Consider the following 56,051-nt stretch of genomic DNA (forward strand, 5'->3'; position numbering starts at 1 on the left):
GCGGGTTTACCCGCGAAGAGGCTGACTCGGTCTTTCGACCAGGCATAAAAAAACCCGCCGGAAGGCGGGTTTTTTGAAAGCTAGGAAGCTTCGATCGACTTAGGCGATCTGAACTTCTTCAGCCTGCATGCCTTTCTGGCCGCGGGTAGCGACGAAAGTAACAGCCTGGCCTTCTTTCAGGGTTTTGAAGCCGTCAGCTTGGATGGCTTTGAAGTGCACGAACAGGTCGTCGCCCGACTGAGGGGTGATGAAGCCGTAGCCTTTCTCATCGTTGAACCACTTAACAACACCGGATTGACGGTTGGACATTTTTCTGTCTCCTTGGACAATTTGATAACGGTCAGGAAAAACCCTGGCCGGGACTGAGCGCAAAGAGAGCAGAAAATTCAGCGATGGGCCGATCAGGATCGTGCATCAAACTAGAGATTCTCGGTGTCACGTGCAGCACAGTGGCGCCACCTTACCCCACTTTCCGCAACCTGCCAATGGTCAGAAGGCGCTTTACGCAAATTCGGATCGACGGCGGCTGAAGCCCCCGCCCGGCGCGGGATGAGGCATGGAACTTTAACCTGGGCGCCGGGACCGGTAAGATGCGCGTCTCGAATTTTCACCTCGCAACTCTTCAGGACACCCCGCCATGAGCATCAAATCGGACAAGTGGATTCGCCGCATGGCGCAGGAACACGGCATGATCGAACCGTTCGTCGAGCGCCAGGTGCGCGGCGAACAGGACAGCCGGGTGATCTCCTTCGGCGTCTCCAGCTACGGCTACGACGTGCGCTGCGCCGACGAATTCAAGGTGTTTACCAACATCAACTCGGCCACCGTCGACCCGAAGAACTTCGATGCAGGCAGTTTCGTCGACATCAAGAGCGACGTGTGCATCATCCCGCCGAACTCCTTCGCCCTGGCGCGTACCGTCGAGTATTTCCGCATTCCGCGTGATGTGTTGACCATCTGCCTGGGCAAGAGCACCTACGCCCGTTGCGGCATCATCGTCAATGTCACCCCGCTCGAGCCCGAGTGGGAAGGCCATGTGACACTGGAGTTCTCCAATACCACCACGCTGCCGGCGAAGATCTACGCCAACGAAGGTGTGGCCCAGATGCTGTTCCTGCAGTCCGACGAAGAATGCGAAGTGTCGTACAAGGACCGTGGCGGCAAGTACCAAGGCCAGCGCGGCGTCACCCTGCCGCGTACCTGAGCCGACAAGCGCGGGGAATTCCCCGCGCCTTTGGCACTCCAACTGGATAACGCCGGTACGCATGACGCGTAGCGGCCTTGCCAGGAGCAGCCAATGAAACTCCACCCCGCAATCAGTGCCAAGCTGGCAGGCCTGCAGCCCAACCACGTCGGGTTGCTACCATGGTCACTGCTGGCACACCCGCTGCCGATGCAGGCGGGGGGCGTGCCCCACCAGCCTGACCCGGATACCCCGCAACCCCCGGAGCCCGGTGAAACACCACCCATGGAGCCGGGCGAACCGACCCTGCCGGACGAGCCTCCACCGGCACCTGTAGCCTGAGTGATCCGGCTAGAGCGGCCAGACGCGGTCTGCACCGGTCAGGAACACCCGGCTGGCGCCCGTGGGGGCAATTTCCCAACCCCCGGTAAATTCACCGAACGCCGGCAGCAGGCTGACCTGTCCATCGATCAGGAAGCAGGGCAATCGCAGGCGTTGCCGAGCCTTGCCGCGCAGGACGAATACCGGGTGTACGTGCCCTGCCAACACCGGTTGGGTCGGGTGGGGGCGGGGTTCGTGCTGTAGCGCAAAGGGTTCCAACAGCCAGGGTTCGCTCACGACTTCGATACCGAGTGACGCGGGCGGGTCACCGGCGTTTAGATCGTGATTGCCGCGGATCAGCACGATTTTCAGGGTTCTGTGGCGCTCTCGCCAGGCCTGCAGCGTTGCCAAAGTTGCCGGTGCCTGCGCTGCGCGCGCATGCAGAAAATCGCCAAGAATGATCAGTTGCTCGCAATCATGCCTTGCCAGCAATGCATCCAGGCGGGCGAGTGTCGCCTCGGTAGTGCCGCGCGGTACCGGTTGGTGCAAGGCGCGATAGCTTGCTGCCTTGCCGATGTGCAGGTCGGCCACCAGCAGGGCATGACGGGCTGGCCAGTAAATGGCCTTGTCCGAAAGCAGCCAGAGCACTTGGCCATGGTGTTCGATGGGTAGAAGGTTGGTCATTCCGTAGCGTCCGCCGCACTGTTCAGCTCCGCGACCATCCTCGCAATCCGGTCCGCCAGTCTCTCGGTGCTCAACGTTTCGCGCATGCCTTCCACCAGCAAGGCAAATGCCAACGGTCCGGGCCGCTTGAGTGGTCGCAGTTCCAGCTGTAACTGCCCCATCTTCAGCAATTGCCGGTGCAACCGCTCGATCTCCAGCTCCTCATTCAGCACCTCGTCCCTTGCCTGGGCCAGCAGCAGGTTGCCGGTGTCATGCTTGCGAAATACCTCATAGAACAAGCCGCTGGAGGCCTGGATCTGCCTTAGGCTTTTCTGCGCCGCCGGATACCCGCCAAACACCAACCCGGCAATCTGTGCGATCTCGCGAAAACGACGCAACGCCATTTCTCCTGCGTTGAGGCTGGCCAGTACATCATCCAGCAGGTGTTCGGTACCAAGTGCCTGCGGAAGGTGTGTGGTCCAGTCCACGTTGCCCGGGCTGAGCAGTTCGAACCCGTAGTCATTGACCGCAATCGAAACCGAAAGCGGCTGCACGCGGCTCACCCGCCAGGCGATCAGGTTGGCCAGGCCAAGGTTGGCCATGCGCCCGGCGAACGGATACAGGAACAGGTGCCAACCCTGGCGCGACTTGAAGGTTTCTGCCAGTAGCGTTTCGGGGGTGGGCAGCGCCGACCATTGCGCCTGCAAGGCCAGCAGGGGGCGTACTGCTCGCATCTCCGGGCTTTGAAAGCGCCCTTGGGATGCTGCGCCGAGCTGCTCGACCAGTGCGTCGGCCAGTTCGCTGGAGAGCGGCATGCGGCCACCATTCCAGCGTGCAACCGCTGCCTTGCGCGCGGTACTGCGGCGTACGTAGGCCGTCATGTTTTCCACGCGCACCAGTTCCAGCACTCGCCCGGCGAACACCAAGGTGTCGCCAGGGCGCAAACGGGCAATGAACGCCTCTTCGACGCTGCCCAGCGCCTTGCCCCCACCACCCTTGCTCCAGTACTTGAGCTGCAGGCTGGCGTCGCTGACGATGGTACCGATACTCATGCGGTGGCGACGTGCCAAACGTTCGCTGGCAACCTTGTACGTGCCGTCGGGCTGGCGCTCGACGCGCTGGTAGTCTGGGTAGGCGCTGAGTGAGCTGCCGCCATGGCAGACGAAGTCCAGCGCCCATTGCCACTGGCTGTCACGCAATTCGCTGAAGGCCCAGGTACTGCGCACTTCGGCCAGCAACTGCTGCGGGTGAAAGCCGCTGCCCAAAGCCATGCTTACCAAGTGTTGCACCAGCACGTCCATGCACAAGCGCGGCGAATGCCGGGCTTCGATGTGCCCGGCTGCCAGCGCGTGCCTGGCGGCGGCTGCTTCCACCAGTTCCAGGCTGTGGGTGGGCACCAGAGTAACCCGGGAGCGCCGCCCGGGCGCATGGCCGGAGCGCCCGGCCCGTTGCACGAGGCGGGCAATGCCCTTGGCGGAACCGATCTGCAGTACTCGCTCCACGGGCAGGAAGTCCACCCCCAGGTCCAGGCTGGAGGTGCAGATCACTGCCTTCAGGTTGCCTTGCTTGAGGCTGCGCTCGACCCAGTCACGGGTATCGCGGGCTAGTGAGGCATGGTGCAAGGCAATCAGCCCGGCCCACTCGGGGCGTACCTCGAGCAGGGCCTGGTACCAGAGTTCGGCCTGCGCCCGAGTGTTGGTGAAGACAAGGCAACTAGTGCTGGCATCTATCTCCCGGTTGACCTGATCGAGCATCTTCAAACCCATGTGCCCGGCCCAGGGGAAGCGCTCGATGGCCGTTGGCAGCAGGGTATCGACCTGCAACTGCTTGTCCTGTCGGCCTTGTACCAGCAGGCCGCCTTGTGGCAGCAATACGTCCAGCGCATGTTGGAGATTGCCGAGGGTCGCGGACAGGCCCCACGTCGGCAGGCTCGGGTGCCAGTGGCGCAGGCGGGCCAAAGCCAGTTGCAGTTGTACCCCACGCTTGTTGCCCAGTAGTTCGTGCCATTCGTCCACCACTACCAGGCGCAGTGTGGCGAAGTCTTCGCGAGCTTGTGCCCGGGTCAACAGCAGCGTAAGGCTTTCAGGGGTAGTGACCAGTACGCTGGGCAGGCGCCGTGCTTGCCGGGCACGTTCGGCACTGCCGGTGTCGCCGCTGCGAATGCCCACGCTCCAGGGCAGGCCCAGGTCGTCCAGCGGCATTTGCAGTGCGCGGGCGGTGTCGGCGGCCAAGGCTCGCATGGGGGTAACCCACACCACCTGCAAGGGTGCAGCATGACGCCCTTGGGCTTCGGCCTTGAAGGCCCTCAGTGCGGCGAGCCATACCGCGTAGGTCTTGCCGGCACCGGTACTGGCATGCAGCAAGCCGGATTCGCCCCGTTCCACGGCGGCCCAGACACGGCGCTGGAAAGCGAAAGGCTTCCAGCCACGCTTGGCGAACCAGGCCTTGGCGAGGTCGGTGGCGGCGGGCATGGGGCATAGGGTCCTTCGGTGGCTGTGTTTCTACAGACAACCAGCCAGGCGCAATGGTTTTACCGGATCAGTTTGCCAGCAGATAGCCGCTGCGGCACACCTGCTCGCCTGCGACGTGGGCGATGACCATGCCTGCGGTAGCCATGCGCCGTACGTTACGTGCATACAGCAGGCCGGGCTGGCTGTTGCGGATGGCCGTCACCCGGTCGCTGAGCGGGTCGATGACTTCAGCGATCAACTGGCCCGCCTCCAGGTGCTGGCCTGGCCGGGCGTGGTACACCAGCAACCCGCCCAGTGGCGTTATCACCGGTTCTACTGCGGCCAGCGGCGTGGCCGGGCAGCGCAAGGCGGGCAGGGCCGGGCTTGCGCCTTCGATGACCCCCGCATGGGTAAGGAAGTCGAGGATCGCCTGGCAGTCCTTGCTGGCCAGGTCGTGGCTGACATCGGCCTGGCCGCGCAGCTCGACGGTGACCGAGCAGCAGCCCAGCGGAATCGGGAACCGTTTGCCGAAGCGTTGCTGCAACTGCCACCAGACCAGGCTGAAGCATTCATCGAACGACTGCCCGCCAGAGTCGGTGGCAAGCAGGCTGGCTTGGGCACCCAGGTAGCGGGCCAGAGGTTCGATCTGCGGCCAGGCGTCTGGCGTGGTGTACAGGTGCTCGACCGCCTCGAAGTCGCAGTGCAGGTCCAGCACCATGTCGGCATCGCAGGCAAGGCGCTGCAATATCAGGCGTTGGGCCTGCAGCGGTGTGCGCGCCGGGTGTGCGTCCAGCCCCCGCCGCAGGTATTCGCGGATCAGCGCGAGGTTGTGTGCCGGGTCTTCGGTCAGGTGTTCTTCGATCTGGTCGCCGATGCTGTCGGAAAGATCGACGAAGTTACGGTTGAAGTTCTCGCCGCTTTGCAGTTCGAAACGCCCCAGCGGCGCGTCCAGCAGCACCTGTTCCAGGCCGACCGGGTTGGCCACCGGCACCAGGATGATCTCGCGCTGCAGGCGGCCTTGCTGTTCCAGTTCACCCAGGCGGCGCTTGAGGTGCCAGGCCACCAGCATGCCGGGCAGCTCGTCGGCATGCAGCGAGGCCTGGATATAGACTTTGCCGCCACCGCGAGGTCCGAAGTGGAAGCTGTGCAACTGGCGGGTGATGCCCGGAACGGGCGAGAGCAGGTCGTGAGTTGAATGGTGCATGGTGGTCCTGGGTGCGTGGCGAAAACGGTCTGCGACACGGGGCGGCACACAGATAGAAGCACAGTTTTTGGCCTTGCGCCTGCATCGGTGCCCTCCTGGCCACCGCGCTGGCTTCTTCGCGGGTAAACCCGCTCCCACAGGGATCGCACAAAACTCAGCTTTTGTGCATGACCTGTGGGAGCGGGTTTACCCGCGAAGAAGCCAGCACGGTCCAGAAATTGTTTCAGGCCAGCAGCGCCTGCAATGTAGCCAGGTCATCCGCTTCTTCCACTGGCTTGTCCAGCCGCCAGCGCAGCATCCGCGGAAAGCGCACGGCGATGCCGCTCTTGTGCCTCCTGGACAGGGCGATGCCCTCGAAGCCCAACTCGAACACCAGCGTCGGCGTCACGCTGCGCACCGGCCCGAAGGTTTCAACGGTGGTCTTGCGGATGATGGCGTCGACCTTGCGCATTTCTTCGTCACTGAGCCCTGAATAGGCCTTGGCAAAGGGGACCAGTGCCCGACCCGGCGTACCGGCTGGCGCGTCCCACACGGCGAAGGTGTAGTCGCTGTACAAGCTGGCCCGCCGGCCGTGGCCGCGCTGAGCATAGATCAGCACGGCATCGACGCTGAACGGGTCGATCTTCCACTTCCACCAGGTGCCCATGTCCTTGGTGCGCCCCACGCCATACAACGCCTCTCGCTGTTTCAGCATCAGCCCTTCCACCCCCAGGCTGCGGGACTGTTCGCGCTGGCGGGCAAGGTCGGTCCAGTCCTGGCCTTCGAGCAGAGGCGAGAGCAATACCGGGGCCAATGGGTGCTGCTCAAGTACCTGCTCCAGCTGCTGGCGGCGTGCATGCTGCGGCCGGCTGCGCCAGTCCTCGCCTTGCCATTCCAGAAGGTCGTAGGCCTGCAGCACGACCGGTGCGTTGCTCAGCAGCTTCTTGCCCAAGGTATTGCGTCCCAGGCGCTGCTGCAACAGGGCAAATGGCTGCACAGCCAGCTCAGCCGCTGAGCCACCAGGTTTCCAAACCAGGATCTCGCCATCGAGCACGACACCGTCGGGTAGCGTCTGCGCCAGGCTGTGCAATTCGGGGAAGCGTTCGGTGACCAGTTCCTCACCGCGCGACCAGACCCACAGCTGGCCTTCGCGCTTGACCACCTGGGCACGAATGCCGTCCCATTTCCACTCGATTTGCCATTCGCTCGGCGGCCCGAGCAGTGTATCTAGCTGTTCGGTTGATACCTGCAGGGGGTGGGCCAGGAAAAACGGGTAGGGCTGGCCGCCACGCAAGCTATGTTCATCGTCTGATTCCGGGGCTATCAGCCGTTGATAGCTGGCTGCCGTCGGGCGGTGGCTGATGTCGGTGTAGCCAACCAGGCGCTGGGCCACGCGTTTGGCATCCAGCCCGGCCAGTTGCGCGAGGGCGCGAGTGACCAACAGCTTCGATACGCCCACGCGAAAGCTGCCAGTGATGAGTTTCAGGCAAAGCATCAGGCTGGGGCGGTCCAGCTGGGCCCAAAGAGGCGGCAGGCGTTGCTGGATCTCCTCGACTGGCAGGCCGCGCAATGGCAGCAGATGGGCTTCGACCCAGCGGGCGAGGCCGTCGCCGCCGGGGTGGTGGCTTTCCGGAACCAGCAGGGAAATGGTTTCGGCCAGGTCGCCAACGGCCTGGTAGCACTCCTCGAAAAGCCAGTCAGGCAGCCCCGCCAACCTGCCGGCCAGCTCCCGCAGCACGCGTGTAGGCACCAGTTGGCGAGGGCGGCCACCTGCCAGGAAGTACACCGCCCAGGCGGCATCCCCAGCCGGGGCGGTGCTGAAATATTCGCGTAGCGCCGTGAGCTTTGCAGTGCTGGAGGTAGTCGCATCCAGCCTCAGGTACAGCTCGGCGAATGCTTTCATGCGTCTGGCTCCGCGGCTACCACGTCATCTTCCTCGCCGTACTCGGTCACGAAGGCGCGGGCATCGAGGCCCTGTTCGATGAGGTAGCGCACCAGCACATTGACCGAGCCATGGGTGACCATCACGCGTTCTGCGCCAGTCTGGCCGATGGCCCAGAGCAACCCCGGCCAATCGGCATGGTCCGAGAGCACGAAGCCTCGGTCTACCCCGCGCCGGCGGCGGGTGCCGCGCAACAGCATCCAGCCACTGGCAAAGGCATCGCTGTAGTCACCGAAACGGCGCATCCAGCTGCTGCCACCCGCCGAAGGCGGTGCCAGGACCAGAGCCTGGCGCAGCAGCGGGTCGTTGCGAGGGATATCGCCGACATAGCGCGTTTGCGGAAGGTAGACGCCAGCGTCCCGGTAAACCCGGTTGAGCGGTTCGACAGCGCCATGCACGAGGACTGGGCCAATGTTGGCGTCCAGCCCATGGAGGATTCGCTGGGCCTTGCCGAAGGCATAGCAGAACAGCACGCTGGCTTTGCCCTGTTCGCAATTGGCGCGCCACCAGGTATTGATGCCGGTGAAGATCTCGCCCTGGCTGGGCCAACGGTAGATGGGCAGGCCGAAGGTCGATTCGGTGATGAACGTGTGGCAGCGCACCGGTTCGAACGGCGTGCAGGTGCCGTCGGGCTCCACTTTGTAGTCGCCGGAGGCGACCCAGACCTCGCCCTGGTACTCCAGGCGCACTTGCGCCGAGCCCAGTACATGCCCGGCTGGGTGCAGGCTCAGGGTTACGCCATGGTGCAGCAGGCGTTCGCCGTACGGCAGGGTTTGCAGGTCGATGTCCTGGCCCAGGCGGCTGCGCAGGATGCCGGCGCCTGGGGCGGCGGTGAGGTAATGGCGGTTGCCGACGCGGGCATGGTCGCCGTGGCCGTGGGTGATGACGGCACGCTCCACTGGTCGCCAGGGGTCGATGTAGAAATCACCGGGCGGACAGTACAGGCCTTCGGGGCGGGCGATGACGAGGTCCATGGCATGGGCGCTGGCTTGGAGTTACCAGTTAGGAACCATGGTAGATGCGGGAAGTTCGACTGGAGATGGTTGGGGCTCAAAGTGGCCCCAACAAAGGCGCCATTGTTTATTTCCCAGGCACCAACGTCAAACGCTGGTTGCCATAAGCTCGCCCGAAGTTCTGCTGCTGCAGTGGCAGGCTCATGAAGCGCCCTTGGAACCAGGCATCCAGCCCATCGCTGTAATGCGTGCTGGCCGGGTTGCCGGACTGCCCGCTGCTGGTCAGCACCTGCAACGGCTCGGCCTGGCCGAAGTCGACGATCATCCGTGCCGAGGCCGGCAGGCGGGTGTCGAATTCGCTGCCCCAGGCATATGGCGTCAGGGCCAGGGTAGTGAAGTCGCCACCGGCAGCCAGCGGCGGGCGACCGAGGGCATCGCCCAGGCCATGGTAGGCCGGTGCAGGCCAGCGGTACTGGTGCAGCTTGCCCCACTGCCAGGCGCGGCGGTCGGCGCCCAGTTGCGCGATGCCGGCATCCACCGCGCCCGCCAGGCTGCGGGCGAGAATGGCCGGCTTGTCTTCTTTCTGCGGGGTGCTGCGGTCATCCCAGAACGGGCTGTCGTCGCGGCCCAGCAGGTGGTCAGCCTGCGCCGAGAACGACAACCGCGCATTGCTGACGAAAGCCTGCCAGGCCGGGCCGGATTCCGGGCCCAGGTCGTCGAGGAAGGTTTGCCGGGCCACTTCCTGGAGGAACAGTTCGTACAGTGCGGCATCGGCCGACACCGGGCTCAGGCGGCCATCGAAGGCCTTGAGCCGGGCCAGCGCGTCGCGGGCATTGTCGCGCTGTGCGGCGGGCAGGGCGTCGATCGCCTGCTTGAGCGGCTGGGCCATGCCCGGGGCGTCGAACATCTGCTTGAGCTTGTCGGCCAGCAGGGTGGTCTGGTCGTTCTGCAGGGCCATCAGGCTGCGGCTGTCGTGGCGGCCATTGCCGGCCAGCTGGGCCAGGCGCTCGGCGCGCTCGGGGTAGTACCAGGTGCTGGACAGCTGCATGCCATAGCCACGCGGCAGGCTGCGCTGGTTGGCGTGGCCGATCCAGCCCGCGGGTGGGTCCTGGTCGTAAGGGTGCAGCATCGGGTCGGCATAGCCGTCCCAGTCGTAGCGCCCGTCCCAGCCCGGCGACGGCAGCAGGCCCTGGCCTTCGCGACGGTTGGGGTAGCGGCCACTGACTTGCCAGCCGATGTGCTCAGGTTCGGCGAAGACGAAGTTGAGGGCGGCGGCGGTCACTTCACGGGTGCTGTCGAAGGCACGCTCCACGCTCTTGGCACGGGTCAGGTCGAACAGCGCATCCAGGCTGCGGTCGCCCTTGAACTGTGGCAGGTTCAGCGCCAGGCCCAGGCTGGCATTGCCTGGCTGGGCCAGCAGGGTGCCGTGGCGGGTGTCGTACAACACCTCGCGCAGCGGGCGCTGGCCGCGGACGAAGAAGGTTTCGCTACGGGCGCGGGCCGGCAGCCATTTGCCGTCGGCCAGGTAGCTCAGCTGGCTGCCCTGGTGGCGCAGTTGCTCCAGGTACAGGTCCTGGTTGTCGGCCATGACCGCGCTGCTGCTCCAGGCCAGCTTGCCGTTGTAGCCGGCCAGCACGATCGGCAGGCCGGGCAACGACAGGCCGGCGACCTGGTACTTGCCGGTGTGGATCTGTACCGGGCTCAGGGCCCAGGCGGCTCGGCTGTCGCTGGCCAGCAGGCTCTTGCCGCTGCGGCTGCGCTGCGGCGCCAGGGCCAGGTTGGCCGAGCCCGGGCTCCCCAGTAGGTCAAGGTCGGCCAGCTTCTGGCTGGCGGCTGCCAGGGCTGGCAGCCCCGGCAACTGGCTGGCCAGGTTCAGGCCCTTGAGCTTGTCCACTTCGGCTTCGGCCAACGGCTCGTCCGGGGCTCCGGGCAGCAGCCAGGCCAGCTTGTCGCTACCGGCTTTCTGCGCCAGGGTCAGGGCGCTCAGTTCTTCCTGCAGGTTCACTGACTGGCTGAACGCATACAGGCTGAAGATCAGTGCCGAGTCTTCGGGCTTCCAGTATTCGGGGCGGTAGCCACTGCTGGCCAGGCCGGCGGGCAGCTTGTCGCGGTAGCGGAACAGGTAGGCGTTGACCCCGCGTGCATACACTTCGAAGAAGCGCTTGAGCCGTGGCGAGGCGTCGGCGTACTGCTGGGTGGCGCTCTGCTTGAGGTTGGCCGCGCGCATCAAACGGTCGATGTCCAGCGCGTCGCTGCCGGCCAGTTCTGCCAGGCGGCCCTGGGCCAGCAGGCGCATGGCGACCATCTGCTCGATGCGGTCGCCGGCATGCACATAGCCCAGGCTGAACAGGGCGTCATGGAAGCTGCTGCTTTCGATCAGTGGTGCGCCCATTGCGTTGCGACGTACCGAGACGTTCTGCGCCAGGCCCTTGAGTGGCTGCACACCGCTGGTCGGCGGCACGCTGTCCTGGTAGCCGCCCGTCTGGCAGCCGGCCAGCACGAGCATGCCGAGCAGCGTGGCAGCGGTTGCGAACCGCGGGCGGAATGGAGGAAAGGCGGGGGCGGCCATGACAAGGGCTCCTGCAAGGCGTGGCGGGTTTCGAAAGGCGTTAAGGTAGTGAGCGCGCAGGCGCCGTGCAAGGTCCCTGGGCGCTTTATTTGCCAGTGCCGACTCAAACCTTGAAATGTTCGGCCACGGCGTCGGAAAAGTGCGTGCAATTGATGCGAGCAAGGCGTTGATAGTCACGGCTGACGGCGAAGGCAGAGCCTGGCATCAATAGCACCTTGTGCTGTTCCAGGCGATGCATGAAGGGCTTCAGGTCGGCCAGTTCGGGGTGGTAGACCCACAGGAACATGCCACCTTGGGGCGTTATGTCGAATTGCCAGCCACGCGCCCGCAACAACTGCTGGGTCTGCGCCTGCTGCCGGATCAGGCGCTGCTGCAGGTCTTGCATGTGCCGGGCATAGGTGCCATCGGACAAAATGGTGTTGACGAAGCGCTCGCAAAACGCCGGTACCGCCACGCAGGTCAGCAGCTTCAGGCGTGTCAGCGGCTCCATCAGCTCTGCCGAGCAGGCGATGTAGCCCACGCGCAATGAGGCGGACAGGCATTTCGAGAAGCTGCCGATGTAGATGACCCGCTCAAGGTCGTCCAGTTCGGCAAAGGTCTGGCGCACACCCGGGCTGAAGTCGCCGTAGACATCGTCCTCGACCACGAAGAAGTCGTGTTCCACCGCCAGGCGCAGGACGCTGAAGGCATTGCGCGGGCTGATGTTGCCGCCGGTCGGGTTGTGGAAGGTGCTGTTGCAGAAGAATGCCTTGACCTTGTGCCTGGCCAGGTGCTCCTTCATGTCTTCCACGCTCGGTCCGTCCTGGGTTCGGCGCACCCCGACCACATGGCCGCCGGCCAACTGGATCAGTTTGATCAGGTTGCCATTGCCGGGCTCGTCGACGAACACGTGATCGCCTGGCTTGATCAACAACCGCGCCACCAGGTCCAGCGCTTGTGTGGCGCCCAGCGTAGTCAGCAACTGACTTGGCCGGGCATCGACACGGGTCAGGCGTTTCAGGTGCACGCACAACTGCTTGCGCATGGGCAGGTAGCCCTGGATGTCGCCATATTCTGCCAGCGAACTCTGCTCCAGGCGTGCCGTACGCCGAATTGCCCTGGCCAGCAGCTCGGTGTCTCGCCAGGCGGGTGGCAGCCAGCCGCTGCCCAGTTTAGTGTAGTGCTGGCCCCCCTGCAGCAACTTGAACAGCGGGTCGTCGGCCATGCCTGCGGGCGTATCCACTGTGCCGGTTTGCCGTGTGTGGCTGGCGACGAAGTAGCCGCGGCCAGGAATGGCGGTCAACACACCTTCGCTTACCAATCGGGCATAGCTGGAGACGACATCGTGGTAGCTGCAGCCAACCGCCGCCGTCAGCTTGCGGATGGACGGCATGCGCTGGCCAGGCAGCCATTCGCCGGCTTCGAGGCGCTGTTTCAACTGGTCATGAAGGCTGTGCGGGCGCATGGCGGGTCCAGCAGCTGTTAGAAAAAACAGCCTAACAGTTAACCGGAAAGCGCGTCGACTGTTCGAGCTTCAGGGCGCGGCAGGTGCCACCATGCACCTGTCGGCATCTTTCCAATGCCGAATTCCACCCGTCCACCAACCGTGAGCACACGCCATGTCGAGCCCCCTTCCACGGCGCACGTACCTGTATTTCACCGCGCAATCGATCAACCTGACGACTGCGGTCATGTCCGTGACCATGGCGGCCATTGTCGGGGCGGCGCTGGCGCCTGCCGCCACATGGTCCACTGTGCCCTATGGGTTCCAGTTCCTCTGCCTGATGCTGGCTACCTATCCGGTCTCCAGGCTGATGAGCCGCATTGGCCGCAAGCGCGCCTTCATGTTGGGCTCGGTCCCTTTGGCGGTGTCTGGCATCAGTGGTTACCTGGCGGTGCAGTACCAGCACTTCCCGACGCTGGTGATCAGCCATTCGGCATTGGGCATCTACATTGCGTTTGCCAACTTCAATCGCTTCGCGGCCACCGACAATCTGGCCCAGAACCTGAAGCCCAAGGCGCTTTCCCTGGTGGTGGCTGGTGGGGTGATCGCTGCCATGGTCGGGCCGGCGCTCACCGAGTGGCTGAGGGACGTTGGTGGGTATCCGCTGTTTTCGCTGTGCTACGCCGCTTTTGTCGGCCTGGCGGTGATGTCGTTGCTGACAGCGGCCTGCCTGCCCGGCGATACCGGCACCGCCAGTAACGACCGTGCAGCGAAACCGGCTGGCACGACCGCCGAGCCGCTGAGCCCGGTGGTTGCCGTGGCCATGGCCGTGGCCGCGCTGGGTTACGGGATCATGAATTTGCTGATGATCCAGGCGTCCATGCACATGAAACACATGCATGAGGACTTTTCCGACGTTCGCCTGGCGATTCAATGGCATGTGATTGCCATGTTTGCGCCGTCGTTCTTCACCGGCGCCATCATCCAAAAGCTCGGCATCAGGGCCACCATCTGTCTTGGCCTGTGCCTGCTGATCGGTTGCACGGCCATGAACATGTGGTCGCACAGCTACGCGATGATGACCTTGTCACTAATAGCCTTGGGCCTGGGTTGGAACCTGACCTACGTGGGCGGTGGGGCGCTGTTGGCGCAGACGCTGCAAAACAGCCCGGCAGCGATGCAGATGCAAGGGAAGAACGATCTGGCCATTGCGGTGTTCGCGACCGTTGGTGCATTCAGCCCATCGCTGTTGCTGGGTACGGTCGGCTGGGATGGCACCAATGCCATTTGCATGGCCCTATGCATCGTGCTGCTCATGGCCACCGCAGGGTTGCTGCAGCGCAAGGTTTCAGGGCCTGCCAGGGCCAGTTAGACCCCGGCTACCCTCTGCGCGGCCCGCAGCAGGGACGCGCGAGTGCTGTTCAGGTCAGGCGCCGTGGCACTTCTTGAACTTCTTCTGGCTGCCGCACGGGCACGGGTCGTTACGGCCAACGTCCTTCAGGGCGTTGCGTACCGGCTCCTGGTGGCCGTGGTTGCAGTGCGGGCCGTGTACATGGCCATGATCGTGGTGGTGATCATGATCGTGGTTGCAGTCAGGGCCATGAACGTGGGGTTGCTGGGACATTGCAGGGTCACTCCGGTTTGTAATCGCCGGGGATTATCTCACCACTGCGCGACAAGTGCAGGTCCCGATGGATGAGCAACCCGGTCGCCAGCTCGCCCTGCAGGCTGTAATGCAGTGGTTGTTCGCTTTTCAGCAGCTTGGCCAGCGGTTTCAGGTGCTGCCACAGGTTGGTCCGTGCGGTGATCTTGAAAGTACGCCGGGCATGCCCGCCGACACTGCGCCACACGCTGGTTTCATCCTGCACCAGCAACAGGTCGTTGAGGCGTATGGCATACGACAGGTTGCGGATGAACAGGCGGCTGTCATTGGGGTTGTCGATTCGCAGATGCAGCACGAACTCCTGCTCCAGCAACCTTGCCTTGACCGTCTCCACCTCGACCAGGTGCACCTCGGGTTCGCGCCAGTCGTCACCGCCCCAGCTGGCGCAGCCCGCGAGCAGTGCAAACCATGCCATCAGGGTGGCGAGTAGCAGCGGGCGGGTGCGGGCGATCATGGTCAGCTACCCACGTAACTGGCGCAGCATTTCTTGAACTTCTGGCCGCTGGCGCAGGGGCAAGGGTCGTTGCGCCCGGCCTTGAGCCCGACCGTGGGGTCGATGAAGTACCAGCGCCCGGCGTGCTGGACGAATGCCGAGCGCTCGCGGTGCTGATGGTCACCCTCCTGGTCGTGCCAGCGTGCAGTGAAGGTGACAAAACCGTGCTCCGGCTGGCCGCCCAGCACCTCAGCGCTTTCCACCTCCAGGCCCAGCCAGGTGCTCTGGGCGCTCCAGGCGGCCATGGCGGCACGGTCCAGGCCGGCTTGCTGGGCCGGCAGGGTGGTGGCCACGAGGTAGTCGACCAGGCCCAGCACGTAGGCACTGTAGCGTGAGCGCATCAGCGCCTGGGCATCGGGCGCCGGGGTGCCGGCGTGGTAATGCCCGCAGCAGGCGTCGAGCAGGTTGCCACTGCCACAAGGGCAGACCGAGACACTCATCATCACCACCAGTACTTGCCGAAGTTTTCAGGGTTGGCCCAGAACTTGGCATTCAGCCAGTCCGGTACCTGCTTGTAGTCATGTAAATCATAGGTGAACAGGCTCAATACCTGCTGGTCACGGTGGAATTTCTCGCTGGCCGACAGGGCAAGGGCAAAGAAATCGGTGTCCTGCCAGCCACAGGCGGCCAGGTCGGCCAGCACCGCGACCCGGCTGGCATTGAGGTTGCGAATGCCACCGAGCAATTCCAGGCCGGTGCGTTTTGGCAGGTGCTCCAGGCAGTCCACCAGTACCGCCAGGTCAAAGCGCTGGGCTGCCAGTTCGGCCGGCAGCGGGCCTGGGGCGGACATGGCGATGGTTACCTGTGGGTGCGCCTGGGCGAAGGCGTCCAGCGCCGGGAAGCGCGTGCCCACCAGCAGCAGGCGTTGCGGGGTGAAGCGCTCGAGCAGGGCCGCCAGGGCCTGCTGCGGGGTGCGCTGGGAAAAACCGTCGGTCATTGCCAATCCTCGTTGAAGTCGTCCAAGACTAGCGGGCCGCAGCGTGCGGGCAAAGAGGCATGTGACTGTGTCGTGGCTTATTGGTGGCAGGGATCAGATGCTCGGTCTTTACTCCCTGAAATCGGCCTTATGCCGATTCCCCCTAGGAGAAGCAATGAAATGAGCATAGTACGCACAGCGATACCCCTGGTTCTGCTCACCAGTGTGTTGACTGGTTGTGCAGGTTTGCAAAAGACCGACTGGCCGAAATGTGCCGCCGTCGGGGGTGTAAGCGGCGCTGCCCTGGGCGCCATCGAGAGCTCCAGCTGGGCTGGTTGGGGCGCGTTGCTGGGCGGTGGCCTGGCGGCGGGCTATTGCTGGGCCCATGGCGATGGCGACGAGGATGGCGACGGCGTGCCGGACAGCCGTGACAAGTGCCCAGGCACCCCGCGCGGTGTGCAGGTCGATGCCAACGGCTGCCCGCCGGAGCCGGCCGCGGTGGTCGAGGAAGTGGTGGTGCAGAAGGAAGAAGTCATCGTCATCCGCGATGTGCACTTCGAGTTCGACTCTGCGCGCCTGACCGCCAGCGACAAGGAGCGCCTCAACACCATCGCCACGCGCCTGAAACAGGAGGCGCCGTCCGCCCGCCTGAGCGTCAGCGGCCATACCGACAGCGTCGGCTCCGACAGCTACAACCAGAAACTGTCCGAGCGCCGTGCCCACTCGGTGACCGATTACCTGGTCGAGAGCGGTGTGCCGCGCAGCAGCTTCGTGTCGGTGGTCGGTGCTGGTGAAACCCAGCCGGTGGCAGACAACGCCACGGCCGAGGGGCGTGCCATGAACCGCCGTACCGAGATCAAGATCCAGCGGTAGATCGGCGTGCGCCCGTGCCTTGAGCAGTGGTACGGGCGCGTCTTCACGGCGGTCAGCCGTCCGTGGCCAATGACACAGGAGCATTCAGCATGAGTGTGACGTCGAAGGCGGCGCTGCCGCTGTTGGTGGCTGCCAGCCTGCTAGCGGGCTGCGCCACCCACAGTGATGGCAGCGCGCCGCTCAACCAGAGGACCTGGCCCATCTGCAGCCTGCTCGGCGGCCTGGTCGGTGGTGGCCTTGGCGCCATCGAAAGTTCGAGTTGGGCGGCTGGCGGCGGTGCCCTTGGCGCCATCGCCGGGGGCCTGATCTGTTACGCCCAGGATGGCGACGAAGATGGCGACGGCATTTTCGACCGCCGCGATCGTTGCCCCGATACCCCCGCCAACACTGCGGTCGACCACATGGGTTGCCCGTTGAAGGTGTACCCCGCATCGCCGCCTGCCACTGAACCTGAACCCTCGCCGGAGGTGATCATCCTGGATGACAACGGCGCGGTGATGTTCGCCTTCGATTCCGCCGAGCTGACCCCTGCGGCCCAGCAGCGCCTGCAAGGCCTGGTGGCAAAACTCGATTCACCGACGGTGGCCAAGGTAAGCGTGATCGGGCATACCGATAACGTCGGCTCCGACAGCTACAACCAGGCACTTTCCGAACGCCGCGCCAGCAGCGTGGCCGTTTACCTGATCGGCCAGGGGCTGGAGGCGGGCAAGGTCACCAGCCAGGGGCGCGGCGAGAGTGAGCCGCTCACCGACAACGAAAGCGAGGAGGGCCGTGCCCGCAACCGACGGGTGGAACTGCACCTCAACTGAGTGGTGCTGGCGCCTGTCCGGGCATTGCAGTTAATGTTGGTCGCACGGCCCGCTCGAACGGGCCGTCTCGACATAACAACAATCCATGGGGGCGGGATATGAAGTTCATCCTGGGCTTGGGCAAGGTCCTGACTGTCGCTTTCTGGGGGGTGGTGCTGTTCAATCAGTTCATGCCACAACCCTTGCCCTTCAACCTGCTGATCAACGCCGCCGGCATCACTTTGCTGGGCCTGCACCTGCTTGAAGTGCTGTTCTTCAATGGCAGCTTGCGCGGCCGCAGCCACCGCTGGTTCGATCGTTTGCAGATCCTGTTGACGGGTATCTTCCATGTCATGTCCATCCCCCGTGTGCAGGAGGCGCCGCGAAATGCGTAATCTGATGTTATTGGCCATGTTGGCCGCTCCCCTGGCCCAGGCCGAAAGCCTGGAGGTTGCTGCCAATTCCATGCTGCGCCTGCCCGACAAGTCGGCCAGCGTGCACCTGGCACAGTTGCGTGTCGCTGATGCCGCAACCCTGCTGCTGCCTGCCACGCTCGCGGAATTGAAGGTCGACCAGCTGGAGCTGGGGCGCGATGCGCGTATCGCCATTGCACCTTCCGATAGCCCGTTGCTGATCGAGGCGCGCAGCGCGCGGCTGGGTGAGGGTAGTGAATTCAGTGCGCCGGGAGCGGCGGGCACTTACCAGCGGGGAGCCCGGTCAGGCCGCAGCCTGGACCTGAAACTGGCTGAAGTGGATGCCGAGCGCCTGGCTATCGATGCCCGTGGCGGTGCCGGTGCGCCGGGGTACGTGGGGCTGGATGGCGCCAACGGCCAGGCCGGTGGCTGCACCTGGGGCCAGGCCAGCCGCGGTGCCAACGGCGATGACGGCGGCAACGGGCACGATGGCGCGCCGGGTGGGCGCATCCGCCTGAGCGTGCCGCAGGGCTTCCCGCAGGAACGCATCGTGGTGCGCCTGGACGGCGGCGCACCGGGCAAAGCCGGGGCTGCTGGCAAGGCCGGCAAGGGCGGGGCTAGCAAGGGTTGCCTGGTGTACCGCACAGACGCCGGCGCCAACGGCCGGCCGGGGCAGCCGGGCCAACCTGGGTTGGCCGGCGCTGCAGGTGAGCTGATTCTGCAGCGCTTGTGAAAACCTGTACTGGCCCTATCGCCGGCAAGCCAACTCCCACTGCGACCGCATCGGCTGCAAGCCATGTGCAGTACCTTTGGGAGCTGGCTTGCCGGCGATAGGGCCGGTGCAGGCAATATCAGAGCATCAACCGCGAACTGGCCACGGCTACCACCGCCAGACCGAGCAGCAGGTTGATCCCCACCATCCGCCGAATCCGTCCCAGCACTGCCGCACCTGCCGGCCAGTCCTCGGCCTGCACTGCCGCCCTCAACTCCGGCAGCAGCAGCGCCTGGATGCGCATGAACAGGGCAAACATGGCGATGCCCCCACCGATCATCACCTGCACATATTTCGGTGCAGTCTCGAAGCCGCTGAAGCGCATGTGCAACATGCCGATACCACTTATCGCCAAAATCGCCACGGCCAGCCAGACCCAACCGAAGAAGCGTCGGAAAACTTCCACCCACAAGCGCAGCCGGGCAGGCCCTTCAAGGGCTGCAACCGTTGCCGGGCGCAGCACCAGCCAGGCGAAGAACATGCCGCCGACCCACACCAGGGCGGCCAGGACATGCAGTGTGTAGGGCAGGGCAAAGGCAAGCATCCGGATCTCCATGCGGCATAAAGGGCAATAGCGGGGTATGATAGCCGCCCCATGCGAAACACTGAAAATATATCCAGCCCTCCGGGCGCCTGCAGACCATGATCAGCAACGAACTCAAAGCCACCATCCAGGGCGCCTATACGCGTTTTCTCGAAGCCAAGAGCCTCAAGCCGCGCTATGGCCAGCGCCTGATGATCGCCGAAGTGGCCAAGGTGCTCGGCGACATCGCCTGCGACGAAGAAGGCCGCCGTGCCGGCGAGCCTGCCGTGGTGGCAGTGGAGGCGGGCACCGGTACCGGCAAGACGGTGGCCTACAGCCTGGCTGCCATTCCGGCCGCCAAGGCCGCCGGCAAGCGTTTGGTGATCGCCACCGCCACCGTGGCGCTGCAGGAGCAGATCGTCTTCAAGGACCTGCCCGACCTGATGCGCAGCAGCGGGCTGAACTTCAGCTTCGCCCTGGCCAAGGGCCGTGGCCGCTACCTGTGCCTGTCCAAGCTCGACATCCTGCTGCAGGAGGGCCACGCCCAGTCGGCCACCGCCCAGCTGTTCGAGGAAGAAGGCTTCCACATCGAAGTCGACGAGCGCAGCCAGAAGCTGTTCAACAGCATGATCGAGAAGCTTGCCGGCAACCGCTGGGACGGTGACCGCGACAGCTGGCCCGAAGCCTTGGAAGACCAGGACTGGGCGCGCCTGACCACCGACCACAGCCAGTGTACCGGCCGTCATTGCCCGAACTTCCAGCAGTGCGTGTTCTACAAGGCCCGCGAAGGCATGGGCAAGGTCGACGTGATCGTCACCAACCACGATATGGTGCTGGCCGACCTGGCCCTGGGCGGCGGCGCGGTATTGCCCGACCCGCGCGACACCATGTACGTGTTCGACGAAGGCCACCACCTGCCGGACAAGGCCATCGGCCATTTCGCCCACTATTCGCGCCTGCGCTCCACTGCCGACTGGTTGGAGCAGACCGCCAAGAACCTGACCAAGCTGCTGGCCCAGCACCCGCTGCCCGGTGACCTGGGCAAGTACATCGAGCAGGTGCCGGAGCTTGCGCGGGAAGTGCGCACCCAGCAGCAGTTCATGTTCACCCTGTGCGAGCAGGTTGCCGACTTCCGCCCCAGCGAGGACAACGAAGGCCGTGAGCGCCCGCGCTACCGCTTCGAAGGCGGCGTGGTGCCGGAGCAGATTCGCGAAGTGGGCATCGAGCTGAAAAAAGGCTTTGCCCGCCTCAACGACCTGTTCACCCGCTTGGCCGACCTGCTCAAGGAAGGCATGGACGGTGAGGTCAACATCGGCATCGCCAGCCACCAGGCCGAGGAGTGGTATCCGCTGTTCGGTAGCCTGGTCACCCGTGCCCAGGGCAACTGGGAACTGTGGACGGCCTTTACCGCCGAAGATCCGGAAGACAGCCCACCCATGGCCCGTTGGCTGACCCTGGCCGAGAGCGGTGCGCTGTTCGACATCGAAGTCAATGCCAGCCCCATTCTGGCCGCCGAAATGCTTCGCCGCAGCCTGTGGAGCGTGGCACATGGCGCACTGGTGACCTCGGCGACGCTGACTGCGCTGGGCAAGTTCGACCGCTTCCGCATGCGCTCGGGGTTGCCCCGTGACGCGGTCACTTGCGTGGTGCCCAGCCCGTTCGTGCATGGCGATGCCGGCCTGCTGCGGGTCCCCGACCTAAAGGCCGACCCGCGCGATGCGGCGGCGCATACCGCAGCGATCATCCGCGAACTGCCGAACATCGTCGAAGATGCCCGTGGCGCGCTGGTGCTGTTCTCCTCGCGCAAGCAGATGCAGGACGTGTTCGATGGCCTGGACCGTGACTGGCGCAAGCTAGTGCTGATCCAAGGCAACCTGTCCAAGCAGGAAACCCTGAACAAGCACAAGGCACGGGTCGACGACGGCCAGCACAGCGTGTTGTTCGGCCTGGCCAGCTTTGCCGAGGGTGTCGACCTGCCGGGTGCCTACTGCGAGCACGTGGTGATCGCCAAGATTCCCTTTGCCGTGCCTGATGACCCGGTCGAAGCGGCGTTGGCCGAGTGGATCGAAGCTCGCGGCGGCAACCCGTTCATGGAAATTGCCGTGCCCGATGCCTCGCTGCGGCTGATCCAGGCCTGCGGCCGCCTGCTGCGAACCGAACAGGACCGCGGTGTTATCACCTTGCTTGACCGGCGCCTGGTCACCCAGCGCTACGGCAAGGCTATTCTCAATGCGCTGCCGCCGTTCCGGCGGGAGATTTCCTGACCGCCGGAGCACACTTGCTCCGGCGCGTTGTCCATTACTCAGTCGTGGGCCATGAGGGCCCTGAAGGAGAGCCCCAGCCTTATGGTCCGCCGTACCCTGCCTGCCGTTTTTGCCCTGTTGTTCAGCTCGCCGTTGCTGGCTGGGCAGCAGACGCTTTTCAGCTTCGTGCGCCCGGCCTCGGTGGTCAATGTGGCGACCGAGGATGCCGGCATGCCGCAGTACAACGCGGAGCAGACGGCCGAAGGAGAAGTGTTGCGGCGCGTGGTGTTCAACCCGGCCCTGCGGCCGACCCTGCGCCTGAGTCCGCAAAGCGGTGTGTGGGACTGGTCCGGCGGTCAGTTCCTGACCTTGCGCCTGCAAAGCGCGATGGATTGGGCGCTGACCGTGGACGTGGTGGTGCAGGGCAGTGATGGGCGCACGTTGACCAGCCGCATCGACCTTCCGGCCGGTCCTGCACAAACCGTGATGGTACCGCTGACGGCCAGTTCGCCGTTGAGCCAAGGCATGCGCGCCGGCCCGCCCATGCCCTGGAACCATGGCGGCCAGCGCCTGCTGCTGACCAGCAGCGCCGGTGCGGTCGACCTCAAGCAGGTGACGTCGGTCAGCCTGAGTATCCCCAACCCCAAGGTGGCGCAGAACCTGCTGATCGAGCGGGTGGGCATCCAGGATGACGACCAGGCATACAAGGCGGCCTACCAGGAGCTGATCGATGCCTATGGCCAGTCCACCCGCGGCCATTGGCCAGAAAAGGTTACCAATGACGAGCAGCTCAAGGCGGCCGATGTACGCGAGCAGCAACAGCTCAAAGGCTGGCTGGCAGAGCGTGGCAAGCAGCAGCTGGACGCGTACGGCGGCCTGCTGGCCGGGCCGGCGTTCGAGGCCAAAGGCTTCTTCCGCACCGAAAAGCGTGACGGCCGCTGGTACCTGGTAACGCCCGAGGGGCATCCGTTCTATTCCCTGGGGGTGAATGCCGTCGCCGCGGATGGCGGGCGTACCTACGTCGCCGGGCGTGAGGGGATGTTCAAGGGGTTGCCGGGTGAGGAGGATGCACTGGCCGCATTCTATGGTGATGGCAACAACGACGATGGCAACCCCTCGTCGCAAGGGCGCAACTTCAAACAGGGGCGCTGGTTCGATTTCTATGCCGCCAACCTGCAGCGGACCTATGGCAAACCCTGCCCGCCCGCGGTAGAGGGGCAGCCGGCAAGCTGCCCACCATTGGCGCTGGATACCGCCCGCTGGCAGGCGCATGCGCTCGACCGCCTGCAGGCCTGGGGTTTCAATACGCTTGGCAACTGGAGCGAGCCGGCCCTCGGCCAGGCCAGACGCATGCCGTACACCTTGCCATTGTCGATCGTGGGTGATTACGCCAGCATCAGTACCGGCATGGACTGGTGGGGCAGGATGCCCGACCCGTTCGACCCGCGTTTTGCCATGGCCACCGAGCGTGCCGTGGCCATTGCCGCCCGCGATCACCGTGACGACCCTTGGCTGATTGGCTATTTCGCCGACAACGAACTGGCCTGGGCGGCACCCGGTAGCGACCCCAAGGCGCGTTATGGCCTGGCCTACGGCACCTTGCGCCTGACTACCGATGTGCCGGCCAAGCGTGCCTTCCTCAAGCAATTGCGCGACAAGTACCGCAACCAGGAAGGGCTGTCCAAGGCTTGGGGCATCGAGCTGACTGCCTGGGAACTGATGGAAGATCCGGGCTTCGAGGCGCCTTTGCCCGACCCGGAGCACCCGGAAATCGAGCGTGACTACCAGTATTTCCAGCAAGTGTTTGCCGAAACCTACTTCAAGACCATTGCCGACTCGCTGAAATGGCATGCGCCCAATCACCTGCTGCTGGGTGGCCGCTATGCCGTCAGCACGCCAGAGGCGGTCAAGGCCTGCGCCGAGTTCTGCGATGTGCTCAGCTTCAACTTCTATACCCTGAAGCCGCAGGACGGCTACGACTTCGCCCGTCTGGCCGAGCTGGACAAGCCGGTGCTGGTGTCCGAGTTCCAGTTCGGCTCGCGCGATCGCGGGCCATTCTGGCCGGGGCCGGTGGAAGTGGCGCGCGAAGAAGACCGCGGCCCGGCCTATGCCAATTTCCTCAAGGCGGCCCTGGCGCAGCCGATGATCGTTGGCGCGCACTGGTTCCAGTACCTCGACCAGCCGGCCAGCGGCCGCCTGCTCGATGGCGAGAACGGGCACCTTGGGTTGGTGGCGATCACCGATATGCCCTACCCGGGGTTTGTCGATGCCGTGCGTAAGAGCAACTTGCAGGCAATGAGCCAGCTGCGCGTCCAACTGGAAAAACCGGCGCCCTAGCCCAGGACGACGCGGTCTTTTTGTGGGAGCGGCCTTGCGTCGCGAAAGGACTGCGAAGCAGTCCCCTGAATTCAGCGGCGCTGCATAAATTGCCGGGGCTGCTGCGCAGCCCATCGCGACACAAGGCCGCTCCCACAGTGACCACCCAGCCCAAGCCAGTTTGCAAAACGCCAAACTACTGAAACAATGCACACCATTTTCGGAATTGGTCGTACGGAGAACAGCGGGTGCAGATCCAGGGTCACTATGAGCTGAAGTTCGAAGCAGTGCGCGAAGCCTTTGCCGCGCTGTTCGAAGATCCCCAGGAGCGTGGCGCCGCGCTGTGCATCCAGGTTGGTGGCGAAACCGTGGTCGACCTGTGGGCCGGCAGTGCCGACAAGGACGGCCAGCAGGCCTGGCACAGCGATACCATCGCCAACCTGTTCTCCTGCACCAAGACCTTCACCGCTGTCACCGCCCTGCAACTGGTCGGCGAGGGCAAGCTGGCCCTTGATGCGCCGGTGGCCAACTACTGGCCCGAGTTCGCCCAGGCAGGCAAACAGGCGATCACCCTGCGCCAGCTGCTCAGCCACCGCGCCGGCTTGCCGGCCATTCGTGAGCTGCTGCCGGCCGAGGCACTGTATGACTGGCAGGCCATGGTCGATGCGCTGGCTGCCGAAACGCCCTGGTGGACACCCGGCACCGAGCATGGCTATGCCGCCATTACCTACGGCTGGCTGATCGGCGAGCTAATCCGCCGTGCCGACGGCCGTGGCCCCGGCGACTCGATCGTGGCCCGTACCGCTCGGCCGTTGGGGCTGGATTTTCATATCGGCCTGGCGGACGATGAGTTTCATCGCGTAGCGCATATCGCCCGTGGCAAGGGCAACGCCGGCGACGCTGCAGCTCAGCGCCTGCTGCAGGTGACCATGCGCGAGCCCGAGGCCCTGTCGACCCGCGCCTTCACCAACCCGCCGGCGATCCTGACCAGTACCAACAAGCCGGAGTGGCGGCGCATGCAGCAGCCAGCCGCCAACGGCCATGGCAATGCGCGCAGCCTGGCGGGCTTCTATGCCGGGCTGCTGGACGGTAGCCTGCTCGAATCAGAGCTGCTCGACGAACTCACCCGTGAGCACAGCCTCGGCCAGGATCGTACTCTGCTCACCCAGACCCGTTTTGGCCTGGGCTGCATGCTCGACCAGCCAGACGTGGCCAATGCCACGTTCGGCCTCGGGGCCCGCGCCTTCGGCCACCCAGGCGCCGGCGGCTCGGTTGGTTTCGCTGACCCGGAACACGATGTGGCCTTCGGTTTCGTGGTCAATACCCTTGGCCCTTATGTGCTCATGGACCCGCGAGCCCAGAAACTGGTACGCGTCCTTGCCAGTTGCCTTTGATCGGGTAATGCGGGTATTGCCCCAGCCCTTTGACTATCCTCAATGCCAACGCCTGAAGGGCGTAAGCAAAATTTCTTTCTATTTCATGGTGTATCGCTGATGTCTTCACACAAAACCTTAGCACTCGCCCTGTGCCTGACCGCCGTTACCGGCTGCGCCAGTCACCCCCAGGACGGCTCGAAGGACAGCGCCTCGAGCTGGTGGCCCTTCGGTTCGGACAAGGTTGCCGAGCAGGAAGTGAAGCAAGCCGTCACGGAAAATGTGGCCAAGGCCGACGCCAAGTCCGACAACGCCAGCCGTTGGTGGTGGCCGTTCGGCGGTGAAGAGAAGCAGGCCAAGGGGCCGGTGGTGCCGAAGGTCGACCAGAAGGCCACCCAGGCCTGGCTGGACGAGTACGAGCCAAAGCTGCGTGAGGCGATCAAGGGCAGCAAGCTGGAGCTGGAGCGTCGTGACAACGTGCTGGCCGTAACCATCCCGGTGGACAGTTCGTACAACCCCGATCGCCCGAACATGCTGCTGCCGATGACCCTGGGCCCTATCACCCGTGTGGCCAAGACTGTCGAAGGCGATGCCAAGACCGCCGTGCTGGTACTCGGCCATGCCGACAGTAGCGGTGTCGCTGCCGCCAACCAGAAGCTCAGCCTGGAGCGCGCCGCTTCGGTGTCGGCCATCTTCCGCCTCAGCGGCCTGCAGCGTGATCGCCTGAACCTCAAGGGCATGGGCTCGGAAATGCCGCGCGCCGCCAACGACAGCGCCGAGGGCCGTGCCCTGAACCGCCGTGTGGAAATGCTGCTGACCCCGCAGAACACCATGGTCGCCCTGCTGGCCAAGTACCAGCAAGCCGCCCCGGCCCGCGCCCCGATGGTGGCGGTGCAGGACGTCAAGGCGCCTGCTGCCAAGCCTGCCGACAGCAAGCCGGCCACCAAGGCTGCGGCGAAGAAGCCTGTGACCAAAGCCAAGGCCAAGGCGCCAGCCAAGACCACGGCCAAGAAAAAAGCTGCGCCGGCCAAGCCGGTTGCCAAGAAAGCTACCACTGAAAAGAAAGTAGCTGCCAACAGCCCTGCGAAGACCAACTGATCGTCAAGGAACGCAGCAATGACCCAATCCCTGGCCGATATGCGCCGCGACTACACCCGTGATGGCCTGGCCGAATCCCAGGCCCCGGGAGAGCCGTTCGCCCTGTTCCACCAGTGGTTCGCCGAAGCGGTGAAAACCGAGCAGGTGCCGGTGGAAGCCAACGCCATGACCTTGGCCACTGTCGACGGTGAAGGCCGCCCGCACTGCCGTATCTTGTTGCTGAAGGGGCTCGATGAGCGTGGCTTCACTTTCTTCACCAACTACGATAGTGCCAAGGGCCAGCAACTGCTGGTCAACCCTTTCGCCGCCATGACCTTCTTCTGGCCAGCGCTGGAGCGCCAGGTGCGCATCGAAGGGCGGGTGGAAAAGGTCACCCCCGAGGAGTCTGACGCCTACTACCAGGTGCGCCCGCTGGGTAGCCGCCTGGGGGCTTGGGCTTCGCCACAGAGCCAGGTGATTGCCGGTCGTGAGGAGCTGGAGGGGCTGGTCAAGGCCACCGAGGCGCGCTTTTCCGACACCCAGCCGCATTGCCCGGAACATTGGGGTGGGTATCGTTTGCTGCCTGAACGCATCGAGTTCTGGCAGGGGCGGGCCAGCCGCCTGCATGACCGACTGAACTACCGGCTGGTAGATGGGCAATGGCTGCGGGAGCGGTTGGCGCCCTGAGATTCCGGGGGCTGCGCAGCAGCCCCGGCACTCCATCAGGCTACCCAGGATACCCCGCAGCTTCCCGCTCCAGCCACCCCGCCAACTGCTTGCGCCCCACCTTCTCCACCCGCGCCTGCTCCAGCCTTTGCAGCATATACGCGCGTTTTTCCGGGTCCGACCCTGCCAGCGACAACGCCAGGTCACGGTCCATCCAACGGCGCATGCGCACATACAGCCACCAGTGGAAATACAGCCCCGCAACGGTGGTGACCACGACGATGAAGTAATCCATGGCTATCCTTGGTCTCACTTGAAAGGCCTCGACACAGCCGTGCAGGCTGTCCCTTGGCTGAATGAAAACAATTTTATTACGTTTGTACCGTGACAGCCGTCAACGTGCAGCGTCTAATGAGCACCTGACTTATGGAGACCTTACCCATGCGTAAATCCGCTTTGCTGGTGGCGACCTTTACCACCATGTCGCTGTTGCTGGGTGGCTGTGCCTCGAGCCTGACCGGTGACAGCTACTCCCGTGATGAGGCCCGCCGCGTGCAAACCGTGCGCATGGGCACTATCGAGTCCCTGCGTCCGGTCAAGATCGAAGGCACCAAGACCCCGATCGGTGGCGGTGCTGGCGCCATCGTGGGTGGCGTGGCCGGGAGCGCCGTGGGTGGTGGCCGTGGCAGCATCGTCGCCGCCGTGATCGGTGCCGTTGCCGGTGGCCTGGCCGGTTCCGCCGCCGAAGAGGGCCTGACCCGTACCCAGGGTGTCGAAATCACCGTGCGTGAGGACGATGGCAGCATGCGTGCCTATGTGCAGGCCGTGCAGCAGAACGAGATCTTCCGCGTTGGCGACCGCGTGCGCATCATGACCGTCGATGGCACCAGCCGCGTCACGCACTGACCGTAGCCCAACAAGACAAGACCCCGACATGGCGCTCGCCAGTCGGGGTTTTTTCATGCTGCGGCCAGGTCAGCCGACGTTGGACTTGCGGCTGGCCATGGCGGTTACCGCATAGCCGATCACGGCGGCGAAGAACGAGCCGGTGAGAATACCCATGCGGTCCATCCCGGCGTAATCACTGCTGCCAGGCACAAAGGCGAGCGAGCCGACGAACAGGCTCATGGTGAAGCCGATACCGCAAAGTATCGCCACACCCAGCAATTGCCCCCAACTGGCGCCTGCAGGCAGCGCGGCCAGGCGCAGCTTGACCGCGACCCAGGTCAGGCCGAAGACACCCACGGTCTTGCCCAGCAGCAGCCCCACGGCGATGCCCAGTGGCACCGGGTGGGTGAAGCTTTCTACGGTCATGCCTGCCAGCGATACACCGGCGTTGGCGAAAGCGAACAGCGGCAGGATGGCGTAGGCAACCCAAGGATGCAGGGCGTGTTCCAGGGCGAGCAGTGGTGAGCGTTCGGCATGGCGCGTGCGCAGCGGGATGCACAGGGCCAGGGCGACGCCGGCCAGGGTGGCATGCACGCCGCTCTTGAGCACGCAGACCCACAGGATCAGGCCAACGACCATGTACGGCCCAAGCTTGACCACGCCAAGCCGATTCATCGACACCAGCAATACCAGGCAGGCGGCAGCCAGCAGCAGCGACATGCTCGACAGGGTGCCCGAATAGAACAGGGCAATGACGATGATCGCACCCAGGTCGTCGATGATCGCCAGGGTCATCAGGAACAGTTTCAGCGACACCGGCACGCGCTTGCCCAGCAGGGCCAGTACGCCGAGGGCGAAGGCGATGTCGGTGGCTGTGGGGATAGCCCAGCCGGCTATGGCGGCAGGGTTGTCACGGTTGATGAACCAGTAGATCAGTGCCGGTATCACCATGCCGCCCACGGCGGCGGTGGCTGGCAGGATCACTTGGGAGGGCTTGGACAGGTGGCCGTCGACCACCTCGCGCTTGACCTCCAGGCCGATCAGCAGGAAGAACAGGGCCATCAGGCCGTCGTTGATCCAAAGCAACAGCGGTTTGGCGATGTGCAGCGCACCGACCTGAACGGCGACGGGAACGTCGAGCAGGCCGCTGTACAGGTAGGACAGCGGCGAGTTATTGATGACCAGGGCCAGGATGGCCGCAGCGATCAGCAACAGGCCACTGGCGGCTTCGAGCTGGAAGAAGCGGGTGAACAGGCTACGCACGGGCTATAGGCTCTCCATGAGCAGTTGACAATGGAACGGGCGTACACCCTAGCCTTTGGCGATATGCTTTCAAGCAAAAACCATATTCGTTTTTGTTATATGGTATTGCCGGCTGGGCTGCGGGAAAGCCTAGACGCAGATGGGGAAGGAGTGGGGAGGGGAAGTCTGATGTTTGTTGTGGATTTTTCTGATGTCTGCAGTGGCCCTTTCGCGGGTAAACCCGCTCCCACAGGTAGTTCACAGTCTTCAATACTGTGCAGTACCTGTGGGAGCGGGTTTACCCGCGAAGAGGCCCTGGCATGTAAAGGGCTCAGAGGCCGAGCATATCCCGCGCCACCGCCTCGGCGATACGAATCCCATCGACACCCGCCGACAGGATCCCGCCCGCATACCCGGCCCCTTCACCCGCCGGGAACAGCCCCTTGAGGTTCAGGCTCTGGAAGTCCTCACCGCGGGTAATGCGCAGCGGCGAGGAGGTGCGGGTCTCGATCCCGGTCAGCACTGCATCATGCAGGTTGTAACCCTTGATCTGCCGGTCGAACGCTGGCAGCGCCTCGCGAATGGCTTCGATGGCGAAGTCCGGCAGGCTCGGCGCCAGGTCGCCCAGGGTCACGCCCGGTTTGTAGGACGGCTCGACACTGCCCAGTGCAGTCGACGGCCGGCCAGCGACGAAGTCACCCACCAGCTGTGCCGGGGCCTGGTAGTTGCTGCCGCCCATCACGTAGGCGTGGGCTTCCAGGCGTTCCTGCAGCTCGATGCCGGCCAGCGGGCCACCCGGGTAATCGCGCTCGGGGTCGATGCCGACGACGATGCCGGAGTTGGCGTTGCGCTCGTTACGCGAGTACTGGCTCATGCCGTTGGTAACCACCCGGCCTGGCTCGCTGGTTGCTGCGACCACGGTGCCGCCCGGGCACATGCAGAAGCTGTACACCGAGCGGCCATTCTTGGCGTGGTACACCAGTTTGTAGTCGGCGGCACCGAGTTTCGGGTGACCGGCGTACTTGCCCAGGCGCGCCTTGTCGATCAGCGTTTGCGGGTGCTCGATACGGAAGCCCACCGAGAACGGCTTGGCTTCCATGTACACGCCTTTGGCGTGCAGCATGCGGAAGGTATCGCGGGCACTGTGGCCCAGCGCTAGCACCACATGGCGCGAGTGCAGCTGTTCGCCGCTCTCCAGCACCACGCCGGTCAGTTGCCCATCCTCGATCAGCAGGTCGGTGACCTTCTGCTGGAAGCGCACTTCGGCGCCGAGGGCGATCATGTCCTGACGCATCTGCTCGACCATGCCGGTGAGGCGGAAGGTACCGATGTGCGGCTTGTTGATGTACAGGATCTCGTCCGGCGCACCGGCCTTGACGAACTCCTCCAGCACCTTGCGGCCGTGGTGCTGCGGGTCCTTGATCTGGCTGTACAGCTTGCCGTCGGAGAAGGTACCGGCACCGCCTTCGCCGAACTGCACGTTGGACTCGGGGTTGAGCACGCTCTTGCGCCACAGGCCCCAGGTGTCCTTGGTGCGCTGACGTACTTCCTTGCCGCGCTCGAGGATGATCGGCTTGAAGCCCATCTGTGCCAGCAACAGGCCGGCGAAGATGCCGCACGGGCCGAAGCCGACCACGATCGGGCGCTCCTGCAGATCGGCAGGGGCTTTGCCGACGAACTTGTAGGTTACGTCTGGCGCTGGGCCGATATTGCGATCGTCGGCGAACTTGCTGAGCAGCTCGGCTTCGTTGCTGGCTTCCAGGTCGATGGTGTAGATGAACAGCAGTTCGCTGTTCTTCTTGCGCGCATCGTAGCTGCGCTTGAACAGGTTGAAGCTGAGCAGTTGCTCGTCGCGGATGCCCAGGCGCTGGACGATCGCTTCACGCAGGGCTTCGTCGGGATGGTCCAGGGGCAGCTTCAGTTCGGTGATTCGTAGCATGGCAGGGTCCAGTATCCCGGCCATGGGCGGCCGGCGGCTTTACACAAACCGCCAAGTATAAGCTGTTCGCCGCCCCGACTGGCAGGATAAAAGCGCCCGGCGATCAGTTGTCGCGTGCACCGCCATAGTAACCGCAGCCCAGCAGGCTCTTGCCGTCGATGCGCAGTTCGGCACGCAAGTGGCGGATGGCACCGGTGGCGGTGTCTACACAGCGTTGTGGCGCGACCCACAGCTCCACGTGCTGGCCGTTGGCTTCGCTGGTCAGGGTCAGGCCGCCGCCGGGCACTTCTTCTTCCAGAAAGGGCAGGGGCAGGGGATCCTGGCCGATGCGGTTGAGCACCATGCCTTTGCCGCTGGCCTTCAGGTCCCATTCCGGCTCATGGCCGTTGGCGCGCAGGGTCAGCTGCTTGAAGTTGGGGTCTTCACAGGCGCGGGTGGAAGGTTCCAGGCGGTACAGGCGGCGAACTTCCAGCTGGCCGTCGTTGTTGGCCTGCCTGCTGCCGGTGAGGTGGCCACGGACGTCGGCGAACAGTTTGTCGTTGGCGTCCTTGGCGAGGTTGGCGGCTTCCTGCAGGATGCCGGTTGCGGCGACGTCGCTGATCACGAAAGTGCGGTTTTCGCTGCACGGCTTGAACAGCAGCTGGCCACCGCCGGCACGCAACTCGCCCTGCATGCGCGTAGTGCCGATGTTCGGGTCGCTGGGGGCGTCAGCCATGAGCTGGCAGCCGGCGAACAGGGGCAGCAGGGCAGTGAGCAGCAGGGTGGGGGTGAGGCGCATGGGGCGGGCTCCGGGATCTTCCAAAGAGCTGGCCACGTTACTCAGGCTGGGCGGGGATCTCAAGTTTTTGCTAAACCTGTACCGGCCTCTTCGCGGGCAAGCCCGCGAAGAGGCCGGTACAGGCGATACAAAATCCGGCAGGCAGAAAAAAGGGCCCGAAGGCCCTTTTCCCATCAACCCCCCAGGTACGCGTCGCGCACCTTCGGGTCGGTCAGCAGTGCTTCCCCAGTACCCTGCATCACCACCCGGCCGTTCTCCAGTACATACGCCCGGTCAGCGATCTTTAGCGCCTGGTTGGCGTTCTGCTCCACCAGGAACACCGTCACGCCATCACGGCGCAGCTGTTCGATGATGTCGAAGATCTGCTGGATGATGATTGGCGCCAGACCCAGCGATGGCTCGTCGAGCAGCAGCAGCTTGGGCTTGCTCATCAGCGCCCGGCCAATGGCGAGCATCTGCTGCTCGCCACCGGACATGGTGCCGCCACGCTGGATATAACGCTCCTTCAGGCGCGGGAACAGCTGCAACACCTTGTCCAGCTGCTCCTGGTAATCGCCCTTGTCGGTGAAGAAACCACCCATTGCCAGATTTTCCTCGACGGTCAGGCGGGAGAACACGCGGCGGCCTTCCGGTACCACCGCGATGCTCTTGCGCATGATGTGCGAAGACGGCTGGCCGACCAGCTCTTCACCCAGGTACTTGATGCTGCCGCTGTGCGCCTGCGGCGAGCCGCACAAGGTCATCAGCAAGGTTGACTTGCCGGCGCCGTTGGCGCCGATCAGGGTGACGATCTCGCCCTGGTTGATCTCCACATTGACGCTGTGCAGCGCCTGGATCTTGCCGTAGAAGGTGGAAACGTTCTCGAACTTCAGCATTTACGCTTCCCCCAGGTAGGCTTTGATCACATCAGGGTTGTCGCGGATCTCTTCCGGTGTGCCGTGGGCCAGGGGTGTGCCCTGGTTGATCACCACGATATGGTCGGAAATGCTCATCACCAGCTTCATGTCGTGCTCGATCAGCAGCACGGTGACGTTGTGCGACTCACGCAGGTAGGCGATCAGCGCCTTGAGGTCTTCGGTTTCCTTCGGGTTCAGGCCCGCAGCCGGTTCGTCGAGCATGATGATGCGCGGCTGGGTCATCATGCAGCGGGCGATTTCCAGGCGGCGCTGCTGCCCGTAGGCGAGGGTGCCGGCGGTACGGTTGGCGAACTCGGTCAGGTTGACCTTCTCCAGCCAGTACTGCGCGCGCTCCATGGCCTCCTTCTCGCTGCGGCGGAAGCTTGGGGTCTTGAACAGGCCGGCGAAGAAGTTGGTGTTGAGGTGGCGGTGCTGGGCGATCAGCAGGTTTTCCAGCGCGGTCATTTCCTTGAACAGGCGCACGTTCTGGAATGTCCGCACTACGCCCTTGCGGGCGATCTGATGCCCGGCCAGGCCCTGGATCGGCTGGCCATCGAGCAGGATGGTGCCGCCGCTGGGCTTGTAGAAGCCGGTCAGGCAGTTGAACACGGTGGTCTTGCCGGCGCCGTTCGGGCCGATCAGTGCCACCACCTGTTTTTCCTTGACGGTCAGGCCCACGCCGTTGACCGCCAACAAGCCGCCGAAGCGCATGCTCAGGCCGCTGACTTGCAGAATTTCGCGGCTCATCGACGCAGCTCCATGTGTGGACGTTGCATAGGCAGCAGGCCTTGCGGACGCCAGATCATCATCAACACCATCAGCGCACCGAACATCAGCATCCGGTATTCGCTGAACTCACGCATCAGCTCGGGCAGCAGGATCATCACGATGGCCGCGAGGATCACGCCCAGTTGTGAGCCCATGCCGCCGAGCACGACGATGGCGAGGATGATCGCCGACTCGATGAAGGTGAACGACTCCGGCGTCACCAGGCCTTGGCGCGCAGCGAAGAAGCTGCCGGCGAAACCGGCGAAGCAGGCGCCCAGGGTGAATGCCGACAGCTTGATCACGGTCGGGTTCAGGCCCAGAGCACGGCAGGCGATCTCGTCTTCGCGCAGGGCTTCCCAGGCGCGGCCGATCGGCATGCGCAGCAGGCGGTTGATCACGAACAGCGCCAGCAGGGCCAGCAGCAGGGCCACCAGATAGAGGAAGATGACCTTGTTGATCGAGTTGTATTCCAGCCCGAAGAACTCATGGAAGGTCTGCATGCCTTCGGCGGCACGGCGTTCGAAGGTCAGGCCGAAGAACTCTGGCTTGGGGATGTTGCTGATGCCGTTGGGGCCGCCGGTCCAGTCGGTGAGGTTACGCAGGAACAGGCGGATGATCTCGCCGAAGCCGAGGGTCACGATCGCCAGGTAGTCACCGCGCAGGCGCAGCACCGGGAAGCCGAGCAGGAAACCGAAGGTAGCGGCCATGAGGCCGGCGATCGGCAGGCATACCCAGAAGCTCCAGCCCAGGTAGTGCGAGAGCATGGCGTAGCTGTAGGCACCGACGGCGTAGAAGCCGACGTAACCGAGGTCGAGCAGGCCTGCCAAACCGACCACGATGTTCAGGCCCAGGCCCAGCAACACGTAGATCAGGATCAGCGTGGCAATGTCGACCGCGCCGCGCGAGCCGAAGAACGGCCACACCAGTGCCGCGACGATCAAGCCCATGATCACGTAGCGCTGGGTTTTCGGCAGGGTCAGGTAGTTGCTGACCGCCGGCGGGATCAGCTTGCGATCCGAACGGCGGCCCATTACCGAGTTCCACTGCTTGTCGAACAGCACGCGCAGGAACATCAGCACCGAACACACGGCGATGATGCCGATGGTGAACGAACCCTGGCTGTGCACTACCAGGCTGATGCCATCGATGCTCAGTTTCAGGCCCAGTACCGGGAAGGCCACGGCCCATACCAGCAAGGCGCTGAAGAACGCCTGTTTGAGATTTCTGTTCATACTTTTTCAACCTCCGGGCGGCCCAGGATGCCGGTCGGCCGGAATAGCAGGACAAGAACCAACAAGCCGAATGCCACAACGTCCTTGTACTGGTCGCCGAAGATATCGGCACCGAACGCTTCGGCCACTCCCAGCACCAGCCCGCCGAGCATGGCGCCCGGAATGCTGCCGATGCCACCCAGCACCGCCGCGGTGAAGGCCTTCAGGCCCACCAGGAAACCGGCGTTGGGGTTGATCACCCCGTACTGCATGCTCAGCAGCACGGCCGCCACCGCCGCCAGGGCGGCACCGATGACGAAAGTGAGGGCGATGATGTTGTTGGTGTTGATGCCCAGCAGGTTGGCCATCTTGATGTCCTCGGCGCAGGCGCGGCAGGCGCGGCCCAGGCGGGAACGGGAGATGAACAGGGTGAGGCAGGTCATGGCCACCAGGGTGACCACGAACACCAGGATCTGCATGTAGCTGATCAGTACTTCCTCCGCGCCGCCCGGCCCGAACGAGAAGCTTCCGGGGATCAGGTTGGGGATGGACTTGTCCTTGGAGTCTTGCGAAAGCAAGACGGTGTTCTGCAGGAAGATCGACATGCCGATGGCGGAAATCAGCGGGATCAGGCGGTTGCTATTGCGCAGGGGGCGGTAGGCAACCCGTTCGATGCTGTAGCCATAGGCACTGGTGACGAAGATCGTCGCGACAAAGGCGACGGTCATCAGGACAGGCAGCGAATGGATACCCATCATGGCCAGGCCCGCCAGGGCGATGAAGGCCACGTAGGAACCGATCATATACACCTCGCCGTGGGCGAAGTTGATCATGCCAATGATGCCGTACACCATCGTGTAGCCGATGGCGATCAAGGCATAGGTGCTGCCGATGGTCAATCCATTAACCAGTTGTTGGAAGAAATGGTAGATCTCAGGCATTACAGCGCTCCTAAAAACCTGATTTGCATTTCGCTGGCGGGGGTAGGCCAGGAAACCGCGGGTGACGGTTTTAAGATTTTCAGGTGAGCCCACCCCCGGATCGCGGGGATCAGGCCCATGAACCTCGTAAAACAAAGCCCACTGCTCGCACAGTGGGCTTCTACGGTCAGCTATTAGTCACGCAGTTACTGAGGGGAGACTTCGGTCTTCGGCTTGCCGAAGTGCCATTCGTAGACCACGAACTTGAAGTCTTTCAGGTCGCCTTTGTCGTCGAACGACAGGTCACCGGTCGGGGTCTTGAAGGTACCTTTGTGGATGGCGGCTGCCACCTTGTCGGCATCTTCGGACTTGGCTTCCTTGATGCCCTGGGCGATCAGCTCGACAGCCGAGTAGGCCGGGAACACGAACGGGCCGCTTGGGTCCTTGCCGTCAGCCTTGATGGCGTCGACGATCTTCTTGTTCGCAGGGTCCGAGTCGAACGACTTCGGCAGGGTCACCAGCAGGCCTTCGGAGGCGTTCTGGGCGATCTGCGAGATGGAGTCGTTGCCCACGCCTTCCGGGCCCATGAACTTGGCTTTCAGGCCCTTTTCCTGAGCCTGGCGCAGGATCAGGCCCAGCTCTGGGTGGTAGCCGCCGTAGTAGACGAAGTCGACGTTGTTCTGCTTGAGCTTCTGGATGATCGAGGAGAAGTCCTTGTCACCGGCGTTCAGGCCTTCGAACACGGCAACCTTGGTGCCTTTGCCTTCCAGGGTCTGCTTGACCGCGGTGGCGATGCCTTCACCGTACTGCTGCTTGTCGTGCAGGACGGCGACAACCTTCGGCTTGACGTGGTCGGCGATGTAGTTGCCGGCAGCCGGGCCCTGGGCGCTGTCCAGACCGATGGTGCGGAAGATCAGCTTGTAGCCACGTGCGGTGATTTCCGGGGAGGTCGCGGCCGGGGTGATCATGATCACGCCTTCGTCTTCGTAGATGTCGGACGCAGGCTGGGTAGAGCTGGAGCACAGGTGGCCAATGACGAACTTGACGCCGTCGTTGACCACTTTGTTGGCGACTGCCACGGCCTGTTTAGGATCGCAGGCGTCGTCGTATTCCTTGGCTTCGAGCATCTTGCCATCCACGCCGCCCGCGGCGTTGATATCCTTGATGGCTTGCTTTGCGCCGATGAATTGCATGTCGCCGTACTGGGTCACAGGGCCGGTCTTGGGGCCTGCAATCCCGATCTTGATGGTATCGGCGGCAAACGAATGGCTGGCTACCCCTGCCAGGACCATTGCGGCGAACAGCTTGGAAATCTTGATCATAGTGCTCCACTCATTCTGTTGTAATTCTTATAGTCCTGGCGGCCAGGGCTACAGACCGGGCGGGATTTGCGGCGTGGCCATGCCAACGCGCAAGCCCACCTTCCCCCGGAACATGTCCCGGAACTGTACCGGTACAGTGTAGAGCGCTGTTCGAGCGCTTGAAAAGCGGTCGAAAAGTGCCTGCTTCCTGGGTTGTCGCATGGTCGACACAAAGATACAGAAAGGCGCCATCAAACTGCCTGCATCTGCGACCCCGCCCCACAAGTTCGGGATCAATCGACCAAATTACATATTTGAAACCGGGTTTTTCTGCAAAAATGCCGACCTTTTTTAAAGGCCGATTTTTGCGGATACCACCCATGACTGATCAAACAAGCACCCTCTATGCCAAATTGCTTGGCGAGACGGCAATCATCGAGTGGAAAGCGCTGGAGCGTTTCTGGGCCAAGGGTGACCTGATTTGGGTCGACCCGAGCCTCGACCTGATCACCGTTGCCGAGGCGATGGCCGAGAATCGCAGCGAGATCTTCGCCAAGTGGCGTAGTGATGGCACTGTTGGTCCGGTAACCGCCGAGCAGGCCCTGGACCTGCAAAGCCGCGATCCAGAGATCTGGGCGGTGGTGGTTTCGCCGTTCATCGTGATTCAGGCAAAGCGCCCGACAGAGGCATGATCGCTTTTGGTGCGCGAAAATGCGCAGCAGCCTCGTTTTGGTGCTTGAAGGCGCTCAAGGCGGGTAGAGGGAAGTAACAATTCGGCGTGGCGGTAACAGTTTACGGGATGCGTAATGGGGGGCTGCCTTGCAGCCCTTCGCGGGCATGCCCGCTCCCACAGGTCAGATGTTGCTCTTCAGACCAGCGCTGGTTTTGTGGGAGCGGGCGCGCCGCGAAGGCCGCAAAGCGGCCCGGATCGATATCGAATTTGTCCGGAGTCATTGATGAACTCAAAACTACCTTCGCTTGGATTCGCCGGCATCGGCCTGATGGGCCTGCCCATGTGTCGGCGCCTGCTGGCAGCGGGTTACCCGCTGACGGTATGGAACCGCAGCCCGGACAAGTGCGCTGCACTGGTCGCGGCTGGCGCGCGCCTGGCCAGCAGCCCTGCCGAACTGTGCCGCGACAGCGACATAGTGCTGCTGTGCCTGGCCGATACGGCCGTGGTCCGCGAGGTAGTGTTCGGCGAGCAAGGCATTGCCCAGGGCGGAAGCAGCGGCCAGTTACTGGTCGATTTCTCCAGCCTGGAGCCAACCGCCACTCGTGAAATGGCCGCCGAACTGGCAGCGCTGTGCGGCATGGCCTGGCTGGACGCGCCAGTGTCCGGCGGCACCCCCGGGGCCGAAGCCGGCACCCTGGCGATCATGGTCGGTGGCGAGGCAGCCGACCTGGAGCGTGCGCGCCCGGTACTGCAGGTTCTTGGCCAGCGCGTGACGCATATGGGCGCGGTGGGCGCAGGCCAGGTGACCAAGGCCTGCAACCAGATGATCGTGGCCTGCAATGCTCTGGTAATCGCCGAAGTGGTTGCCTTGGCTGAACAGTCCGGTGTCGACGCGACGCTGATCGCCGAAGCGCTGGCGGGCGGTTTTGCCGACTCCAGACCGTTGCAGATCCTCGCTCCGCAAATGGCCGAGAGCCGCTTCGAGCCGATCAAGTGGCATGTGCGCACGCTGCTCAAGGACCTCGATGGCGCGGTCAAGTTCTCCCGCGAGCAAGGCTCGGCGACGCCGCTCAGTGGCCTTGCCGCACAATTGATGCGCCTGCACGCAAGCCAGGGGTACCTGCAAAAGGATCCGGCGACCCTGGTTGAGCTGTATCGCAGCAAGGGCTGAACACGCCGCCCTTGTGCCGAACCCGCTCCAGTAGCGAGCGTAGTTCGGCCAGCGGCTCCGGGGGGGCCAGCAGGTAGCCCTGCAGGTAGTCGCAGCCGTGGGCTTGGAGAAACGCCAGCTGTTCGGCGGTTTCCACGCCCTCGCTGACCACCTGCAGATGCAGGGTATGCGCCATGACGATGATCGCCTGGACAATTTCGCGATCCTTCTGGCTGCCCGGCACATCCTGCAGGAAGCTGCGGTCGACCTTAAGCACGTCCAGCGGCAGGCGCTTGAGGTAGGCCAGCGACGAGTAGCCGGTGCCGAAGTCATCGATCGACAGCGCCACGCCCAGGGCGCGTATGCGCGTGAGCAGGTTTACCGTGCGCTGGATGTCACCCATCAAGGCGTTCTCGGTCACTTCCAGTTCCAGCTGTCGGGGTGCGAGCCCGGCGTGGAACAGCGCCTTTTCCACTTCGTTGGGCAGTTCGTCGTGGCTGAGGGTGACGGCCGAACAATTGACCGTGACCTTGAGGTTTCCATGACCGTGGCGCTGCAGATAGGCCAGGTCGGCGCAGGCGTGGCGCAGCACCCACAGATCGAGGTCGATGATCAGCCCGTTGGCCTCTGCGATGGCGACAAAACGATCAGGCCCGAGCAGGCCGTGTTGCGGGTGTTGCCAGCGCACCAGGGCCTCCAGTTTGGCCACTTGCCTGCTGCGCAGGTCGAAGATCGGCTGGTAGTGCACGCATAGCCCATGCTCCTCGAGCAGCGCCACCCGCAGTTCCTCTTCCAGTTGCAGGGCAATCGAGGCCTGGGTCTTCAGGCTGTCGTTGAAGAAGTTCAGGCTGTTGCGCCCGTTACCCTTGGACTGGTACAGCGCAAGGTCTGCATGCTTGAGCAGCTCTTCGGCGGTGGTGCCGTCGTCGGGGAAGATGCTGATGCCGATGCTGGTGGTCATGACCATGCGCCGGCCGCCCAGGTTTATGGGCTCTTTCATCCTCTGCATGATGCGCTGGGCCAGGTGGCGGGCTTCGTCGCGGTTGGTGAGGCTGGTGACCACGCAGAACTCGTCGCCGCCCAGACGTGCGACCAGGTCGCGGTTTCGGGTGGCGGCCTTGATGTGTCCGGCGATCACTTTGAGCAGCTCGTCGCCGGCGTCGTGACCGAGGCTGTCGTTTATGCGCTTGAAATGGTCGATGTCGAGGAACATCACCGCCAGGTGGCTTTCCGTGGCCTGGTGTTCGGCCAGGCGTTCGGCGAACACCTGGTTGAAACCGCGGCGGTTGACCAGGTTGGTCAGGGCGTCGTAGTGCGCGGCCTGCTGCAGCGAAGCGCGGGCCTGGTCCAGTTGGCTGAGCAGCACGCTGACCCGGCGCAGGTCGTGCTCCTTGCTTTGCAGCTTCTTGTCGGCCAGTGCGGTACTGATGCTGGCAGCACTGATCAGCATGGTGATGAAGCCGATGCCCAGCGCCAGTTGCAGGCTGTTGTCGCCAGAGGGCAGGCGCAGGGCGGTGTCGGCCGGGATGACCAGTGTCATGGCCGACATCGCGGTGAAGTGGGTGGCAACGATACCACCAGCCATCAGCAGGCTGGCGCCGTACTTCATGGCCTGGTGCAAGGTACCGCTGCCCTGCCGGAAGTAGCGGGCCAGGTATAGCGCGGTCAGGCTGGTGAGCAGGGCAATGGTGGCAGAGGCCAGCAGCAGGCCGGTCTGGTAGTACTGGCGGGCACCGGTTTCCAGGGCGGCCATGCCTACGAAGTGCATCAGGATGATGCCCAGGCCGATCAGTACTGCACTTCGCAGGTAATGGATTGCGCGCATCTGGCTGCGGTCGAGGCTGTGCATGGCCAGCCAGGCGACGGCCAGTGCGATGAGCAGCGAAAGGATGGTCAGGGACGCGTCGTAGTGCACTTCCACTGGCGCCTGGAAGGCCAGCATGCTGATGAAATGCATGGCCCAGATACCTCCTGCCAGGCAGCAGGCACCAAGCATGTTCCATTGTCGGTGGGCGGTGGGGTCTTCGCTGTGGGATTGTCGCTCGGCCATGTCCAGCGTGGCGAAGCAGGCCGCACAGGCGACGAGGTAGGCAAGCAGAACCAGGAACGGTTCATGCCGGCAATCGATGACGATGCGCCCGGTTGCCGGCAGGTCGGCGAACAGTTGCAGCCCCAGCCATTCCATGGAATGCCTCATGATCGAGTTTTCACTCGTCTGCGCTAAACCCTGTGCAGACTGTCCAGAGGCAGTATAGGAAGAGGTGTTTAAGCCTTCCTGACTAATGGCACATTGATTCCTACGATTTGGTTATGAACCTGATCGCAGCTTGGAATATGTAAATGGGTTCTGAAAGGTGGTCTCCCCTGTGGGAGCGGCCTTGTGTCGCGAAAGGGCTGCAAAGCAGCCCCAGCAATTTCAACTGTAGCGCGTCAATTCTGGGGCCGCGTTGCGGCCCTTTCGCGACACAAGGCCGCTCCCACAAAGGCTGCGGTGTCTGGCCTGTATTAGCCAGCCACCAGCACGCGAATGGCTTCCAGGCGCAGGGCGGCCTTTTCCAGCATCGCCAGGCCCTCTTCGCGCTGCTTGCGCAGCGCTTCGATCTCGCTGTCGCGCACGCTCGGGTTGACCGCTTGCAGGGCGACCAGACGGGCCAGTTCTTCGTCGGCCTCCGCTTTAAGGCGGCGCTGGGCCTCGGCCACGCGCTCGACGTGGGCCGGCATGACCTTGGCCTCGCCGCTGCCGATGCGCTGGGCCAGCACGTCACGCTGGGCCTGGACGAACTTGTTGGCGCTGGCGCGTGGCACGCTTTCCAGCTGGTCGTTGAGGGTTTCGAAGGCCACGCGGGACGCCAGGTCGTTGCCGTTGGCATCGAGCAGGCAGCGCAATGCCGCCAGTGGCAGGTAACGCCCCAGTTGCAGGCTGCGCGGTGCCACCACCTCGCTGACGAACAGCAGTTCAAGCAGCACGGTCCCGGGTTTGAGCGCCTTGTTCTTGATCAGCGCCACGGCGGTGTTGCCCATCGAGCCGGACAGCACCAGATCCATGCCGCCTTGTACCATCGGGTGTTCCCAGGTGAGGAACTGCATGTCCTCGCGCGACAGCGCCTGGCCACGGTCGTAGGTGATGGTCACGCCTTCGTCGTCACCCAGCGGGAAGCTGGCGTCGAGCATCTTTTCGCTCGGCTTGAGGATCAGGGCGTTCTCGGAATGGTCTTCGCTGTCGATGCCGAAGGCGTCGAACAGGGTTTCCATGTAGATCGGCAGGGCGAACTGGTCGTCCTGTTCGAGAATGTCCTCGACCAGCGCCTGGCCTTCGCCGGCACCGCCGGAGTTGAGCTCCAGCAGACGGTCACGGCCGGTATGCAGTTCGGCTTCCAGGCGTTCGCGTTCGCTGCGGGCGTCGGCCACCAGGGCTTCCCAGGCCTTGCTTTCGCCACCTTCAAGCAGTGGCAGCAGGCGCGGGCCGAACTGGTGCTGCAGGGCGTTGCCAGTAGGGCAGGTGTTGAGGAAGGCGTTGAGGCCTTCGTGGTACCACTGGAACAGGCGCTCTTGCGGGCTGTCCTGCAGGTACGGGATATGCAGCTGGATGGTGTGCTTCTGGCCGATACGGTCGAGGCGGCCGATGCGCTGTTCGAGCAGGTCGGGGTGCGCCGGCAGGTCGAACATCACCAGATGGTGGGCAAACTGGAAGTTGCGGCCTTCACTGCCGATCTCGGAGCAGATCAGCACCTGCGCGCCGAACTCTTCGTCAGCGAAGTAGGCGGCGGCGCGGTCGCGTTCGAGGATGCTCATGCCCTCATGGAACACCGAGGCCGGGATGCCGGAGCGCACGCGCAGGGCGTCCTCCAGGTCCATCGCGGTTTCGGCATGGGCGCAGATCACCAGCACCTTGGTACGCTTTAGCATCTTCAGGGTGTCGATCAGCCAGTCGACGCGCGGGTCGAAACGCCACCAGCGCTCGTCATCGGCCACCTCGCCCTGGGCCTGGAAGGCGACTTCCGGGTACAGCTCGGCATGTTCGCCAGCTGGCAGGTCGCGGTACTGCTCGGGCGTCGCCAGTGGGTAAGGGTGCAGCTGGCGCTCAGGGAAGCCCTGGATCGCCGCGCGGGTGTTACGGAACAGCACGCGGCCGGTGCCGTGGCGGTCGAGCAGCTCACGGATCAGGCGCGCGCTGGCCTGGGTATCGCCGTCGCTGACCGCAGCCAGCAAGGCTTCGCCTTCGGCACCCAGGAAGCCCTGGATGGTGGCGTGGGCCTTGGGCGACAGGCGGCCTTCGTCGAGCAGTTCCTGTACGGCTTCGGCCACCGGGCGATAGTGCTCACTCTCGGCGCGGAAGGCGGCCAGGTCGTGGAAACGGTTGGGGTCGAGCAGGCGCAGGCGGGCGAAGTGACTGTCCTGGCCGAGCTGCTCGGGGGTGGCGGTGAGCAGCAGCACGCCCGGGATCACCTGGGCCAGCTGTTCGACCAGGCCGTATTCGGCGCTGACCTGGTCTTCGTGCCAGACCAGGTGGTGGGCTTCGTCCACCACCATCAGGTCCCAGCCAGCGGCGAACAGCGCGTCCTGGGCCTTTTCGTCTTCTACCAGCCACTCCAGGGCCACCAGCGCCAGCTGGGCATCCTCGAACGGGTTGCTGGCATCGCTTTCGATGAAACGCTCAGCGTCGAACAAGGCCACCTGCAGGTTGAAGCGGCGGCGCATTTCCACCAGCCACTGGTGCTGGAGGTTTTCCGGTACCAGGATCAGTACGCGGCTGGCGCGGCCAGACAGCAGCTGGCGGTGGATCACCAGGCCGGCTTCGATGGTTTTGCCCAGGCCCACTTCGTCGGCCAGCAAGACGCGCGGCGCGCTGCGGTCGGCGACTTCGCGGGCGATGTGCAACTGGTGGGCGATGGGTTGGGCACGGCAGCCGCCCAGGCCCCACAGCGCCGACTGCATCTGCTTGCTGGTGTGCTGCAGGGTGTTGTAGCGCAGGCTGAACCACGACAGCGGGTCGATCTGCCCGGCGAACAGGCGGTCGCTGGCCAGGCGGAACTGGATGAAGTTCGACAACTGGGTTTCCGGCAGGGTGCGCGGCTGGTTCTGCCCGTCCAGGCCGTGGTAGACCATCAGCCCGTCGATGTCCTCGACCTCGCGCACGGTCAGCTTCCAGCCTTCGAAGTGGGTGATCTGGTCACCTGGCGAGAAGCGCACGCGGGTCAGCGGCGCATTGCGCAGGGAATACTGGCGGGTGTCGCCAGTGGCCGGGTAGAGCACGGTCAACAGGCGGCCATCCTGCGCCAGGATGGTACCCAGGCCGAGCTCGGCTTCGCTGTCGCTGATCCAGCGTTGCCCCGGTTGATACTGCTGCGCCATACTGCCTGAACTCCCGCGATGAAAAAGCCGGTTATGTTAACGGATCGGCCGGTCAGACCAAAGTGCCGAGCGCATCGAAAGGTGCCGAAGTGCGATAGGTAGCAACAGTCTAGCCGCTTCATCGTCCCCCACCGTGCTGCCGACGAGGGCTCCGGATCAACATGTCTGCCAAGCACCGCTGGATCAGCGCTTCGATGGCCGTGGGCAGCCTGTTGCTGCTGGCCGCCTGCGAGCAGAAAAACTTCGAGACCTTGCCCGCCATCCCGATCGAACAGCTCGAGGTGCTGGGCGTACAGACGCCGATCAAGAGCGTGCACTTTCGTGACCGCGACGGTGAAGGCCTGCTGGTGTTGAGCCGCAGCGATGGCCAGGCCAGCGACCCGGAAAGCGAGCAGGAAGTTGACAAGGTGGTACTCAAGGCCACGCTGTACGGGCGCAAGGCCGAAAATGACGCGTTCAAGGCGCGCTGGCAGATCGAACAGGAAACCACCTGCCCGGGCCTGGACCTGGATGTGGACTTCTATAACGACGTCAGCGATGTCGGCGACCTGAACAAGGACGGCATCGCCGAGGTGACGGTTGCCAGCCACGCATTCTGTGGCGGTGGCATCGACCCGCACGACATCGCCATCGAGATGCGCGAAGGGCAGGCCAGCTACAGCATCACCGGCCAGTCGCTGATCACCCCGGCAGGTGAAGAGCCGATCGGCGGTGAGCGTGAGGACAGCGCCTCGCTAAAATCCGCGCCGCAGGTGCTGCGCGAGCACATGGACGCGGTCTGGCAGCGGGTGTACAAGCGGCCCTGGAGCGAGGCCAGCCCACCTAGCGACGATAACCCTGACGACGAAGCCGAATAAGTGTTGTGCATGCCATCAAGGTAAACCCGCGCCTGCCGATACAGGGGGCATAGGAGAACGTCCATGCTGCCACCGATCATTCCGCTCAGTGCCGCCCCGGTGACCTCGCAACAGGACCCGGTCAAGCCGACACCCGACATCAAGCCGGTGGTGCCGACCCAGCCTGCATCCGGTGAAAGTGCCATCGACCTCAAGCAGCAGCGTGACCCGCAGGAGCAGGCGCTGCTGCTGCGCGACGAGCAGCGCCGCCAGCAGCAACGTCGGCAGAAGGGCGACGACGAACGCTACAGTGCAATGCCGGGTGACGAGGTCAACGCCGACAATACCGTGCCGGTGGCGCCGTTGATGGGCGAGCATGTACGCCAGGGGCTGCTGGTGGACATCGAAGTCTGACGCGGGGCTGGTCAGCGCCAGCGCCTGGCTTCATCATGCAAGTCTCAGTTGATCGTCGAGCCCACCCATGAGCCAAGACAACCTCATCGATTTCGATGCCGAACGCGCCAAGCGCGTCCACGACCTCAAGGAAAAGCGCCTGAACGAAATGCGCAATGCGTTCGAGCAGGCCCTGCCGTTGAACAGTGCCAAGAAAAAGAAGCCCAAGGGCAAGCCGAAGAAGCGCTGAAACTTGACGCAGGTCAACCCTGCACCCGCCTCGCGTGCCCGGCCCCGGGCACCATTGACACCGATCAATTTTCCCCGCCCCCACATTGGTTAACTTGCACCCATCGGACAACGGCAAACGAGTGGGGAGGCCAGCATGTTCTTCGACAACGTGGTTATCGCCGGAGTGGTGACGGTCGGGTTGATGGTCGCATTCTTTGCCGGTCTGGGCATTTTCATCTGGAAGGACTCGAACAAGCGCAAACCGCGCTGACCTTCCGGGTACACGAGCACGCAAGGCATTTAGGGCGACTTCGGTCGCCCATTTTTTTTGCCTGCAATTTTTGTGTTGCCTGTACCGGCCTCTTCGCGGGCACTCCCGCTCCCACAATAACTTCACAGGATTCGGACTGTGCGCGGTCCCATGTGGGAGCGGGCGTGCCCGCGAAGAGGGCAGCACAGGAGAGCTGTCCATAACAAAGATGATTAGCTAGCTAATTAATCGTTTCCGCTTTATCCTTCCCACCATTGTCTATCTTTCTACAAGACCATCCCTTCAAGGTCCGTCTCGTGCCCATCACCTTCCAGGCCCTGTTCGCTCCCAGCAGCCTCGCCCTCAAGTTCGCCATCAAGACCCTGCTCGGTGGCGGCCTCGCCCTGTGGTTGGCGATGCGCTGGGGCCTGGAGCAACCGTCCTGGGCCCTGATGACCGCTTTCATCGTCGCCCAGCCGTTGTCAGGCATGGTGGTGCAGAAGGGCCTGGCGCGGCTGGCCGGCACCCTGGTCGGCACGTTTATGTCGGTGCTGTTCATCGGTCTGTTTGCCCAGACCCCCGGTCTGTTCCTGCTCACCCTGGCCCTGTGGCTGGCCCTGTGCACTGCCGCCTCCACCCAGTTGCGTAGCGCCTGGGCCTATGCCTTCGTGTTGGCAGGCTACACGGCGGCGATCATTGCCCTGCCGGCCATCGATCACCCGTTGCAGGTGTTCGACCAGGCCGTGGCGCGCTGTACCGAGATCTGCCTGGGTATCTTCTGTGCCACCGCCAGCAGCGCCTTGCTCTGGCCCATGCGGGTAGAGCAGCAACTGGGCGGGCAGGCCCGTCAGGCCTGGCAGAACGGCCTGCAGGCCGCCAGTGCCATGCTGGGCGGTGAAGACGAGGCGCGCAAAGGCCTGCTGGAGAGCCTGGGGCGTATCGTTGCCATCGACAGCCAACGCGAACACGCCTGGTTCGAAGGCAACCGCGGGCGCCAGCGCGCTCGTGCCATTCGCGGCCTGAGCCAGAAACTGATGGTGCTGCTGCGCATTTCCCGTTCGGTGCGCCGCCAGTGGCGGCAACTTGATGAGGGCGAGGCCGAACGCCTGGCGCCCTGGCTGGAGGAGGTGCGCGCACTGTTGGGCAAGCCCGATCAGCCGAGCCTTTTGCTTCTGCGCCAACGCATCTGGGATGCTGCCCACGATGATCAGATCAGCCCGGCGGAGCACTTTTGCCTGGCACGCATGGCACTGCTGCTGGATTACGCCATGGCTGCCAGCCAGGCGCTGGAGGATGTGGAGGCGGGCAGGGCGCCCAAGGATGTGTCTCAGGGCCTGGCTGCGCACCGCGACTGGTCGCTGGCCTTGCTGTTCGGCTCACGCAGTGCGCTGGCCTTTCTGGTGATGAGTGGTTTCTGGCTGGCCACCGCCTGGCCTTCGGCACCGGGTGGCCTGGTGCTGACCTGTGTGGTCTGCAGCCTGTTCGCCAGCCGCGAGAATGGTGCGCAGATCGGCCTGAGCTTTTTACGAGGGATCCTCCTGGCAATACCGGCGGCTTTTCTGGTCGGGCAGATTCTGCTGCCGCAATGGAGCAGCTTCGCCATGCTCTGCCTGGGCATGGGGGTGCCGCTGTTTCTTGGTGCGCTGGGCATGGCTCACCCGCGGACCGGGGCCACGGCTACTTCTTATTGCCTACATTTCATCGTGCTGGTGTCGCCGCTCAACGCCATGCAGTTCGGCGTGGCCACCATGCTCAACAGTGCCTTGGCCATGCTGGTGGGTGTGTCGGCGGCGGTGATGGCCTTCCGCTTGTTGGTGTTTCGCCACCCGGCCTGGCTGGGCCAGCGCCTGCGCGCGGCGACCCAGAATGACCTGGTGCGCCTGACCCGGCGCGACCTGCGCGGGGCCGACAGCTGGTTTGGCGGGCGCATGGCCGACCGCCTGATGCAACTGGCGCGGCATGCCGGCGACCTGCCCGAGAGCGAACGCAAGCGCTGGGACGACGGCCTGCACGGCCTGGATATCGGCGACGAACTGGTGCATTTGCGCATGTGCCTGGCGGTCGCCAAGGCCCCGTTGGGACGGGCCGAGCGCGAATACCTGCAGCAGGTAGAGGCAGTGCTGGCCAAAGGGCCGGCGCCAGGGCGTGGGCAGAGCCTGGATGCCGCAAGCGAACAGTTCATTGGCGCCTTGCGCCGTCTACCCTCCAGCGATCCGCTGCGGTTGGCCGAAGGGGCGGTGCTGCAACTGCAAAAAAGCTGGGGCAAGTGGTGCCGTTGGCAGGAGGAATCCCATGGGGTTGCGTGAGTGGGAATTGGGCGGCGTGCTGTTCAGCCCTTTCCTGGTTTATGTGTTGATGGCGCTGGTGCTTACCGGCGTGTTGCGTCTGGTGGTGCAGGCCACGCCGTTGGGGCGCTGGATCTGGCATGAAGCGCTGTTCGATGCGGCGTTGTTCGTTTGTGTGTTGTTCCTGGTAGTGCGACTGCTGGGAGCGTTATAAAGGAGTGTTTCGATGCGTGCGGCCGTACGTACCCTGGTCACCTTGTGTGTGGTGGCCCTTGCCGTCTTCGCCGGCTATCAGCTGTGGCAGTACTACATGCTCACCCCCTGGACCCGCGATGCCCGTGTGCGCGCCGATGTGGTGGTGATCGCCCCCGATGTGTCCGGCTGGGTGCGCGAACTGAAGGCCCGTGACAATCAGCAGGTCAAGGCCGGCGACCTGCTGATGAGCATCGACCGGGAACGCTTCCAGGCTGCTTTCGACCAAGCCAGCGCGGTGACCGAAACCCGCAGCCAGCAACTGCGCCTGCGCGAGCGTGAAGCGGCCCGGCGTACCGCACTTGGGCCGGAGGCTATCAGTGCCGAATTGCGGGAAAACGCCCAGATCAATGCGGCCATCGCCCGCGGTGAGCTGCATGAGGCCGAGGCACAATTGCAGGTCGCCAAAATCAACCTGGCGCGCAGTGAAGTGCGGGCGCCGCGCAGCGGGCATATCACCAACCTGCGCCTGGCCGAGGGCAACTATGTGAATACCGGGGAGGCGGTGATGGCCCTGGTGGACGATTCAACCTTCTATATCCAGGCCTATTTCGAGGAAACCAAGCTGCCACGCATTCGTGTGGGGGATGCGGTGAAGGTCTGGCTGATGGGCGCGGGCGAACCGATGCAAGGGCATGTAGAAAGCATCAGCCGTGGTATCACCGACCGCAACAGCAACCCCGACAGCCAGTTGCTGCCGGAGGTCGAGCCGACCTTCAACTGGGTGCGACTGGCGCAGCGGATACCGGTAAGGATTCGCCTGGACCAGGTGCCGGAGGGGGTGACCCTGAGTGCGGGGATGACAGCCAGTGTGCAGGTGCATGAGGAGCAGAGTCGGCCGTGAGGGCCAAAGGGGCTGCTAAGCAGCCCCAGATCCTCGATTTCAGAGGAACATCCCGCCCGAAACCTCCAGCCGTTGCCCGTTGATCCAGCCGTTGCCATCTTCCAGCAACAGCGCAATCGCTGCCCCGATATCATCCGGCAAGCCCACCCGCCCCAGCGCCGTGTTGCCGGCAATGTATTCATTAACCTGTCGGTTATCCCGCACCACGCCGCCGCCAAAATCGGTCTCGATCGCCCCCGGCGCCAGAATGTTCACACGAATCCCACGTGCTCCCAGTTCCTTGGCCTGATAGCGGGTCAGCACCTCCATCGCCCCCTTCATCGCGGCATAGGCGGCATACCCCGGTAGCGCAAAGCGCGCCAGGCCAGTGGAAATGTTGACGATGCGGCCATTGTCGACCAGCAACGGCAGCAGGCGCTGGGTAAGGAAGAACGGACCCTTCAGCTGGATGTTCAGCAACTGGTCGAACTGTGCCTCGCTGGTTTCGGTGTATGGCACGTTCAATCCGATCCCGGCATTGTTCACCAGAAAGTCGAAGCGCTCGCGGCCGAAGTGTTGCTGCAGGGTTGCGCCGAGGCATTCGGCGAAACCGGCAAAGCTGGCGCTGTCGCTGACGTCCAGTTGCAGCATGATGGCCTTGACCCCGGCCTGCTCCAGCCGGGCGGCGACGGCATGGGCTTCCTCCGCCTTGCTGTGGTAAGTGCCGATGACATCGATGCCGCGTGCGGCCAGGTGTTCTGCGGTGTTGCGGCCCAGGCCGCGGCTGGCGCCAGTGATCAGGGCAATCTTGCGGGTCATGGTGAAAACCTCATGGTGGGCTGATGAGCACAGGTTATTGGTCGGTGTGGTGCTGTTAAATCCAGCGAATATGGAAATACTGTTCGGTAAAACCGGATAGACGAGGGCTGAATTGAACAAGCTGGAATTGTTGCGCACCTTTGTTCGGGTCTGCGAGGTCAGCAGTTTCACCTTGGCTGCCGAGAGCTTGGGGCTGCCCCGTTCGACTGTGTCGGAGCAGGTCAGGGCGCTCGAGCGTTTGCTGGGTACGCAGCTGTTCAACCGCACCACCCGCCGGGTACAGGCGACCCAGGATGGCGTCTTGCTGTACGAGCGCAGCAAGGACCTGCTGTCGGGCATGGACGAAATCGAGGGCTTGTTCCGCGCCGACGATGCCGAGCTGGCCGGGCGCCTGCGCGTCGATTTGCCGACAATGATGGCCCGCCGGGTCATCATCCCGGCGTTGCCGCAGTTTCTGCAGCGCTTCCCGCGCCTGGAGGTGGAGCTCAGTTGTACCGACCGCCAGGTCGACCTGCTGCGTGAAGGCTTCGATTGCGTGATGCGCATTGGTGCCCTGCATGACCTGGATGTGGTGGCGCGCCCGGTCGGCCAACTGAGCATGCGCAACTGTGCCAGCCCTGCCTACCTTGCACGCTACGGCGTGCCGCGCACGCTGCAGGACCTGGCCGAGCATCACTTGGTGCATTACGTGCGCACTCTGGGGGGGCGTAGTGCCGGTTTCGAATTTCTGCAGGACGGTGAACTGCATTTCCAGGCCATGGCCGGCGTGGTCACAGTGAACAATGCCGAGGCCTACTCGGCGGCCTGCCTGGCCGGGTTGGGGCTGATCCAGGTGCCGGCGGTGGGCGTGGCCGAGCACCTGCAGCGCGGTGAGCTGGTTTCGGTACTGGAAAGCTGGCAGGCCCCGGCCATGCCCGTGTCACTGTTGTATGCCCGGCAGCGGCATGTGCCACGCCGGGTGCAGGCCTTCATGCAATGGTTGGGCGAGGTGCTGCATTCACAGGTTGACGGTGGTTGCTGATCGATGAAAACCGTGGCGCCTGTGTGATGGCTTGCGTTAGGCTGCCAGTCACGAGTTGTCCGGTAGAGGCAACCCTTTCCCGCCTGGCGTGCGTATCTTCCGATTTCATTGCGAGGTTACGTCATGGCCATCACTTCACAGGACATCTGCAACGCTGCCGACCAGCTCAAGGGCTTCGTCGGTTTTCATGGCAAGCGCGGCGTGCATATCGTGCGTTTTTCCGAAGACTCTTTCGGCATGGACGTGGCCGATGCCAGCATCACGCCCTGCAGCGAGTTTGTCTGGCGGCCCGAGCAAGGGCAGCGCATGGCTCTTTGCCGCGAACGGCTGGCGCTGTTGCTGGAGCAGCATGTGGATGACCGTTTGAACATCGGTGAACCGCTGCGCACCTACCTGCGCCGGCGCGACCTGCCGGAAATCGTGGCTGAACGCAGCTTGCAGCGGGACTCCGCTCTGTAATAGCGGAGTAACTGCCTCGCTCGAATACCGAAAACCTGCACCATCACTGTGGGAGCGGGTTCACCCGCGAACACCGGCGAAGCCGGTGCCATATACCGCGTTGCATTCTTCGCGGGTGAACCCGCTCCCACAGGGGGTGTGCAAGTATCAAACCTGCACTAGACAGTTACCTCCACGCGCTACAGGTAGGGCGCCGAGCGCTGGGATGCCTGCTGCATCAACGCCTCGAGCCCCGCACTGTCCAGCGGTCGGCTCAAGTAATAGCCCTGCACTTCATGGCAACGGTCCTTCTGCAGTGCCCTGAGCTGCTGCTCGCTTTCCACTCCTTCGGCCGTCACCGTCAGCCCCATCGCTTCGCCCAGGTTGATGATGGCCTGGACCACGGCGCGGTCGCTGCCAGCGGTGTTGTTCAGCCCGCCGATGAAGCGTTTGTCGATCTTGATGCTGTCGAACGGGTAGGTGCGCAAGTAGCCCAGCGACGAGTAGCCGGTGCCGAAGTCGTCCATGTTCAGGCGAACGCCCAGCTCTTTGAGCGACAGCATTGTGCCCAGTGCGCCTTCGATGTCATTGAGCATCACGTTCTCGGTAATTTCCAGCTCCAGGCGCTGTGCGGGGAAAGCGGTTTCCAGCAGGATCTCGCGTACATCCGCCACCACATCGCTGCGCTGGAACTGCGCAGGTGACAGGTTCACGGAGACCAGAACATCGGCGGGCCAGTCATGGGCAGTGCGGCAGGCTTCGCGCAACACCCAGCGGCCCAGCGCGACAATGATGTCACTCTGTTCGGCCAAGGGGATGAAGGTGTCCGGCCCCAGCAACCCTTCCTGCGGATGCTGCCAGCGCAGCAAGGCCTCGACTGCGACGATGCGCAGGTCGCTGAGGCGGTAGCGCGGCTGGTAGTGCAGCTCGAATTCCTGGTTGCGCAGGGCTCGCCGCATGTCGTTCTCCAGTTGGCGGCGGTACTGGATCTGCTGGTTCATTTCGGCAGCGAAATAGCGCCAGGTGCTCTTGCCGTCGGCCTTGGCCTGGTACAGGGCGATATCGGCGCAGCGGATCAGCTCGCCGGCATCGAAGCCCTGGGTACGGGTCTGGGCGACTCCGATGCTGGCGCCAACATGGAGGGTCTGGCTATCGAAGGCGATCGGTTGCTGCAGCAGGCTGATCAGGCGCGCACAGAAACGGTCGATCTCGCTGCGGTTGTCCATGCCGCTGAGCACCAGGAGGAACTCGTCGCCGCCCAAACGCGCGACCAGGTCGCCGTCGCGGGTAGTGTCGCGCAGGCGGTTCGCTACCTCCTGCAGCACCGCGTCACCGGCGGCATGGCCGAGAGAGTCGTTGATCGGCTTGAAGTTGTCCAGGTCCAGCAGCAGCAAGGTCAGTGGTGGCGAGTCGCTCCCACGTAACAGCGCCTGTTCCAGGTGGCGGGCTAGCTTGTTGCGGTTGGCCAGGCCGGTCAGCGGGTCGTGCAGCGACAGGTGCTGGATGCGTGCATGGGCATCGACTTCGTCGGTGATGTCACTGGCGGTGCCACGAAAACCGACGGGCTTGTCGTCGTACCAGATGGCGCGGGCCGAAATGCGGCAGTAGCGGTTCTGGCCATTCTGGTCGCGGTAGGTGCAGCGCAGGTTGGCCAGCTGTTGCGGGTCGGCCGCGGCCAGGGCATCCAGCCACGGCGAGAGCGGCGTGGTATCGCAGGCCAGCAACTGATTGAGCGGGTGGCCGAGCCAGTCGTCCACAGGGTAACCGGTAACGTTGACAAAACGTTGTGACAGATAGGTGAGGCGTTGCTGCCGATCGGTTTCCCAGATCCAGTCGGATGCCGACTCAGCCACCGCGCGAAAACGCTGTTCGCTGGCCTCCAGAGCCTGGTTGCTCTGCTGAAGGTGGGCGAGCGTGAGGTCGATCGCGCGCGAACTGCGCAAGGCATGACGGAACAGGTAGAGCATGACCAGGCCAAGTATCAGCAAGGCTCCCGACAGCGGGGGCAACACAGCACGCAGCAACTGGTGCCCTGGCAGCGGGCTGCTCCAGGACAGGTGGTAGCCGGTATCGCCGAGGTCGATGCGCAGGTGGCCGTGCTCGCCCACATCATTTTTCTCCACGTGCATACCGCTCAGGCCGGCACCGCTGCTCAGTTGCGCCAGCTTGTCCTCGGTGAGCTGGTCGACAAACAGCATTACCGGCGCCTGGCTGACCTCGCTCTCGGTGACATCCCGGTCCGGGCGCACCGCCGCAGCACTGAGCACGGCCGGCCAACCGTTGAACAGGACGAAACGGGTGATCTGTTCACGGGGGATGGCCGCTGCCCGGGCCTGGTCGATGATTGGCTGCAGCGCTGCATCGATATAGGTATTGGCCGCCGCCTGGGTAGGCTGGCCTCTGAACAAGGCGTAGGTGGTGCGTGCGTCCTCCACCACGAACACTCCCTCATAGCCGCTGGCGCTGTACAGCGACTCGCCCACGTTCTTTTCTTCGTAGGCCCATTTCCAGTCGGCCTGCCCCGCCAGGTGTTCGAAGGCAGCATCCCATACGGCGTAGCTGGACAGGAATTGGCGCGATGCGAGCAACCGTTGCTCCAGCGCCTTGGATGCCTGCGAGGCGCTGCGCTGGCGCTCCTGATGGTCAAGAGTACCCGCGATATTGAACAGGGCGCCGACGATGACCAGGCAAGCCAGGCCGAAAACTGCGCTGAAGCCGGCAATCAAGCGACGCACCTGGAAGCGCGGGGTGGGGCTGGCGGTTGGAAGGTTGGCGGTCCTGGCCATGCGCGAGCGGCTCCTTCAGACAGCCTCCCGCCAGTTAGTCAGGAAGGAGGTTCAATCAGGATAGGCCAGCCTGAGCGTTGCAGCGTCGCTGCGGGCAAAATTGACCTGGTCGCGCCCGGCATGCTTGGCGGTATACAGCGCTTTGTCCGCCTGCTCGAGCCAGTGCTCGGGTGACTCCAGGTCGGCCTCGAATGCCGAAAGGCCGATGCTCAGGCTGATGCGCAGGTGCGGCAACTGCGGGTTGCGGTAGCTGGCGACCCGCTCGCGCAGGCGCTCCATGGCCAGGCACGCTTCGGCTTCGCTGGTATCCGGCAAGATCACGCAGAATTCGTCACCGCCGTAGCGCCCGGCCTGGTCGCCTTCGCGCAGGCTGTGCCGCAGCTCGGCGCCGAGTTGGCGCAGCACACAGTCGCCGACAACGTGACCGAACGTGTCGTTGATGGTCTTGAAGTGGTCGATGTCGATCAGGGCAATCACCGCGTGCCCCTTTTGCTGCTGGCAGGCCTGGAACTTCAGCAGCAGCAGGTCTTTCCAGGCACCGTGGTTGAGCAGGCCGGTCAGGCTGTCGGTGAGGCTCAGTGTACTCAGTCGGCGCTTGTGGTCGGCCAGCTTGATCGCCAGCTGGTAGCAGACCCAGCCCAGCGCCAGTGGGTAGAGCGTCAGCATCGGCAGGCAGGCATAGACCTGCAGGGGCGTGGCGTTCAGTTGCAGGCCAGGGCCCAGCAACAATATGGCGACGAGCATGCCGCCCAACTGGGCCAGCATCCCGCGAACGACCATGCGTTTGCCGCCGGCGGCGACGTTGTTCATGGTCATCATCGAAAGCACGGTCACACTGGGCAATGGATTGAAATGCATGGCGGCGGTCCAGAACCCACCCATCAAGGAGTCCAGAACCAGGTTGCGCTGTTCTGCCTGGTAGGGCGTGGCCGAACGGGCTGCCCACAGGTAGGCCACATGTGGCCACAAGAGGCCATTGAACAGTACCAGCAGCCATGCCCAGGTGGGCGGTGACAGCGGCGCCATGGCGGCCATGACACTGAACAGGCCGATTCCCAGGCCGATGACCCGCGGCAGGTAGATGCGTTTGGCGAATGAAAGTCCTTTGCCGCTGCGTTTATCCATCTTGATCATCGTTCTTCCGCTGAAGCACCGTTTATCGCATAACTTGCATGAATATTGTTGAACAGTGTTTCATCGACGAAAAATGACCTTACAAGCCAATTCATGGTTGATCCGATCACTGTGGGGTAGCATGAAGGCTTTCCTGTTGCTCGGAGTGTTGCTGATGGTCCCTTTGGCCAACCCCGCCGGCGAGCCGGCGCCACAGCGGGAAGGGCGTTTTCACAACCAGGCGTCGTTGCCACAGGATGGCGTATTGAAGAAGCTGCGCATCGGGCTCAAGTACCTGTTCCTGCGCAAACCGCCGCAAACCCGGCCGGCCACACCGGTCAGTCTCCAGCCCATGACCCGTCAGCAGGTGCTCGATGCGCCCGACCGAAGCCTTTGGCGCCTGGGCCATTCCACGGTATTGCTCAAGCTGCGTGGGCGCTTCTTTATTACCGACCCGGTATTCGCCGAGCGTGCCTCGCCAGTGCAGTGGGCCGGCCCGCTGCGTTTCCATGCGCCACCCTTGGCATTGGACCAATTGCCGCCATTGGCTGCGGTGGTACTGTCCCACGATCACTTCGATCATCTGGACGAACAGGCGATTCGCCAACTTGCACCGCGAACAAGTGTGTTCCTGGCCCCACTGGGCGTAGGCAACTTGCTGATTACCTGGGGCGTGGCACCGGCAAAGGTGCGGCAGCTGGACTGGTGGCAGGAAAGCGAGGTCGAGGGCGTACGCTTTGTCGCCACCCCGGCTCAGCACTTTTCCGGGCGTGGGCTGCTGGACAGCAACCGGACCTTGTGGGCGTCGTGGGTGATCGTCGACGAGGATGTGCGGGTATTCTTCAGTGGCGATACCGGCTACTTCGATGGGTTCAAGCAGATT

52 protein-coding genes (1 of these 52 running past the window's edge) are annotated in these 56,051 nt (G+C 63.8%); 25 read left to right on the top strand and 27 right to left on the bottom strand.

From position 1 onward, the window contains the following. Window positions 1–99 precede the first annotated feature (99 nt). Window positions 100–309 (bottom strand): cold-shock protein, encoded by a 210-nt coding sequence (locus MJ643_RS15070; RefSeq protein ID WP_003254922.1) that lies wholly within the window; start codon window positions 307–309, stop codon window positions 100–102. A gap of 328 nt (window positions 310–637) precedes the next feature. On the opposite strand from MJ643_RS15070, the gene dcd reads away from it, so the two are divergent. After that, entirely contained in the window at window positions 638–1,204 is a 567-nt protein-coding gene (gene dcd / locus MJ643_RS15075; protein WP_003258001.1) for a dCTP deaminase, read from the top strand. 93 nt (window positions 1,205–1,297) lie between these two features. Beyond that, window positions 1,298–1,525: a hypothetical protein gene (locus MJ643_RS15080; RefSeq protein ID WP_003254918.1), complete on the top strand. Its 228-nt coding sequence runs from the start codon at window positions 1,298–1,300 to the stop codon at window positions 1,523–1,525. A 9-nt stretch (window positions 1,526–1,534) separates the two neighbouring features. Here the strand turns inward: MJ643_RS15080 and pdeM are convergent, their stop codons facing one another. The 7 genes from pdeM to MJ643_RS15115 form a co-directional block, all read right to left on the bottom strand. Beyond that, window positions 1,535–2,188, bottom strand: coding sequence for a ligase-associated DNA damage response endonuclease PdeM (gene pdeM / locus MJ643_RS15085; protein ID WP_208209431.1), 654 nt, complete (start codon window positions 2,186–2,188; stop codon window positions 1,535–1,537). Continuing rightward, complete coding sequence (locus MJ643_RS15090) at window positions 2,185–4,638, bottom strand: ligase-associated DNA damage response DEXH box helicase (protein WP_208209432.1); 2,454 nt, start codon at window positions 4,636–4,638, stop codon at window positions 2,185–2,187. The genes pdeM and MJ643_RS15090 overlap by 4 nt, the downstream gene beginning before the upstream one ends. A 67-nt stretch (window positions 4,639–4,705) precedes the next feature. Further along, window positions 4,706–5,821, bottom strand: a complete 1,116-nt coding sequence (locus tag MJ643_RS15095) for a succinylglutamate desuccinylase/aspartoacylase family protein (RefSeq protein ID WP_013973944.1) — start codon at window positions 5,819–5,821, stop codon at window positions 4,706–4,708. 223 nt (window positions 5,822–6,044) lie between these two features. Continuing rightward, entirely contained in the window at window positions 6,045–7,703 is a 1,659-nt protein-coding gene (locus MJ643_RS15100; protein WP_208209433.1) for an ATP-dependent DNA ligase, read from the bottom strand. After that, window positions 7,700–8,716 carry a ligase-associated DNA damage response exonuclease gene (locus MJ643_RS15105; protein ID WP_023660940.1) on the bottom strand — a complete coding sequence of 339 codons (1,017 nt, stop codon included), beginning with the start codon at window positions 8,714–8,716 and terminating at the stop codon, window positions 7,700–7,702. Before MJ643_RS15105 ends, MJ643_RS15100 begins: the two co-directional genes overlap by 4 nt. Before the next feature lie 106 nt (window positions 8,717–8,822). Next, window positions 8,823–11,264, bottom strand: a complete 2,442-nt coding sequence (locus MJ643_RS15110) for a penicillin acylase family protein (protein ID WP_196184551.1) — start codon at window positions 11,262–11,264, stop codon at window positions 8,823–8,825. Between the two features lie 103 nt (window positions 11,265–11,367). Further along, window positions 11,368–12,708, bottom strand: a complete 1,341-nt coding sequence (locus tag MJ643_RS15115) for a PLP-dependent aminotransferase family protein (protein WP_196184552.1) — start codon at window positions 12,706–12,708, stop codon at window positions 11,368–11,370. 154 nt (window positions 12,709–12,862) lie between these two features. Between MJ643_RS15115 and MJ643_RS15120 the strand changes: the two genes are divergently transcribed. Continuing rightward, the gene (locus MJ643_RS15120) at window positions 12,863–14,059 is read left to right on the top strand and encodes an MFS transporter (RefSeq protein WP_208209434.1); all 1,197 of its coding nucleotides are present in this window, start codon (window positions 12,863–12,865) and stop codon (window positions 14,057–14,059) included. Window positions 14,060–14,113: 54 nt separating this feature from the next. On the opposite strand, the gene MJ643_RS15125 is transcribed toward MJ643_RS15120, so the two are convergent. Genes MJ643_RS15125 through MJ643_RS15140 form a run of 4 tightly spaced genes read right to left on the bottom strand, consistent with a single transcriptional unit; the run spans window position 14,114 to window position 15,780 of the window. Further along, window positions 14,114–14,311, bottom strand: a complete 198-nt coding sequence (locus MJ643_RS15125) for an SEC-C metal-binding domain-containing protein (protein WP_003258907.1) — start codon at window positions 14,309–14,311, stop codon at window positions 14,114–14,116. 7 nt (window positions 14,312–14,318) lie between these two features. Next, entirely contained in the window at window positions 14,319–14,804 is a 486-nt protein-coding gene (locus MJ643_RS15130) for an LEA type 2 family protein (RefSeq protein ID WP_208209435.1), read from the bottom strand. A gap of 2 nt (window positions 14,805–14,806) precedes the next feature. Continuing rightward, the gene (locus MJ643_RS15135; RefSeq protein WP_015271542.1) at window positions 14,807–15,283 is read right to left on the bottom strand and encodes a YchJ family protein; all 477 of its coding nucleotides are present in this window, start codon (window positions 15,281–15,283) and stop codon (window positions 14,807–14,809) included. A gap of 2 nt (window positions 15,284–15,285) precedes the next feature. Next, entirely contained in the window at window positions 15,286–15,780 is a 495-nt protein-coding gene (locus MJ643_RS15140) for a DUF6231 family protein (protein ID WP_047595774.1), read from the bottom strand. A 159-nt stretch (window positions 15,781–15,939) separates the two neighbouring features. Between MJ643_RS15140 and MJ643_RS15145 the strand changes: the two genes are divergently transcribed. The 4 genes from MJ643_RS15145 (at window position 15,940) to MJ643_RS15160 (ending at window position 18,566) form a co-directional block, all read left to right on the top strand. Beyond that, window positions 15,940–16,632, top strand: coding sequence for an OmpA family protein (locus MJ643_RS15145; RefSeq protein WP_003258902.1), 693 nt, complete (start codon window positions 15,940–15,942; stop codon window positions 16,630–16,632). A gap of 89 nt (window positions 16,633–16,721) precedes the next feature. Beyond that, window positions 16,722–17,441 carry an OmpA family protein gene (locus MJ643_RS15150; RefSeq protein WP_024087647.1) on the top strand — a complete coding sequence of 240 codons (720 nt, stop codon included), beginning with the start codon at window positions 16,722–16,724 and terminating at the stop codon, window positions 17,439–17,441. Window positions 17,442–17,539: 98 nt separating this feature from the next. Beyond that, window positions 17,540–17,815 (top strand): DUF1145 domain-containing protein, encoded by a 276-nt coding sequence (locus MJ643_RS15155; RefSeq protein ID WP_013973933.1) that lies wholly within the window; start codon window positions 17,540–17,542, stop codon window positions 17,813–17,815. Beyond that, entirely contained in the window at window positions 17,808–18,566 is a 759-nt protein-coding gene (locus tag MJ643_RS15160) for a hypothetical protein (RefSeq protein ID WP_024087646.1), read from the top strand. The genes MJ643_RS15155 and MJ643_RS15160 overlap by 8 nt, the downstream gene beginning before the upstream one ends. 118 nt (window positions 18,567–18,684) lie before the next feature. On the opposite strand, the gene MJ643_RS15165 is transcribed toward MJ643_RS15160, so the two are convergent. Next, window positions 18,685–19,149: a CopD family protein gene (locus MJ643_RS15165; protein ID WP_003258897.1), complete on the bottom strand. Its 465-nt coding sequence runs from the start codon at window positions 19,147–19,149 to the stop codon at window positions 18,685–18,687. Between the two features lie 98 nt (window positions 19,150–19,247). Here MJ643_RS15165 and dinG point away from each other — a divergent pair, with 98 nt between their 5' ends. The 5 genes from dinG to pdxH all read left to right on the top strand — a co-directional run bounded on the left by dinG (window position 19,248) and on the right by pdxH (window position 26,824). Next, window positions 19,248–21,392 (top strand): ATP-dependent DNA helicase DinG, encoded by a 2,145-nt coding sequence (gene dinG / locus MJ643_RS15170; RefSeq protein ID WP_013973931.1) that lies wholly within the window; start codon window positions 19,248–19,250, stop codon window positions 21,390–21,392. 81 nt (window positions 21,393–21,473) lie between these two features. Beyond that, window positions 21,474–23,708, top strand: coding sequence for a beta-galactosidase (locus tag MJ643_RS15175; RefSeq protein ID WP_013973930.1), 2,235 nt, complete (start codon window positions 21,474–21,476; stop codon window positions 23,706–23,708). Window positions 23,709–23,935: 227 nt separating this feature from the next. Beyond that, window positions 23,936–25,081, top strand: a complete 1,146-nt coding sequence (locus MJ643_RS15180) for an EstA family serine hydrolase (protein ID WP_023660953.1) — start codon at window positions 23,936–23,938, stop codon at window positions 25,079–25,081. A gap of 99 nt (window positions 25,082–25,180) precedes the next feature. Next, window positions 25,181–26,158 carry an OmpA family protein gene (locus tag MJ643_RS15185; protein ID WP_031324384.1) on the top strand — a complete coding sequence of 326 codons (978 nt, stop codon included), beginning with the start codon at window positions 25,181–25,183 and terminating at the stop codon, window positions 26,156–26,158. A gap of 18 nt (window positions 26,159–26,176) precedes the next feature. Next, window positions 26,177–26,824 carry a pyridoxamine 5'-phosphate oxidase gene (gene pdxH, locus MJ643_RS15190; RefSeq protein WP_013973927.1) on the top strand — a complete coding sequence of 216 codons (648 nt, stop codon included), beginning with the start codon at window positions 26,177–26,179 and terminating at the stop codon, window positions 26,822–26,824. 40 nt (window positions 26,825–26,864) lie between these two features. Here the strand turns inward: pdxH and MJ643_RS15195 are convergent, their stop codons facing one another. Then, window positions 26,865–27,098, bottom strand: a complete 234-nt coding sequence (locus tag MJ643_RS15195) for a hypothetical protein (protein WP_013973926.1) — start codon at window positions 27,096–27,098, stop codon at window positions 26,865–26,867. Window positions 27,099–27,244: 146 nt separating this feature from the next. Here MJ643_RS15195 and MJ643_RS15200 point away from each other — a divergent pair, with 146 nt between their 5' ends. Beyond that, on the top strand, window positions 27,245–27,709 hold the full coding sequence (locus MJ643_RS15200; protein WP_013973925.1) for a glycine zipper 2TM domain-containing protein: 465 nt from the start codon (window positions 27,245–27,247) through the stop codon (window positions 27,707–27,709). A gap of 69 nt (window positions 27,710–27,778) precedes the next feature. Here MJ643_RS15200 and nhaA read toward each other — a convergent pair whose 3' ends face one another. From nhaA to MJ643_RS15240, 8 genes are all read right to left on the bottom strand, one after another. Continuing rightward, on the bottom strand, window positions 27,779–28,954 hold the full coding sequence (gene nhaA, locus MJ643_RS15205; RefSeq protein ID WP_013973924.1) for a Na+/H+ antiporter NhaA: 1,176 nt from the start codon (window positions 28,952–28,954) through the stop codon (window positions 27,779–27,781). 310 nt (window positions 28,955–29,264) lie between these two features. Beyond that, entirely contained in the window at window positions 29,265–30,872 is a 1,608-nt protein-coding gene (locus MJ643_RS15210) for an NAD(P)/FAD-dependent oxidoreductase (RefSeq protein WP_015271531.1), read from the bottom strand. Window positions 30,873–30,975: 103 nt separating this feature from the next. Further along, the gene (locus MJ643_RS15215; RefSeq protein WP_023660956.1) at window positions 30,976–31,650 is read right to left on the bottom strand and encodes a membrane protein; all 675 of its coding nucleotides are present in this window, start codon (window positions 31,648–31,650) and stop codon (window positions 30,976–30,978) included. 173 nt (window positions 31,651–31,823) lie between these two features. Continuing rightward, window positions 31,824–32,525 carry an ATP-binding cassette domain-containing protein gene (locus tag MJ643_RS15220; RefSeq protein ID WP_013973921.1) on the bottom strand — a complete coding sequence of 234 codons (702 nt, stop codon included), beginning with the start codon at window positions 32,523–32,525 and terminating at the stop codon, window positions 31,824–31,826. Continuing rightward, window positions 32,526–33,293: a high-affinity branched-chain amino acid ABC transporter ATP-binding protein LivG gene (livG, locus tag MJ643_RS15225; protein ID WP_013973920.1), complete on the bottom strand. Its 768-nt coding sequence runs from the start codon at window positions 33,291–33,293 to the stop codon at window positions 32,526–32,528. Further along, window positions 33,290–34,546 carry a high-affinity branched-chain amino acid ABC transporter permease LivM gene (locus MJ643_RS15230; RefSeq protein WP_013973919.1) on the bottom strand — a complete coding sequence of 419 codons (1,257 nt, stop codon included), beginning with the start codon at window positions 34,544–34,546 and terminating at the stop codon, window positions 33,290–33,292. The genes livG and MJ643_RS15230 overlap by 4 nt, the downstream gene beginning before the upstream one ends. Beyond that, entirely contained in the window at window positions 34,543–35,466 is a 924-nt protein-coding gene (livH, locus tag MJ643_RS15235; RefSeq protein WP_013973918.1) for a high-affinity branched-chain amino acid ABC transporter permease LivH, read from the bottom strand. Before livH ends, MJ643_RS15230 begins: the two co-directional genes overlap by 4 nt. Before the next feature lie 185 nt (window positions 35,467–35,651). Continuing rightward, window positions 35,652–36,767, bottom strand: coding sequence for a branched-chain amino acid ABC transporter substrate-binding protein (locus MJ643_RS15240; protein ID WP_013973917.1), 1,116 nt, complete (start codon window positions 36,765–36,767; stop codon window positions 35,652–35,654). A 359-nt stretch (window positions 36,768–37,126) separates the two neighbouring features. Between MJ643_RS15240 and MJ643_RS15245 the strand changes: the two genes are divergently transcribed. Next, window positions 37,127–37,438 carry a DUF2288 domain-containing protein gene (locus MJ643_RS15245; protein ID WP_023660958.1) on the top strand — a complete coding sequence of 104 codons (312 nt, stop codon included), beginning with the start codon at window positions 37,127–37,129 and terminating at the stop codon, window positions 37,436–37,438. 264 nt (window positions 37,439–37,702) lie between these two features. Continuing rightward, complete coding sequence (locus MJ643_RS15250; protein WP_013973915.1) at window positions 37,703–38,590, top strand: NAD(P)-dependent oxidoreductase; 888 nt, start codon at window positions 37,703–37,705, stop codon at window positions 38,588–38,590. Here the strand turns inward: MJ643_RS15250 and MJ643_RS15255 are convergent. Next, window positions 38,490–40,754 carry a bifunctional diguanylate cyclase/phosphodiesterase gene (locus MJ643_RS15255; RefSeq protein WP_013973914.1) on the bottom strand — a complete coding sequence of 755 codons (2,265 nt, stop codon included), beginning with the start codon at window positions 40,752–40,754 and terminating at the stop codon, window positions 38,490–38,492. The genes MJ643_RS15250 and MJ643_RS15255 overlap by 101 nt on opposite strands. 320 nt (window positions 40,755–41,074) lie before the next feature. Further along, the gene (rapA, locus tag MJ643_RS15260) at window positions 41,075–43,921 is read right to left on the bottom strand and encodes an RNA polymerase-associated protein RapA (protein WP_047595772.1); all 2,847 of its coding nucleotides are present in this window, start codon (window positions 43,919–43,921) and stop codon (window positions 41,075–41,077) included. Between the two features lie 161 nt (window positions 43,922–44,082). Between rapA and MJ643_RS15265 the strand changes: the two genes are divergently transcribed. The 7 genes from MJ643_RS15265 (at window position 44,083) to MJ643_RS15290 (ending at window position 49,012) form a co-directional block, all read left to right on the top strand. After that, window positions 44,083–44,778, top strand: a complete 696-nt coding sequence (locus MJ643_RS15265) for a hypothetical protein (protein WP_208209692.1) — start codon at window positions 44,083–44,085, stop codon at window positions 44,776–44,778. Between the two features lie 63 nt (window positions 44,779–44,841). Continuing rightward, on the top strand, window positions 44,842–45,171 hold the full coding sequence (locus MJ643_RS15270; RefSeq protein WP_003258942.1) for a hypothetical protein: 330 nt from the start codon (window positions 44,842–44,844) through the stop codon (window positions 45,169–45,171). 67 nt (window positions 45,172–45,238) lie between these two features. Beyond that, window positions 45,239–45,400: a hypothetical protein gene (locus MJ643_RS15275; protein ID WP_003258944.1), complete on the top strand. Its 162-nt coding sequence runs from the start codon at window positions 45,239–45,241 to the stop codon at window positions 45,398–45,400. Between the two features lie 135 nt (window positions 45,401–45,535). Continuing rightward, window positions 45,536–45,652: a cytochrome c oxidase subunit CcoM gene (ccoM, locus tag MJ643_RS31500; protein ID WP_003254862.1), complete on the top strand. Its 117-nt coding sequence runs from the start codon at window positions 45,536–45,538 to the stop codon at window positions 45,650–45,652. Window positions 45,653–45,948: 296 nt separating this feature from the next. Beyond that, window positions 45,949–47,937 (top strand): FUSC family protein, encoded by a 1,989-nt coding sequence (locus MJ643_RS15280; protein WP_013973911.1) that lies wholly within the window; start codon window positions 45,949–45,951, stop codon window positions 47,935–47,937. Next, the gene (locus MJ643_RS15285) at window positions 47,924–48,130 is read left to right on the top strand and encodes a DUF1656 domain-containing protein (protein ID WP_013973910.1); all 207 of its coding nucleotides are present in this window, start codon (window positions 47,924–47,926) and stop codon (window positions 48,128–48,130) included. The genes MJ643_RS15280 and MJ643_RS15285 overlap by 14 nt, the downstream gene beginning before the upstream one ends. Before the next feature lie 12 nt (window positions 48,131–48,142). After that, window positions 48,143–49,012 (top strand): HlyD family secretion protein, encoded by an 870-nt coding sequence (locus tag MJ643_RS15290; RefSeq protein ID WP_015271522.1) that lies wholly within the window; start codon window positions 48,143–48,145, stop codon window positions 49,010–49,012. 39 nt (window positions 49,013–49,051) lie between these two features. Here the strand turns inward: MJ643_RS15290 and MJ643_RS15295 are convergent, their stop codons facing one another. Then, the gene (locus MJ643_RS15295; RefSeq protein ID WP_013973908.1) at window positions 49,052–49,810 is read right to left on the bottom strand and encodes an SDR family oxidoreductase; all 759 of its coding nucleotides are present in this window, start codon (window positions 49,808–49,810) and stop codon (window positions 49,052–49,054) included. A gap of 112 nt (window positions 49,811–49,922) precedes the next feature. Between MJ643_RS15295 and MJ643_RS15300 the strand changes: the two genes are divergently transcribed. Continuing rightward, the gene (locus MJ643_RS15300) at window positions 49,923–50,831 is read left to right on the top strand and encodes a LysR family transcriptional regulator (protein WP_013973907.1); all 909 of its coding nucleotides are present in this window, start codon (window positions 49,923–49,925) and stop codon (window positions 50,829–50,831) included. Window positions 50,832–50,954: 123 nt separating this feature from the next. Then, window positions 50,955–51,290 carry a DUF2025 family protein gene (locus tag MJ643_RS15305; protein ID WP_013973906.1) on the top strand — a complete coding sequence of 112 codons (336 nt, stop codon included), beginning with the start codon at window positions 50,955–50,957 and terminating at the stop codon, window positions 51,288–51,290. Between the two features lie 179 nt (window positions 51,291–51,469). Here the strand turns inward: MJ643_RS15305 and MJ643_RS15310 are convergent, their stop codons facing one another. Both MJ643_RS15310 and MJ643_RS15315 read right to left on the bottom strand, forming a co-directional pair. Then, on the bottom strand, window positions 51,470–54,055 hold the full coding sequence (locus MJ643_RS15310) for an EAL domain-containing protein (RefSeq protein WP_013973905.1): 2,586 nt from the start codon (window positions 54,053–54,055) through the stop codon (window positions 51,470–51,472). 51 nt (window positions 54,056–54,106) lie between these two features. Then, window positions 54,107–55,180 carry a diguanylate cyclase gene (locus tag MJ643_RS15315; protein WP_024087634.1) on the bottom strand — a complete coding sequence of 358 codons (1,074 nt, stop codon included), beginning with the start codon at window positions 55,178–55,180 and terminating at the stop codon, window positions 54,107–54,109. Between the two features lie 130 nt (window positions 55,181–55,310). Between MJ643_RS15315 and MJ643_RS15320 the strand changes: the two genes are divergently transcribed. Next, window positions 55,311–56,051: the 5' portion of an MBL fold metallo-hydrolase gene (locus MJ643_RS15320; RefSeq protein WP_013973903.1), read on the top strand. It continues 351 nt past the right edge of the window; 741 of the gene's 1,092 nt are visible here — the first part of the coding sequence; the start codon lies at window positions 55,311–55,313; its stop codon lies beyond the right edge, outside the window.

The organism is Pseudomonas sp. PNPG3 (assembly GCF_023093815.1).
Lineage (GTDB): Bacteria > Pseudomonadota > Gammaproteobacteria > Pseudomonadales > Pseudomonadaceae > Aquipseudomonas > Aquipseudomonas asiatica.

Excerpts from the sequence above, each read along its gene's own strand:
- MJ643_RS15070 (WP_003254922.1), bottom strand. The coding sequence starts at position 309 with ATGTCCAACCGTCAATCCGGTGTTGTTAAGTGGTTCAACGATGAGAAA.
- dcd (WP_003258001.1), top strand. The coding sequence starts at position 638 with ATGAGCATCAAATCGGACAAGTGGATTCGCCGCATGGCGCAGGAACAC.
- MJ643_RS15080 (WP_003254918.1), top strand. The coding sequence starts at position 1,298 with ATGAAACTCCACCCCGCAATCAGTGCCAAGCTGGCAGGCCTGCAGCCC.
- pdeM (WP_208209431.1), bottom strand. The coding sequence starts at position 2,188 with ATGACCAACCTTCTACCCATCGAACACCATGGCCAAGTGCTCTGGCTG.
- MJ643_RS15090 (WP_208209432.1), bottom strand. The coding sequence starts at position 4,638 with ATGCCCGCCGCCACCGACCTCGCCAAGGCCTGGTTCGCCAAGCGTGGC.
- MJ643_RS15095 (WP_013973944.1), bottom strand. The coding sequence starts at position 5,821 with ATGCACCATTCAACTCACGACCTGCTCTCGCCCGTTCCGGGCATCACC.
- MJ643_RS15100 (WP_208209433.1), bottom strand. The coding sequence starts at position 7,703 with ATGAAAGCATTCGCCGAGCTGTACCTGAGGCTGGATGCGACTACCTCC.
- MJ643_RS15105 (WP_023660940.1), bottom strand. The coding sequence starts at position 8,716 with ATGGACCTCGTCATCGCCCGCCCCGAAGGCCTGTACTGTCCGCCCGGT.
- MJ643_RS15110 (WP_196184551.1), bottom strand. The coding sequence starts at position 11,264 with ATGGCCGCCCCCGCCTTTCCTCCATTCCGCCCGCGGTTCGCAACCGCT.
- MJ643_RS15115 (WP_196184552.1), bottom strand. The coding sequence starts at position 12,708 with ATGCGCCCGCACAGCCTTCATGACCAGTTGAAACAGCGCCTCGAAGCC.
- MJ643_RS15120 (WP_208209434.1), top strand. The coding sequence starts at position 12,863 with ATGTCGAGCCCCCTTCCACGGCGCACGTACCTGTATTTCACCGCGCAA.
- MJ643_RS15125 (WP_003258907.1), bottom strand. The coding sequence starts at position 14,311 with ATGTCCCAGCAACCCCACGTTCATGGCCCTGACTGCAACCACGATCAT.
- MJ643_RS15130 (WP_208209435.1), bottom strand. The coding sequence starts at position 14,804 with ATGATCGCCCGCACCCGCCCGCTGCTACTCGCCACCCTGATGGCATGG.
- MJ643_RS15135 (WP_015271542.1), bottom strand. The coding sequence starts at position 15,283 with ATGAGTGTCTCGGTCTGCCCTTGTGGCAGTGGCAACCTGCTCGACGCC.
- MJ643_RS15140 (WP_047595774.1), bottom strand. The coding sequence starts at position 15,780 with ATGACCGACGGTTTTTCCCAGCGCACCCCGCAGCAGGCCCTGGCGGCC.
- MJ643_RS15145 (WP_003258902.1), top strand. The coding sequence starts at position 15,940 with ATGAGCATAGTACGCACAGCGATACCCCTGGTTCTGCTCACCAGTGTG.
- MJ643_RS15150 (WP_024087647.1), top strand. The coding sequence starts at position 16,722 with ATGAGTGTGACGTCGAAGGCGGCGCTGCCGCTGTTGGTGGCTGCCAGC.
- MJ643_RS15155 (WP_013973933.1), top strand. The coding sequence starts at position 17,540 with ATGAAGTTCATCCTGGGCTTGGGCAAGGTCCTGACTGTCGCTTTCTGG.
- MJ643_RS15160 (WP_024087646.1), top strand. The coding sequence starts at position 17,808 with ATGCGTAATCTGATGTTATTGGCCATGTTGGCCGCTCCCCTGGCCCAG.
- MJ643_RS15165 (WP_003258897.1), bottom strand. The coding sequence starts at position 19,149 with ATGCTTGCCTTTGCCCTGCCCTACACACTGCATGTCCTGGCCGCCCTG.
- dinG (WP_013973931.1), top strand. The coding sequence starts at position 19,248 with ATGATCAGCAACGAACTCAAAGCCACCATCCAGGGCGCCTATACGCGT.
- MJ643_RS15175 (WP_013973930.1), top strand. The coding sequence starts at position 21,474 with ATGGTCCGCCGTACCCTGCCTGCCGTTTTTGCCCTGTTGTTCAGCTCG.
- MJ643_RS15185 (WP_031324384.1), top strand. The coding sequence starts at position 25,181 with ATGTCTTCACACAAAACCTTAGCACTCGCCCTGTGCCTGACCGCCGTT.
- pdxH (WP_013973927.1), top strand. The coding sequence starts at position 26,177 with ATGACCCAATCCCTGGCCGATATGCGCCGCGACTACACCCGTGATGGC.
- MJ643_RS15195 (WP_013973926.1), bottom strand. The coding sequence starts at position 27,098 with ATGGATTACTTCATCGTCGTGGTCACCACCGTTGCGGGGCTGTATTTC.
- MJ643_RS15200 (WP_013973925.1), top strand. The coding sequence starts at position 27,245 with ATGCGTAAATCCGCTTTGCTGGTGGCGACCTTTACCACCATGTCGCTG.
- MJ643_RS15210 (WP_015271531.1), bottom strand. The coding sequence starts at position 30,872 with ATGCTACGAATCACCGAACTGAAGCTGCCCCTGGACCATCCCGACGAA.
- MJ643_RS15215 (WP_023660956.1), bottom strand. The coding sequence starts at position 31,650 with ATGCGCCTCACCCCCACCCTGCTGCTCACTGCCCTGCTGCCCCTGTTC.
- MJ643_RS15220 (WP_013973921.1), bottom strand. The coding sequence starts at position 32,525 with ATGCTGAAGTTCGAGAACGTTTCCACCTTCTACGGCAAGATCCAGGCG.
- livG (WP_013973920.1), bottom strand. The coding sequence starts at position 33,293 with ATGAGCCGCGAAATTCTGCAAGTCAGCGGCCTGAGCATGCGCTTCGGC.
- MJ643_RS15230 (WP_013973919.1), bottom strand. The coding sequence starts at position 34,546 with ATGAACAGAAATCTCAAACAGGCGTTCTTCAGCGCCTTGCTGGTATGG.
- livH (WP_013973918.1), bottom strand. The coding sequence starts at position 35,466 with ATGCCTGAGATCTACCATTTCTTCCAACAACTGGTTAATGGATTGACC.
- MJ643_RS15240 (WP_013973917.1), bottom strand. The coding sequence starts at position 36,767 with ATGATCAAGATTTCCAAGCTGTTCGCCGCAATGGTCCTGGCAGGGGTA.
- MJ643_RS15245 (WP_023660958.1), top strand. The coding sequence starts at position 37,127 with ATGACTGATCAAACAAGCACCCTCTATGCCAAATTGCTTGGCGAGACG.
- MJ643_RS15250 (WP_013973915.1), top strand. The coding sequence starts at position 37,703 with ATGAACTCAAAACTACCTTCGCTTGGATTCGCCGGCATCGGCCTGATG.
- MJ643_RS15255 (WP_013973914.1), bottom strand. The coding sequence starts at position 40,754 with ATGGAATGGCTGGGGCTGCAACTGTTCGCCGACCTGCCGGCAACCGGG.
- rapA (WP_047595772.1), bottom strand. The coding sequence starts at position 43,921 with ATGGCGCAGCAGTATCAACCGGGGCAACGCTGGATCAGCGACAGCGAA.
- MJ643_RS15265 (WP_208209692.1), top strand. The coding sequence starts at position 44,083 with ATGTCTGCCAAGCACCGCTGGATCAGCGCTTCGATGGCCGTGGGCAGC.
- MJ643_RS15270 (WP_003258942.1), top strand. The coding sequence starts at position 44,842 with ATGCTGCCACCGATCATTCCGCTCAGTGCCGCCCCGGTGACCTCGCAA.
- MJ643_RS15275 (WP_003258944.1), top strand. The coding sequence starts at position 45,239 with ATGAGCCAAGACAACCTCATCGATTTCGATGCCGAACGCGCCAAGCGC.
- ccoM (WP_003254862.1), top strand. The coding sequence starts at position 45,536 with ATGTTCTTCGACAACGTGGTTATCGCCGGAGTGGTGACGGTCGGGTTG.
- MJ643_RS15285 (WP_013973910.1), top strand. The coding sequence starts at position 47,924 with ATGGGGTTGCGTGAGTGGGAATTGGGCGGCGTGCTGTTCAGCCCTTTC.
- MJ643_RS15290 (WP_015271522.1), top strand. The coding sequence starts at position 48,143 with ATGCGTGCGGCCGTACGTACCCTGGTCACCTTGTGTGTGGTGGCCCTT.
- MJ643_RS15295 (WP_013973908.1), bottom strand. The coding sequence starts at position 49,810 with ATGACCCGCAAGATTGCCCTGATCACTGGCGCCAGCCGCGGCCTGGGC.
- MJ643_RS15305 (WP_013973906.1), top strand. The coding sequence starts at position 50,955 with ATGGCCATCACTTCACAGGACATCTGCAACGCTGCCGACCAGCTCAAG.
- MJ643_RS15310 (WP_013973905.1), bottom strand. The coding sequence starts at position 54,055 with ATGGCCAGGACCGCCAACCTTCCAACCGCCAGCCCCACCCCGCGCTTC.
- MJ643_RS15315 (WP_024087634.1), bottom strand. The coding sequence starts at position 55,180 with ATGGATAAACGCAGCGGCAAAGGACTTTCATTCGCCAAACGCATCTAC.